The 46,160-nt window shown below is 73.3% G+C and carries 36 protein-coding genes; 18 read left to right on the plus strand and 18 right to left on the minus strand.

What is annotated here, in order from left to right:
* Positions 1-235: 235 nt before the first annotated feature.
* Positions 236-3,232, minus strand: a complete 2,997-nt coding sequence (uvrA, locus tag ACZ4UB_RS34490) for an excinuclease ABC subunit UvrA (RefSeq protein WP_468076455.1) — start codon at positions 3,230-3,232, stop codon at positions 236-238.
* 178 nt (positions 3,233-3,410) lie between these two features.
* On the opposite strand from uvrA, the gene ACZ4UB_RS34495 reads away from it, so the two are divergent.
* From ACZ4UB_RS34495 to ACZ4UB_RS34505, 3 genes are all read left to right on the plus strand, one after another.
* The gene (locus tag ACZ4UB_RS34495; RefSeq protein WP_468076457.1) at positions 3,411-4,100 is read left to right on the plus strand and encodes a maleylpyruvate isomerase family mycothiol-dependent enzyme; all 690 of its coding nucleotides are present in this window, start codon (positions 3,411-3,413) and stop codon (positions 4,098-4,100) included.
* A 9-nt stretch (positions 4,101-4,109) separates the two neighbouring features.
* On the plus strand, positions 4,110-4,766 hold the full coding sequence (locus ACZ4UB_RS34500) for an MBL fold metallo-hydrolase (RefSeq protein ID WP_468076459.1): 657 nt from the start codon (positions 4,110-4,112) through the stop codon (positions 4,764-4,766).
* A gap of 249 nt (positions 4,767-5,015) precedes the next feature.
* Positions 5,016-6,308 carry an MFS transporter gene (locus tag ACZ4UB_RS34505; protein ID WP_468076511.1) on the plus strand — a complete coding sequence of 431 codons (1,293 nt, stop codon included), beginning with the start codon at positions 5,016-5,018 and terminating at the stop codon, positions 6,306-6,308.
* Between the two features lie 13 nt (positions 6,309-6,321).
* On the opposite strand, the gene ACZ4UB_RS34510 is transcribed toward ACZ4UB_RS34505, so the two are convergent.
* The 4 genes from ACZ4UB_RS34510 to uvrB all read right to left on the minus strand — a co-directional run bounded on the left by ACZ4UB_RS34510 (position 6,322) and on the right by uvrB (position 12,432).
* Positions 6,322-7,317, minus strand: coding sequence for a TerC/Alx family metal homeostasis membrane protein (locus ACZ4UB_RS34510; RefSeq protein ID WP_468076461.1), 996 nt, complete (start codon positions 7,315-7,317; stop codon positions 6,322-6,324).
* Positions 7,318-7,581: 264 nt separating this feature from the next.
* Entirely contained in the window at positions 7,582-9,576 is a 1,995-nt protein-coding gene (locus ACZ4UB_RS34515; RefSeq protein WP_468076463.1) for a TerD family protein, read from the minus strand.
* A gap of 58 nt (positions 9,577-9,634) precedes the next feature.
* Positions 9,635-10,213: a TerD family protein gene (locus tag ACZ4UB_RS34520; protein ID WP_354383354.1), complete on the minus strand. Its 579-nt coding sequence runs from the start codon at positions 10,211-10,213 to the stop codon at positions 9,635-9,637.
* 83 nt (positions 10,214-10,296) lie between these two features.
* Positions 10,297-12,432 (minus strand): excinuclease ABC subunit UvrB, encoded by a 2,136-nt coding sequence (uvrB, locus tag ACZ4UB_RS34525; RefSeq protein WP_354383353.1) that lies wholly within the window; start codon positions 12,430-12,432, stop codon positions 10,297-10,299.
* A gap of 330 nt (positions 12,433-12,762) precedes the next feature.
* On the opposite strand from uvrB, the gene ACZ4UB_RS34530 reads away from it, so the two are divergent.
* From ACZ4UB_RS34530 to ACZ4UB_RS34540, 3 genes are all read left to right on the plus strand, one after another.
* A complete protein-coding gene (locus ACZ4UB_RS34530) occupies positions 12,763-13,713 on the plus strand; it encodes a glycerophosphodiester phosphodiesterase (protein ID WP_468076466.1) in 951 nt (316 codons plus the stop codon).
* Between the two features lie 83 nt (positions 13,714-13,796).
* Complete coding sequence (locus ACZ4UB_RS34535; RefSeq protein ID WP_468076468.1) at positions 13,797-14,348, plus strand: methylated-DNA--[protein]-cysteine S-methyltransferase; 552 nt, start codon at positions 13,797-13,799, stop codon at positions 14,346-14,348.
* Between the two features lie 207 nt (positions 14,349-14,555).
* Positions 14,556-15,914 carry an MFS transporter gene (locus ACZ4UB_RS34540; protein ID WP_468076470.1) on the plus strand — a complete coding sequence of 453 codons (1,359 nt, stop codon included), beginning with the start codon at positions 14,556-14,558 and terminating at the stop codon, positions 15,912-15,914.
* Between the two features lie 56 nt (positions 15,915-15,970).
* Here the strand turns inward: ACZ4UB_RS34540 and ACZ4UB_RS34545 are convergent, their stop codons facing one another.
* Complete coding sequence (locus tag ACZ4UB_RS34545) at positions 15,971-16,375, minus strand: cupin domain-containing protein (RefSeq protein WP_354383350.1); 405 nt, start codon at positions 16,373-16,375, stop codon at positions 15,971-15,973.
* 182 nt (positions 16,376-16,557) lie between these two features.
* Between ACZ4UB_RS34545 and ACZ4UB_RS34550 the strand changes: the two genes are divergently transcribed.
* Both ACZ4UB_RS34550 and ACZ4UB_RS34555 read left to right on the plus strand, forming a co-directional pair.
* Positions 16,558-17,481 carry a pseudouridine-5'-phosphate glycosidase gene (locus ACZ4UB_RS34550; protein ID WP_468076472.1) on the plus strand — a complete coding sequence of 308 codons (924 nt, stop codon included), beginning with the start codon at positions 16,558-16,560 and terminating at the stop codon, positions 17,479-17,481.
* Positions 17,466-18,392, plus strand: a complete 927-nt coding sequence (locus tag ACZ4UB_RS34555; RefSeq protein WP_468076474.1) for a carbohydrate kinase family protein — start codon at positions 17,466-17,468, stop codon at positions 18,390-18,392. The genes ACZ4UB_RS34550 and ACZ4UB_RS34555 overlap by 16 nt, the downstream gene beginning before the upstream one ends.
* 469 nt (positions 18,393-18,861) lie before the next feature.
* Here the strand turns inward: ACZ4UB_RS34555 and ACZ4UB_RS34560 are convergent, their stop codons facing one another.
* The gene (locus tag ACZ4UB_RS34560) at positions 18,862-19,509 is read right to left on the minus strand and encodes a nucleoside/nucleotide kinase family protein (protein ID WP_468076476.1); all 648 of its coding nucleotides are present in this window, start codon (positions 19,507-19,509) and stop codon (positions 18,862-18,864) included.
* Positions 19,510-19,601: 92 nt separating this feature from the next.
* Here ACZ4UB_RS34560 and ACZ4UB_RS34565 point away from each other — a divergent pair, with 92 nt between their 5' ends.
* Together ACZ4UB_RS34565 and ACZ4UB_RS34570 are read left to right on the plus strand one after the other, a co-directional pair.
* Positions 19,602-21,041: a WGR domain-containing protein gene (locus ACZ4UB_RS34565; RefSeq protein WP_468076478.1), complete on the plus strand. Its 1,440-nt coding sequence runs from the start codon at positions 19,602-19,604 to the stop codon at positions 21,039-21,041.
* Positions 21,042-21,183: 142 nt separating this feature from the next.
* Positions 21,184-21,870, plus strand: a complete 687-nt coding sequence (locus ACZ4UB_RS34570; RefSeq protein ID WP_467960130.1) for a DUF2293 domain-containing protein — start codon at positions 21,184-21,186, stop codon at positions 21,868-21,870.
* Here ACZ4UB_RS34570 and ACZ4UB_RS34575 read toward each other — a convergent pair.
* Positions 21,846-22,463, minus strand: a complete 618-nt coding sequence (locus ACZ4UB_RS34575) for a chaplin (protein WP_468076480.1) — start codon at positions 22,461-22,463, stop codon at positions 21,846-21,848. The two genes, ACZ4UB_RS34570 and ACZ4UB_RS34575, sit on opposite strands and share 25 nt — an antisense overlap.
* 195 nt (positions 22,464-22,658) lie before the next feature.
* On the opposite strand from ACZ4UB_RS34575, the gene ACZ4UB_RS34580 reads away from it, so the two are divergent.
* The gene (locus ACZ4UB_RS34580; RefSeq protein WP_468076482.1) at positions 22,659-23,201 is read left to right on the plus strand and encodes an HAD domain-containing protein; all 543 of its coding nucleotides are present in this window, start codon (positions 22,659-22,661) and stop codon (positions 23,199-23,201) included.
* A 21-nt stretch (positions 23,202-23,222) separates the two neighbouring features.
* Here the strand turns inward: ACZ4UB_RS34580 and ACZ4UB_RS34585 are convergent, their stop codons facing one another.
* Entirely contained in the window at positions 23,223-24,434 is a 1,212-nt protein-coding gene (locus ACZ4UB_RS34585) for an SWIM zinc finger family protein (protein WP_468076484.1), read from the minus strand.
* Positions 24,431-27,334, minus strand: a complete 2,904-nt coding sequence (locus ACZ4UB_RS34590; protein ID WP_468076486.1) for a DEAD/DEAH box helicase — start codon at positions 27,332-27,334, stop codon at positions 24,431-24,433. Before ACZ4UB_RS34590 ends, ACZ4UB_RS34585 begins: the two co-directional genes overlap by 4 nt.
* Before the next feature lie 283 nt (positions 27,335-27,617).
* On the opposite strand from ACZ4UB_RS34590, the gene ACZ4UB_RS34595 reads away from it, so the two are divergent.
* Both ACZ4UB_RS34595 and ACZ4UB_RS34600 read left to right on the plus strand, forming a co-directional pair.
* Positions 27,618-28,238 (plus strand): hypothetical protein, encoded by a 621-nt coding sequence (locus tag ACZ4UB_RS34595; protein ID WP_468076488.1) that lies wholly within the window; start codon positions 27,618-27,620, stop codon positions 28,236-28,238.
* Positions 28,239-28,309: 71 nt separating this feature from the next.
* Positions 28,310-28,567 carry a DUF6343 family protein gene (locus tag ACZ4UB_RS34600; protein WP_468076490.1) on the plus strand — a complete coding sequence of 86 codons (258 nt, stop codon included), beginning with the start codon at positions 28,310-28,312 and terminating at the stop codon, positions 28,565-28,567.
* A 24-nt stretch (positions 28,568-28,591) separates the two neighbouring features.
* Here ACZ4UB_RS34600 and ACZ4UB_RS34605 read toward each other — a convergent pair whose 3' ends face one another.
* From ACZ4UB_RS34605 to rpsA, 4 genes are all read right to left on the minus strand, one after another.
* Positions 28,592-28,963 carry a tetratricopeptide repeat protein gene (locus ACZ4UB_RS34605; protein ID WP_354383365.1) on the minus strand — a complete coding sequence of 124 codons (372 nt, stop codon included), beginning with the start codon at positions 28,961-28,963 and terminating at the stop codon, positions 28,592-28,594.
* Between the two features lie 151 nt (positions 28,964-29,114).
* Complete coding sequence (gene coaE, locus ACZ4UB_RS34610) at positions 29,115-29,723, minus strand: dephospho-CoA kinase (protein WP_354383338.1); 609 nt, start codon at positions 29,721-29,723, stop codon at positions 29,115-29,117.
* Positions 29,724-29,811: 88 nt separating this feature from the next.
* On the minus strand, positions 29,812-30,750 hold the full coding sequence (locus ACZ4UB_RS34615; protein ID WP_468076493.1) for a PAC2 family protein: 939 nt from the start codon (positions 30,748-30,750) through the stop codon (positions 29,812-29,814).
* A 235-nt stretch (positions 30,751-30,985) separates the two neighbouring features.
* A complete protein-coding gene (gene rpsA / locus ACZ4UB_RS34620; protein WP_351038657.1) occupies positions 30,986-32,506 on the minus strand; it encodes a 30S ribosomal protein S1 in 1,521 nt (506 codons plus the stop codon).
* A 350-nt stretch (positions 32,507-32,856) separates the two neighbouring features.
* Between rpsA and ACZ4UB_RS34625 the strand changes: the two genes are divergently transcribed.
* A complete protein-coding gene (locus tag ACZ4UB_RS34625; protein ID WP_468076495.1) occupies positions 32,857-33,708 on the plus strand; it encodes a class I SAM-dependent methyltransferase in 852 nt (283 codons plus the stop codon).
* 3 nt (positions 33,709-33,711) lie between these two features.
* Entirely contained in the window at positions 33,712-36,534 is a 2,823-nt protein-coding gene (locus ACZ4UB_RS34630; protein WP_468076497.1) for an ATP-dependent RNA helicase, read from the plus strand.
* On the opposite strand, the gene pgfA is transcribed toward ACZ4UB_RS34630, so the two are convergent.
* The 3 genes from pgfA to ACZ4UB_RS34645 form a co-directional block, all read right to left on the minus strand.
* Positions 36,531-37,538, minus strand: a complete 1,008-nt coding sequence (gene pgfA, locus ACZ4UB_RS34635; RefSeq protein ID WP_354383334.1) for a cell envelope lipid trafficking protein PgfA — start codon at positions 37,536-37,538, stop codon at positions 36,531-36,533. The two genes, ACZ4UB_RS34630 and pgfA, sit on opposite strands and share 4 nt — an antisense overlap.
* A 14-nt stretch (positions 37,539-37,552) precedes the next feature.
* Positions 37,553-37,693: an SPW_0924 family protein gene (locus ACZ4UB_RS34640; RefSeq protein WP_354383333.1), complete on the minus strand. Its 141-nt coding sequence runs from the start codon at positions 37,691-37,693 to the stop codon at positions 37,553-37,555.
* A gap of 78 nt (positions 37,694-37,771) precedes the next feature.
* Positions 37,772-39,043, minus strand: a complete 1,272-nt coding sequence (locus ACZ4UB_RS34645) for a lytic transglycosylase domain-containing protein (RefSeq protein WP_468076500.1) — start codon at positions 39,041-39,043, stop codon at positions 37,772-37,774.
* A gap of 205 nt (positions 39,044-39,248) precedes the next feature.
* On the opposite strand from ACZ4UB_RS34645, the gene ACZ4UB_RS34650 reads away from it, so the two are divergent.
* Entirely contained in the window at positions 39,249-40,118 is an 870-nt protein-coding gene (locus ACZ4UB_RS34650) for a DUF4184 family protein (protein WP_468076502.1), read from the plus strand.
* Positions 40,119-40,157: 39 nt separating this feature from the next.
* Here the strand turns inward: ACZ4UB_RS34650 and polA are convergent, their stop codons facing one another.
* Entirely contained in the window at positions 40,158-42,878 is a 2,721-nt protein-coding gene (gene polA, locus ACZ4UB_RS34655; RefSeq protein ID WP_468076504.1) for a DNA polymerase I, read from the minus strand.
* 257 nt (positions 42,879-43,135) lie between these two features.
* On the opposite strand from polA, the gene ACZ4UB_RS34660 reads away from it, so the two are divergent.
* Both ACZ4UB_RS34660 and ACZ4UB_RS34665 read left to right on the plus strand, forming a co-directional pair.
* Positions 43,136-45,406, plus strand: a complete 2,271-nt coding sequence (locus ACZ4UB_RS34660; RefSeq protein ID WP_468076505.1) for an FdhF/YdeP family oxidoreductase — start codon at positions 43,136-43,138, stop codon at positions 45,404-45,406.
* 77 nt (positions 45,407-45,483) lie between these two features.
* Positions 45,484-45,960 carry a PaaI family thioesterase gene (locus ACZ4UB_RS34665; RefSeq protein WP_468076507.1) on the plus strand — a complete coding sequence of 159 codons (477 nt, stop codon included), beginning with the start codon at positions 45,484-45,486 and terminating at the stop codon, positions 45,958-45,960.
* The last annotated feature ends 200 nt before the right edge of the window (positions 45,961-46,160 follow it).

The following is a 46,160-nucleotide window of genomic DNA, read 5'->3' on the forward strand; positions in this document are numbered from 1 at the left end:
CCGGCCGCTACCCCCCTCTCTTCCCCCCCCCCCCCCCCCACCCCCCCCCCCCCCCCCCCCCCCCCCCCCCCCCCCCCCAGCGGCGCCGCTGCCCACCCTCCGGGGGCGCCTCAAACGCCGGCGAGGCTAGACCTACCCCCGGCGGCACATCCAGCCCCGCCGGCGTTTGAGGCGCGGGGTCCGGGGCGGAGCCCCGGGGTGCCGCGCGCACACCACCGGGGCCGGGACGGCACGCCTAGGCCTTGCGGGCCCGGGTCGCCTTCTTGGCCGGGGCCGCCGCCTTCTTCGCGGTGGCCTTGGTCGCGGCCACCTTCTTCGCCGCGGCAGCGGTCTTCTTCGCCGGGGCCCGCTTCCTCGCCGCGGGCACCGCCACCCCGGCATCGGAGACCCGCTCCGCACCGAGGATGTCCCGCAGGAACTTGCCGGTGTGGCTGGCCCCGACCGAGGCCACCTGCTCCGGCGTACCCTCCGCGACCACCAGGCCGCCCCCGTAACCGCCCTCGGGGCCCATGTCGATGACCCAGTCCGCGGTCTTGACGACGTCCAGGTTGTGCTCGATGACGATCACCGAGTTCCCCTTGTCGACCAGCCCCGACAGCACCTTGATCAGCTTCGAGATGTCCTCGAAGTGCAGACCCGTCGTCGGCTCGTCGAGCACGTACACCGTCCGCCCCGTCGACCGCTTCTGCAGCTCCGACGCCAGCTTCACGCGCTGCGCCTCGCCACCGGACAGGGTCGGCGCGGACTGGCCGAGCCGGACGTAGCCGAGCCCGACCTCGTTCAGCGTGCGCAGGTGCCGGGCGATCGTCGGAACCGCCTCGAAGAAGCCGAGGGCCTCCTCGATCGGCATGTTCAGCACCTCGGCGATGGACTTGCCCTTGTAGTGGACCTCCAGCGTCTCCCGGTTGTACCGGTCTCCGTGGCAGACCTCGCACGGAACGTAGACGTCCGGCAGGAAGTTCATCTCGATCTTGATCGTGCCGTCACCGGAGCAGTTCTCGCACCGGCCGCCCTTGACGTTGAAGGAGAAGCGGCCCGGCAGATAGCCGCGCACCTTCGCCTCCATGGTCTCCGCGAACAGCTTGCGCACGTGGTCGAAGACACCGGTGTACGTCGCCGGGTTGGACCGCGGGGTGCGGCCGATCGGCGACTGGTCGACATGGACGACCTTGTCGACGAGGTCGTCGCCTTCCACCCGGGTGTGCCGCCCGGGAACGGTCCGGGCGCCGTTCAGCTCGCGCGCCAGGTGCGTGTACAGGATGTCGTTGACCAGCGTGGACTTGCCGGAGCCGGACACGCCGGTGACGGCGGTCAGCACGCCCAGCGGGAACGACACGTCGATGTCGCGCAGGTTGTTCTCCCGCGCGCCGTGGACGGTGAGCTTGCGGCTCTCGTCCACCGGCCGCCGCACGTCGGGCAGTTCGATGGACTTCTTCCCGGACAGGTACTGCCCGGTCATCGACTCGGTGTTCTTGAGCAGGTCCTTGAGCGAACCGCTGTGCACGACCTTGCCGCCGTGCTCACCGGCGCCGGGGCCGATGTCCACGACCCAGTCGGCCACCTTGATGGTGTCCTCGTCGTGCTCGACGACGATCAGCGTGTTGCCCATGTCCCGCAGCCGTACCAGCGTTTCGATCAGCCGGTGGTTGTCGCGCTGGTGCAGGCCGATCGACGGCTCGTCCAGCACGTACAGCACGCCGACCAGACCGGAGCCGATCTGCGTGGCCAGTCGGATGCGCTGGGCCTCGCCGCCGGACAGGGTGCCGGCCGCGCGGTTGAGCGAGAGGTAGTCCAGACCGACGTCCACGAGGAAGCGGAGCCGCTCGTTGACCTCCTTGAGCACCCGCTCGGCGATCTTCTTGTCGCGCGCGTCGAGGCGGAGCTCGCCGAGGAACTCGGCGCACTCGCTGATCGACATCGCGGACACCGCGGCGATGGACTTCTCCATCACGGTCACCGCGAGCACGATCGGCTTGAGCCGGGTGCCCTCACAGGTCGGGCACGGCACCTCGCGCATGTAGCCCTCGAAGCGCTCGCGGCTCGTGTCGCTCTCCGCCTCCGAGTGTCGCCGCTTGACGAAGGGCACGGCGCCCTCGAAGGCCGTGGTGTACGCCCGCTCCCGCCCGTACCGGTTGCGGTAGCGGACCTCGATCTGCGTCTTGTGGCCGTACAGCAGGGCCTTCTTGGCCCGCTGCGGCAGCCCGGCCCACGGGATGTCCGTCCGGAAGCCCAGCTCGCCCGCGAGCGCGCCGATCAGCCGCTGGAAGTAGTCCTTGGTGTGACCCAGCGACCACGGGGAGATCGCGCCCTCGTCGAGGGACTTGTCCTCGTCGGGGATGATCAGCTCGGGGTCCACCTCCATGCGCGTACCGATGCCGGTGCACTCGGGGCAGGCGCCGAAGGGCGAGTTGAAGGAGAAGGAGCGCGGCTCCAGCTCCTCGAAGGACAGGTCGTCGTACGGGCAGTAGAGGTGCTCGGAGAACATCCGCTCGCGCTCGGGGTCGTCCTCGGCGAGGTCGACGAAGTCCAGGATCACCATGCCGCCGGAGAGGCCCAGGGCGGTCTCCACCGAGTCGGTGAGCCGCCGCTTGGCGCCGTCCTTGACGGTGAGGCGGTCGACGACCACCTCGATCGTGTGCTTCTCCTGCTTCTTCAGCGTGGGCGGCTCGGAGAGCTGGATCGTCTCCCCGTCCACCCGGGCCCGGCTGTAGCCCTTGGTCTGGAGGTCGGCGAAGAGGTCGACGAACTCGCCCTTGCGCTCGCGCACGAGCGGCGAGAGCACCTGGAAGCGGCTGCCCTCGGGCAGCGCGAGCACCCGGTCGACGATCGCCTGCGGCGACTGCCGCGCGATCGGACGGCTGCACTGGGGGCAGTGCGGCTTGCCGATGCGGGCGAAGAGGAGGCGGAGGTAGTCGTAGACCTCGGTGATGGTGCCGACGGTGGAGCGCGGGTTGCGGGAGGTCGACTTCTGGTCGATGGAGACGGCCGGGGAGAGGCCCTCGATGAAGTCGACGTCGGGCTTGTCCATCTGCCCGAGGAACTGGCGGGCGTAGGACGACAGCGACTCGACGTAGCGGCGCTGGCCCTCGGCGAAGATCGTGTCGAAGGCCAGGGAGGACTTGCCCGACCCGGAGAGTCCGGTGAAGACGATGAGTGAGTCGCGGGGCAGGTCGAGCGAGACGTTCTTGAGGTTGTGCTCGCGAGCGCCACGAACGATGAGACGGTCGGTCACGCCGGTCCGCACCTTTCTTGAGAGAGCGGGGGACGGGCCCCGGCCGTCCAGAGTATGGGGGTCGGGAGGCGCCGCTGGATGGTCTGGTGTGCTCCTCCGAGCGTATAGCACGTGCATTCGATTACCGGCACTCCGAAGAGTGCTTCACCCGATCGTGTGGCGGCGCTAGGGTCGGCTCATGATTGATCATGCGCACGACCTGCGATCCCTGCGCGAAGCCACGGACCGACTGCTGACCGCGGCCGCGAAACTGGACAACGCGGCCGTGGCCGAGGCGTCACGCCTGCCCGGCTGGTCCCGGGGCCACGTACTCGCCCACCTCGCCCGCAACGCGGACGCCCTCGTGAACGTGTTCGAAGGGCGCCCCATGTACGAGAGCGCCTCCGCGCGCGACGCCGACATCGAGCGGGATGCCGGTCGGCCTCTGGTGGAACAGCTGGAGGACGTCCGGAATTCCGCCGCCGCCTTCCAGGCCGTGGCCGACGCGCCGCAGGACTGGTCCCGCACGGTCGAGCTGCGCAACGGGGTCACCGACAGCGCCTCCCGGATCCCCTTCCGCCGCCTCGTCGAGATCGAGCTGCACCACGTGGACCTCGGCATCGGCTACGAGCTGACGGACCTCCCGGACGAGTTCACCACCCGGGAGATCGACTTCCTGGCCGACCGCTGGTCCGGGCACCCCGAGGTGCCCCCGGTGACGCTCTCCCCCGGGGACGGCCGCACCTGGCGCACCGGTGGTACCGAGGGCGCCCCCGTCACCCTGTCCGGCACCCCCGCCCAGCTCCTGGCCTGGCTGGCGGGCCGCGGCGACAAGGGCGACGCCCTGACCACGGCGGGCGGGCCCCTGCCCCTGCTCCCCCCGCTCTAGGATCAGGACATGACCTACAGCGGAGCGGTGAAGGTCGGCGGTCCGGCCGACGTGCATGAACTCGCGGACCTGATGATTTCCAAGGTCGCCGTCGGCGACATGAACAACAACGCCTACCTGCTGCGGTGCCGGGCGACCGGCGAGCAGCTGCTGATCGACGCGGCCGCCGACGCCGCCACCCTGCTCTCCCTGATCGGCGACGACGGCATCACCTCGGTCGTCACCACCCACCAGCACGGCGACCACTGGGGCGCGCTGCGGGAGGTCGTCGACACGACCGGGGCCCGGACCTACGCCGGGCGCTACGACGCCGAGGGCATCCCGGTGCCGACCGACGTCGCCGTGGAGGACGGGGACACGATCACCTTCGGTCGGATCGCCCTGACCGCCCGCCACCTGGTCGGACACACCCCGGGCTCGATCTCCCTGGTCTACGACGACCCGCACGGCCACCCGCACGTGTTCACCGGCGACTGCCTCTTCCCGGGCGGCGTCGGCAACACCTGGGGCGACCCGAAGGCCTTCGCCCGGCTGATCGACGACGTCGAGGAGAAGCTCTTCGGGCAGCTCCCCGACGAGACCTGGGTCTACCCGGGCCACGGCAACGACACCACGATCGGCGCCGAGCGCCCGCACCTCGCCGAGTGGCGCGAGCGCGGCTGGTAGGTCGGCCCGCACGCGAAGAGCCGCACACGGAGAACCGCACACGAACGACCGGGCCGCCCCTCCCCGACGGGAGGGGCGGCCCCGCGTCACCACCGGCCCCGCGTCACCACCGGGCGCGCGTCAACACCGGTGCGGTGCGGCACTCCTTCCGGTGGAGGATCCGCGTTCCGCTCCCCCGGCCCCGCGGACCGGGGTATCTGCTGCACCATGCACCAAGATCGCTCCCCGCACGCCGGCCGGCCGCCCGCGATGCTGCGCCTCGCTTCGGCCTCCCTCATCGGGACCGCCATCGAGTTCTACGACTTCTTCGTCTACGGAACCGCCGCGGCCCTGGTCCTCGGCCCCCTGTTCTTCCCCACCTTCTCGCACCTGGCCGGCACCCTCGCGGCCTTCGGCACCTTCGGCATCGGCTTCCTCGCCCGCCCGCTGGGCTCCGTGCTCTTCGGGCACGTCGGCGACCGGTACGGCCGCCGACCGGTGCTGCTCGCGTCCCTGCTGCTGACCGGCCTCGCCACGGTGGCGGTGGGCTGCGTGCCGACGTACTCCTCGATCGGCGTCGGCGCCCCGCTGCTCCTGCTCCTGCTGCGCTTCCTCCAGGGCCTCGGCCTCGGCGGCGAGTGGGGCGGGGCGGTGCTGCTGACCGCCGAACACGCCCCTGAGGGCCGGCGCGGGCTGTGGTCGAGCTTCCCGCAGATGGGCCCGGCCGTCGGTTTCCTGCTGGCGAACGGCCTGATGCTGGGGCTGTCCACGACGCTCACCGACGGCCAGTTCACGTCCTGGGGCTGGCGGGTGCCCTTCTGGGCGGCCGGGCTGCTCGCCCTGTCGGGCCTGTGGCTGCGTCGATCGGTCGAGGAGACCCCGGAGTTCCGCGCCCTGGCCGCCGACGACCGGCGGGCGGGCGCACCGGTGGCCGAGGTCGTCCGCGACCACTGGCGCCTGCTCCTGCTCACCGGCGGCGCCCTCGCCGTCGGGTACGCCGTCTTCTACGCCGTGACCACCTGGTCCCTGGCCTACGCGACCGAGCACCTGGGGGTCGGCCGCAGCACGATGCTCGCCTGCGTCATGGTGGCCGTCGCGTTCATGGGCGTGGTCACCCCCCTGATGGCGGTGCTGGGCGACCGCTACGGGCGCCGCCCGCTCTGCCTGGCCGGGAGCGTGGCCTGCGCGCTGTGGATGTTCCCGCTGGTGGCCCTGCTCGGGACGGCCGATCCGCTGCTGATGACCCTGGGCTGTCTCGGCGCGCTGCTGGGCATGACGACGCTGTTCGCGGTGGTGGGCGCGTACCTGCCGGAGCTGTACCCGCCGCGGGTGCGGTGCACGGGGGCGGCGGTCGGCTACAACCTGGGCGGGGTGCTCGGCGGGGCGCTGACGCCGGTCGTGGCGACGGCGTTGGCCGACGGTTCGGGGCCGGCGTGGGGCGTGGGCGCGTACCTGACCGGGATCTCCCTGGTCAGCCTCGGCTGCTTCGCCCTGCTGCCGGAGACGAATCCGATGGTGGTGCGCACGGCGGCGGGGGCGGCCGAAGCGGCCGCCCCCGCCTGAGCGCGACCGCGGATCAGCTGCCGACGCTGTCCTGGGTCTCGGCTTCCCGGGCGGCGGTCTCGGCCGCCGCCTGCTTCTTCGAGGCGATCAGGCTGGTGATCGTGGTGATCACCAGGACGCCGCAGATGACGCCGAGCGAGACCGGGATGGAGATCAGCGGGACGTGCACCCCGGACTCGTGCAGGGCGTGCAGCACGAGCTTGACGCCGATGAAGCCGAGGATGATCGACAGGCCGTAGCTGAGGTGGACCAGCTTCTTGAGCAGGCCGCCGATGAGGAAGTACAGCTGGCGCAGGCCCATCAGGGCGAAGGCGTTGGCCGTGAAGACGATGTACGGGTCCTGGGTCAGGCCGAAGATCGCGGGGATGGAGTCGAGGGCGAAGAGGATGTCGGTCGTGCCGATGGCGAGCATGACGACCATGAGCGGCGTCAGGACGCGCTTGCCGTTCTTCTCGATGAAGAGCTTGGTGCCGTGGTAGCGGTCGGCGACGCCGAACTTCTTCTCCACGGTCTTGAGCAGGCGGCTCTCCTCGAACTCCTCGTCCTCCTCGTCCTTGCGGGCCTCCTGGATGAGCTTCCACGCGGTGTAGATCAGGAAGGCGCCGAAGATGTAGAAGACCCAGGAGAAGCTGGCGATGATCGCCGCGCCGGCCGCGATGAAGATCGCGCGCAGCACCAGGGCGATCAGCACGCCCACGAGCAGCACCCGCTGCTGGAGGTGGGACGGCACCGCGAACTTCGCCATGATCAGGACGAAGACGAAGAGGTTGTCGACGCTCAGCGACTTCTCGGTGATGAAGCCCGCGAAGAACTCCTGGGAGGCCTGGCCGTTGCCGAAGAACAGCAGGCCGAGGCCGAAGAGCGCGGCGAGGACGATCCAGACGACCGTCCAGATGCCCGCTTCCTTGATCGATACGTCGTGCGGTTTACGGCCGATGAGGAAATCGGCTCCGATGAGGATGCCCAGACCGAGAATGGTCAGCACCCAAAGGGTCCACGAAACGTCCACGTTGAACACGCCTCCGGCGGATGGCTCAGCACTTCGTCAGCGTCATCGCTGCCGGAGGTCTCTTCCACCCGGGCGGCCTGGAGGCCGTGGGCCGACGCCCCGGGACCGGTTACGGTCCGTATTGACGGGCACGCCGTAGCAGGAAAGCAGGAATACTCCCCTCCGCAGACACCAGCGTACCCGTCTCGGCCGCATAAGGTAAAGGGATAGCCAAGAGAAGGTCAGGGGATGGTCAGCCGGTGCGGCCCGGCGGGGCCGCACCGATCAGGCGCCGCGCCCCCTGCGCGCCTCCGCGATCCGTTCCAGCGCCTGGTCCAGGACCCGACTGCCGGGCGGCGGGAAGGACGCCTCGAAGGTCCAGGCGTGGCCGACCCACGGATCGGCGAGGTGGTCGTCCGGCACCGGGGAGAGCCGCATCAACGAGCGCCACAGCGGGTCCAGCAGCGGCCCGTACGCCGACGCCTCGTCACGGTCCGCCACCATCAGCAGGTGGACGCCGACCGAGGGACCCTCGTCGGCCAGATAGCGCAATTGGGTGACGGCCCGGTCGTCGAAACCGTGCGGGAAGTCGTGGACGACGAGCAGCTGCTCGGCGGTGTCCAGGTCCGGCGGCAGGTCCTCGGGCGCTCCCGCCCGCACCGCCATCTGTACGAGGTCCACCCGGCGGGTGAGCCGCGCCAGGGTCTCGGTGACCGCGGCGGAGCCGGCGGCGGGCGGCGCCGCCAGTACGCCGGCCCGCACGAGCGGGGCCAGCGAGGACGCCCCGGCCCCGGCGGCGTCGATGACGTGCACCGAGAAGCGGCCCGCGGGGTGCACGGCGAGCAGGCGCACCGCGTGCGCGACGGCCATGTCCATGGCGGCCCGGCGCAGCGGGGCGGTGTCCGCCATCATCGCCGCCTCGGAGCCGGTGCGGCCGTTGTCGATCCACAGGCCGCGCTCCATCGGGAACCGCACCAGCATCGGGATGCGCAGCTCCGGGCACTCGGGCAGGTGCAGATCGCCCAGCCGCAGGGCGAGCGGGGCCTCGGCGGGGATCCGGTGGGCGTGCCAGACCGGGTTGGCCCAGCCGGCGAAGGCGGCGGGGAGCGCGGGCTCGACCACCTCCACCTCCGCCTTGAGCTGGGCGAGGTCGCGGTCGAGGACGGCCCGGGCCTGGGCGACGAGGTCGTCGCGGCGGGCCCTGGCGCTCTCGCGGGCGCCGTCCCCGGATCCGCCGAGGCGGTTGCGGGGGTCGGCGAGGGCCGCGTCCAGCTCGCGCTCCAGCCGGGACTCGGCGAAGTCGGCGGCGCTGCGGTAGGCGGAGACCGAGCGGGCCAGGTCCTCGAACATGCCCCAGACCTGGTTGTACAGCCGCTCGTCCATGGACCAGCCGGTGGCGTCGCCGGCGACCGGGCGGTGCGCTTCCCCGGGCTGCGCCGGCGGGGCCTGCGGGGCGGGCGGCGGGGGCTCCGCGGTGCGGTCGCGGCGCGGGTGGGCGTAGCTGATCGTGGGCGGACCCTCCGGGCCGGGGCCGGACGCGGGGTCCGCGGGCGGCGGCGGGGGCACCGGACCGGGGACCGGGGTCTGGGGCACCACCGGGGTCGCCAACGGCGTCGGGGTGTCCGAGGAGGCCGCCGCGGGGGTGGAGTACGGCGATCCCGCGACCGGCGGCGCGGCGCCGGCCGCCGTGCCCGTGGGCACCGCGGTGGCGGGGGCGGGGGCGGAGCCCGGCGCGGCGCCGCAGGCCGCGTGGGCGCGGGCGGCCAGGTCCGCGGCGTCCGGGGCGCTCAGGCCGTGGTCCGCGAGGAGGGCCGGGAGCCCGTCGGCGTACCCCTGGCCGACGGCGCGCACCTTCCAGGCGCCCTGGCGGCGGTACAGCTCGACCGCTATGACGGCGGTCTCCGCGTCCAGTCCGGTCAGGGTGTAACCGGCCAGCTCGGCGCCGTCGGGGGCGGCCACGGCGACGTACGGGGCGGCGACCGCACCGAACCGGGGCGGGCCGCCCCGGGGCAGCGCCAGCACGATCCCGACCCGGTGGACGACGGCGGGCACCGCGTCCAGGTCGACCTCGAAGGAGTGCCGCGCGGCGGCGGCCACGGGCACTTCCAGGCCGGGCACCCGCGGCTCCCCCGGGTGGGCCAGCGACCCGGGGTCGGCCAGCCGGCCCCCGTCGTCGCCCAGCGCGGCCCCGGCGAGCACGGGTGTGCCCGCCGAGACCCTGATCTCCACCCGGTGCCGGGACAGGGGGTGGTTCTGCCCCCGGACCAGTTCGGCCGTCATCGTGCAGCCCCTCCCCCGTCGTACGCGTTCTCCCGTGCGCCTGCCGCGGCGCTCCGGCTTACAGGTGCGGCAGGATCGCCGGCAGCAGGTCCTGGAAGGTCCGGCCGTTCGCCGGGTTGCCCAGGGCCGTCATCTTCCAGCCGGCGCCCGCGCGGTGCACCTTCGCCATGATCTGCGCGGTGTACTGACCGCCGCCGTCGAGCGTGTAGCGGGCCAGTTCCTGGCCGTTGGTCTCGTCGACGATGCGGCAGAAGGCGTTCTGCACCTCCTGGAACGTCTGCCCGGTGAACGAGTTCACCGTGAAGACGATCTGGTCGATGTGCACCGGCACGCGCGCCAGGTCGACGAGGATCGACTCGTCGTCGCCGCCCTGACCGGCGCCGCCGACCAGGTTGTCACCGGTGTGCCGGACCGAGCCGTCCTTGCTCTGCAGCTGCCGGAAGAACACCACGTCCATGGGCTCCTTGCCGGCGAACAGCACGGCCGAGGCGTCCAGGTCGATCTCCCGGGTACGGCTGCCGAACAGGCCGCGGCGCTTGGCCGCCTGCCAGCCGAGGCCCATCCGGACCGCGGTCAGCGTCCCTCCGTCCGACTTCTGCAGACTGATGGCCTGACCCTTGGTCATGTTGACCGTCACGTGCTGTCCCCTCTCCATAGCCACCCCCAGGCAGCGCGTGCCTGTGGCTGTTCCACGCCCGAACACTACTGACCGGCCACGGCTCAGGCGAGGCCCGCTTCCTTCATCTGCCGCAGCTCCTTCTTCAACTCACCGACCTCGTCGCGGATCCGGGCCGCGACCTCGAACTGCAGCTCGGCCGCGGCCGCCCGCATCCGTTCGGTCATCTGCTCGATCAGCGAGGCCAGTTCGGCCGCGGGGCGGTCGGTCAGCACCTCGCCCTTGCCGCCCTTCGCACCCTTGCCGCCCTTGGCCGCACGGCCGCCCAGCGCGGGTACGGGGGCCTTCGCGTCCTTGCCGCCCTTCTGCTGGCGGTAGCCGCTGCCGAGCAGTTCCTCGGTGTCGACCTCCTCGCGGGCGATGGTGGCGACGATGTCGTTGATCTTCTTGCGCAGCGGCTGCGGGTCGATGCCGTGCTCGGTGTTGTAGGCGACCTGCTTCTCCCGCCGCCGGTTGGTCTCCTCGATGGCCTTCTCCATCGCCGGCGTCATCTTGTCCGCGTACATGTGGACCTGGCCCGAGACGTTGCGCGCGGCGCGGCCGATGGTCTGGATCAGCGAGGTCCCCGAGCGCAGGAACCCCTCCTTGTCGGCGTCGAGGATGGCCACCAGGGACACCTCGGGCAGGTCGAGGCCCTCGCGCAGCAGGTTGATGCCGACCAGGACGTCGTACTCCCCGGCCCGCAGCTCGCGCAGCAGCTCGATCCGGCGCAGCGTGTCCACGTCGCTGTGCAGGTAGCGCACCGCGATGCCCAGCTCCAGGAAGTAGTCCGTGAGGTCCTCGGCCATCTTCTTGGTCAGGGTGGTGACCAGGACGCGCTCGTCCTTCTCGACGCGCTGGCGGATCTCGTGCACCAGGTCGTCGATCTGGCCCTCGGTCGGCTTGACGACGACCTCGGGGTCGATCAGGCCGGTCGGCCGGATGATCTGCTCGACGAAGCCGTCGCCGCGGGAGAGCTCGTACTTGCCGGGGGTGGCCGACAGGTAGACCGTCTGACCGATCCGCTCCTGGAACTCCTCCCACTTCAGCGGGCGGTTGTCCAGCGCGGAGGGCAAGCGGAAGCCGTGGTCGACCAGGGTCCGCTTGCGCGAGGCGTCGCCCTCGTACATCGCGCCGATCTGGGGCACGGTGACGTGCGACTCGTCGATGACGAGGAGGAAGTCCTCGGGGAAGTAGTCGATGAGGGTGTTGGGCGCGCTGCCGCGCTCGCGGTCGTCCATGTGCAGCGAGTAGTTCTCGATGCCGGAACAGGAACCGATCTGGCGCATCATCTCGAGGTCGTAGGTGGTGCGCATGCGCAGCCGCTGGGCCTCCAGCATCTTGCCCTGCTTCTCCAGCTCCGCGAGGCGCTCGGTCAGCTCCGCCTCGATGCCCGCGACCGCCTTCTCCATGCGCTCGGGCCCGGCGACGTAGTGGCTCGCGGGGAACACGTACAGCTCGCGGTCCTCGCTGATGACCTCGCCGGTCAGCGGGTGCAGGGTGGAGAGCGCCTCGATCTCGTCGCCGAACATCTCGATGCGGACGGCGAGTTCCTCGTACACGGGGAAGATCTCGATGGTGTCGCCGCGCACCCGGAAGGTGCCGCGGGTGAAGGCGACGTCGTTGCGGGTGTACTGGATGTCGACGAAGCGGCGCAGCAGCTGGTCGCGGTCGAACTCCTCGCCGACCTTGAGGGAGACCATCCGGTCGACGTACTCCTGCGGGGTGCCGAGGCCGTAGATGCAGGAGACGGACGCGACCACGATGACGTCGCGGCGGGTCAGCAGCGAGTTGGTCGCGGAGTGCCGCAGCCGCTCCACCTCCTCGTTGATGGAGGAGTCCTTCTCGATGTAGGTGTCCGACTGGGGGACGTACGCCTCGGGCTGGTAGTAGTCGTAGTACGAGACGAAGTACTCGACGGCGTTGTTCGGCAGCAGCTCGCGGAACTCGTTCGCCAGCTGGGCGGCCAGCGTCTTGTTCGGCGCCATGACCAGCGTCGGTCGCTGGAGCTTCTCGATCATCCAGGCCGTGGTGGCCGACTTTCCGGTGCCGGTCGCACCGAGCAGGACCACGTCCTTCTCGCCCGCGCGAATGCGCTTCTCCAGCTCGGCGATGGCCGCCGGCTGGTCACCGCTGGGCTGGTAGGGACTGACGACCTCGAAAGGCGCCACCGTGCGTTCGATCTTCGATACGGGCCGCATGAGTCAACCGTACGGCCCCCCACTGACACTCACGCGCCCGCACGCTCCGCGGGCCCCCGGGCCGGCTCCCGACCCCCGCCCGACCAGCGCACGACACGCTTCGGTGACGCCTCGGCACCCAGGGTGACCCTGGTCCGTTTGTCGTAGTTCGGTGGCGACGGCTCGATCGTGAACGGCATCATCGCGATGAGTCACATTTCACGACAGACCGTCAGATACGCCAAGAGGGGCGGGATACGACCATCACCGCCCGACGTCCCCCGCCCGTCCGCGCGTCCGGCCGGGCCGCCGGTCGCCCCCTTCATGACCCGTGACCCGAGGAGACCGCACATGTACGTCCGAACCGTTGCCGCGGCTGCCGCCGTGCTCGGCATCACCCTCTCCGCACTGGCCGGGCCGGCCTCCGCCACGCCGCCGCCGCTGCGGACGGGCGGCCCGAAGGCCGGACCGGCCGCCGCTCCCCACGCCGGGCCCAAGGCGCCGCCGCTGGCCGGTCTGCTCGGGCTCCCCGTGGTGTACGCGCACCGGGGGGCGTCGGCCTACGCCCCGGAGAACACGCTGGCCTCCATCGACCTCGCCGCGCGGCTGGGCATGGACTGGGTGGAGAACGACGTCCAGCGCACCAAGGACGGCGTGCTCGTCGTGATCCATGACGACACCCTCAAGCGGACCACCGACGTCCAGAAGGTGTTCCCGGGGCGCAGCCCCTGGCGGGTGAAGGACTTCACGGCGGCGGAGATCGCCCGGCTCGACGCGGGCAGCTGGTTCCGCCCCGAGTTCGCCGGCGCCCGGATCCCGACGCTGCGCGAGTACCTCGACCGGGTCCAGCTCAATCAGGGCCGGCTGCTGCTGGAGGTCAAGAAGCCGGAGCTGTACCCGGGGATCGAACGCGAGATCCTCGACCTGCTCGGCAGCAGGGGCTGGCTCGACGCGCGGCACGTCGCCTCGCGCCTGGTCGTGCAGAGCTTCAGCGCCGACTCCGTGGCCCTGGTGCACCGGATGCGGCCGGACGTGGTGACGGCCTTCCTCGGCGCCCCGCCGGAGGACGACCTGGAGCGGTACGCCGCCTTCTCCGACCGGATCAACCCCTGGTTCCGGGAGATCAACGCCGAATGGGTGGCGCGGGTGCACGCCCTCCAAGGGCCGCACGGAAAGGCCATGGAGGTCGACACCTGGATCGTGGACGACGCGGACACGACCCAGCGGGTCGTGGAGATGGGGGTGGACGGCATCATCAGCAACCGCCCCGACCTGGTGCGGCGGACGGTGTACGGCTACTGACCGCTCCCGCGCTCCGGGCCCGGCCCGCGGCCCGCGGCCCGCGGCCCCGGAGCGTTGTCGGTGGGGCGTCGTACGGTGGTCGGGTGGACAGCACCGAGCGGCCCCGGGGGCCGCACCTCGAATGGACCGTGGTCGCGAGCACCATCGGTCCGCTCCTCCTCGCCGCGACCCCCGAGGGTCTGGTCAAGGTCGCCTTCCACGCGTCGCCGCAGGCGGCCGGGCCGCTGATCGACCGGCTCGGCGCGGCGGCCTTTCGTCCGGCGCCGGGCGAAGAGGTGCTGCTGGCCGAGCCCATACGTCAGCTCGCCGCCTATTTCGCCGGTGACCTGCGACGCTTCACGCTCCCGCTGGACTGGCGGCTCAGCTCCGGCTTCAACCGCCAGGTCCTCCAGGAGCTGGACCGCTCCGTTCCCTACGGGGCGGTCGTCGGGTACGGCGAGCTGGCCGCCCGGGTCGGCCAGCCCGGCGCGGCCCAGGCCGTGGGCGCGGCGATGGGCTCCAACCCCTTGCCGCTGGTGGTGGCCTGCCACCGGGTCGTGGAGAACGGCGGCGGGATCGGCGGCTTCGGCGGCGGGGTGGAGACCAAGCGGACCCTGCTGGCGCTGGAGGGCGTCCTCCCGGAGCCGCTCTTCTGAGGGCCGTCCGGGTGCCGGCCGGCTGCTGCCCCGCTGTCGATCAGGTGCTGACCAGCGGCGATCCGGTCCGCCCGCGGAGCCGCCACCGGTTCCCCCGCCGGGCGGGCGGTGCGACACTGCGCCCGTGACTGCTGCCACGGCCCAGCCCGCCGTCCCCCGCCCCGCACCGCCCGTCCGCTCCTGTCCGAGGGACCGGAGGTGTACGTCGTGAGCGCCCCGCACGGTACGGACCGCTCGCTCGGATCCGTCGGACCGGACCGCACGGCCCCCGCGGCCCGCTCGGCCCGCGCGCAGCGGCGGGAGCGCGAGGTCCGGGGGCTGACCGAGGCCGACCTGCCCCGGCTGCGCCGGCGCACCTCCGGCGTGCTCATCGCCGCGCAGGTCCTGGGCGGGCTCGGCATGCCGATCAGCATCGCGCTGGCTCCCGTACTGGCCACCGAGGTCAGCGGCACCGAGGCCGTGTCCGGACTGGCCTCGACGGCCTCCGTCGTGGGCACCGCCCTGGTCTCGCTGCCGCTCGCGGCCCTGATGACGGCGCGCGGGCGCCGGGCGGGGCTGGTCCTGGCCTATGTGATCGGCGCGGTCGGCGGCGGGCTCGTGGTGCTGGCCGCCGTGCTGAAGAACTTCCCGCTGCTGTTGCTCGGCATGGCCGCCTTCGGCGCCGCCTCCTCCGCCAACCTCCAGTGCCGGTTCGCCGCCGCCGATTTGGCGGCCCCCGACCGGCGGGCCCGGGCGATCTCGACGGTCGTGTGGGCCACGACCATCGGCGCGGTGCTGGGACCCAACCTCTCGGCCCCGGCCAGCCGGAGCTTCGCGGGGACGTCCATACCCGACAAGGCGGGCCCGTTCCTGTGGGCCGCCGGGATCTTCCTGCTCACCGCGCTGCTGATCAGCGTGCTCCTGCGGCCCGATCCGCTGCTGACCGCCCGCGCACTGGCCGGTCCGGCCGAGCAGACGGCCGCGGGCCGCTCGCTGCGGGCCGCCTTCGCCGCCGTACGGGCCTCCCCCAGGGCCCGGCTGGCCCTGGTGACCGTCGCCGTGACCCACACCGCCATGGTCTCGATCATGGTGATGACCCCGGTGGACCTCGGGCACCACGGCGCCGACCTCCAGCTGATCGGGCTGGTGATCAGCGGCCACATCGCCGGCATGTTCGCCTTCTCGCCGGTGATGGGCTGGCTGGCGGACCGGCTCGGCAGGCTGTCGGTGATCGGGCTGGCGGCCGGGCTGCTGTCGATCGCCGCCCTGCTCGCGGGCACCGCCGGGGCGCACCACGCGCAGACCGCGGCGGGCCTGTTCCTGCTGGGGCTGGGGTGGTCGGCCGGGCTGGTCGCCGGTTCCGCGCTGCTGACGGACTCGGTGCCGCAGGCCGCGCGGGCCGCGGTACAGGGCTTGTCCGACCTGACCATGAACACCTGCGCGGGCATCGGCGGCGCCGTGTCCGGGCTGATCGTCTCCCAGGCGGGCTACGGCTGGCTCAACGCCGTCGGGGCGGCGCTGCTGCTGCCGATGGCCGGGCTCGCGCTCTTCACGGCGCGCCGCCACCCCGCGCCCGTCGCGGACTGACGGGCGCGGAGGCGGGTCGGGGGCTCGCCGGCGGCTCGTCAGAGTCCTCAGAGACCTCAGAGGCTGATGTGGTAGGCCTTGCGCAGCGTCTCGTGCACGGTCCAGGTGGTCTTGTCGCCCTCCCGGAGCACGCAGGCGGTGCCGGGGCCGACCTCCAGCCGCCCGCCGCCCTCGATCTCGATGGTGGCCCGGCCGCTGACGACGACGAACAGCTCGTTCGCCTCGGTGTCGGTGACCACTCCGGGGGTGATCTGCCAGATCCCGCGCAGCTGCTTGCCGTCGGCGGACTCCCACAGCACCTTGCCCGTCACCACGGGGTCGCCGGAGACGATCTGTCCCGGGTCGAGCTCCTCGGTCTCCAGCTCGGCGTCCGGGACGTCGGGTACGGACACGGCGAAGGAGGCGGGACCGGCATCGGGGGCCGCGGGGGCGGTCGGGGCGGCGGGGTCTTCGGTGCTCATGGCGCGAAACCCTAGCCCGGCGGGACCGCCGCGCGCGGTGGCCAGGTCGTCCAGGATCGGCGGGGCGCACGAGTCACCCTGTCCAGCGCGCGGGTCCACCCGGCGCACCGCACCCCGTGCATCTCGGACAGTTGGGCCGGGGGCGCGTTTGGGGGCGTGGATCCCGTGCCATGGATGGGGACATGTCACAGCACACAGCGGTTCCCGTCCTGTCGGAAGAGGTGCGCGACGCGCTGGCGGAGCAGCGACCGGTCGTCGCCCTCGAATCGACGATCCTCGCGCACGGCCTGCCCCGGCCCCGCAATCTCCAGGTGGGCCTGGAGCTGGAGGCGATCGTCCGGTCGGAGGGCGCGGTCGCGGCGACCGTCGCGGTGCTCGACGGGGTGCCGTACGCCGGGCTCGACAAGGCACAGCTGGAGCGGATCGCCAATGGCGACGGCGTGCGCAAGCTGGGGCACCGGGACCTGGCCCCGGCCATGGCGGCCGGCGCCACCGGGGCCACGACGGTGTCGGCGACGGCGTTCCTGGCCGCGCGGGCCGGGCTGCGCGTCTTCGCCACCGGCGGGCTGGGCGGCGTACACCGCGACTGGGCGCGGGCGCAGGACGAGTCGGCCGACCTGTCGCTGCTCGCCCGGACCCGGATCACGGTGGTCTGCGCGGGGGTGAAGTCGATCCTGGACGTGCCGGCCACGCTCCAGCGGCTGGAGACGCTCGGGGTGGGGGTGCTGGGCTTCGGGACGCAGCGGTTCCCCGGCTTCTACCTGAGCAGTTCCGGCGAGCCCGTCGACTGGACGGTGCACCGGCCGGAGGAGGTGGCCGGGGTGATGGCCGCTCAGGACGCCCTGGGCGGGCCCGGGTCCGCGCTGCTGGTCGCCAACCCGGTCCCCGAGGCCGACCAGCTCGATCCGGACCTGCACGACCGGGTACTGGCGCAGGCCCTCGCGCAGTGCCGGGAACGCGGCGTCACGGGGCAGGCGGTGACCCCGTTCCTCCTCGACTTCCTGGTGCGCGCGACCGGCGGGGCCTCGCTGGAGGCGAACCTGGCGGCGGTGCGCGGCAACGTGCGCCTGGGTGCGCGCATCGCCTCGGCGTGGGCGGCCTGGTGACCGGGTCGGGCGCCGAGTTCGCCGGCGGTCTGCTGGTCGTCGGGGACGTGGTCACGGACGTGGTGGCCGTGCACCTGGAGCCGCTCGCTCCGGCCACCGACACGCCGGCCCGGATCCGTACGATGCCCGGCGGCGCCGGGGCCAACGCCGCCTGCTGGGCGGCCCACCAGGGCGCCGCCGACGTCGCGCTGCTCGCGCGGGTGGGCGCGGAGTCGGCCCAGTGGCACGAACGCGCCCTGCTCGCCGCCGGGGTGCGGCCGCTGCTGGTGGTCGACCCGGTGGAGCCCACCGGGACGGTGGTGGCGCTGGTCGGCAAGGACGCGGAACGGACCTTCCTGACCGACAGCGGGGCCGTGCTCCGCCTCTCCCGGGCCGACTGGACCCCGGACCTGCTGGACGGGGTGGCCCATCTGCACCTGTCCGGCTACCTGTTCTTCGGGGACACCAGCCGCGAGCTGGCCCGGCTGGCACTGCGCTCGGCGCGGGAACTCGGGATCGCGGTGAGCGTGGACCCCGCCTCGGCCGGGTTCCTGGCCACGCTGGGGGTGGATCGTTTCCTCGACGCCGTCGCGGGGGCCGACGCGCTGCTGCCGAACGAGGACGAGGCGCGGCTGCTGGCCGGACTCCCCGGCCCGGCCCCGTCGGCGCGGGCGGCGGCGGAGTTGAGCCTGCGGGTGCCGCTGGTCGTGGTGACCCGGGGCGCGGCCGGGGCGCTGGTCGCCGAGGGCGGCCGGGTGACCGCGGAGATCACCGCGGAACCCGCCCTGGCGGTGGACTCCACGGGCGCGGGCGACGCCTTCACCGGCGGCTTCCTGGCCGCCCGCCTAGCAGGCGCGACCCCAGCCGAAGCAGCCCGAGCCGGCTGCCAAGCGGGCTCGATAGCCGTAACCCGCCTAGGCGGAAGACCCTAACCCGACACCCCCACCCAACCCCACCGGCGTTTGAGACACCCCCCCACCCGGCCTCGCCAGCACTTGAGGCACCCCCGCACCCAGCCCCGCCAGCACTTCAGGCGCCCCCGCACCCAGCCCCGCCGGCGTTTGAGACACCCCCACCCAGCCCGCCAGCACTTCAGGCGCCCCCTACCCAGCCCCGCCAGCACATGAGGCACCCCCACCCCGCCCGCCAGCACTTGAGGCACCCGCACCCAGCCCCGCCAGCACTTCAAACGCCCCCCACCCAGCCCCGCCGGCGTTTGAGGCGCCCCCGGAGGGCACACCGGAGACCAGCCGCACCCACCCGCCCCCGCCGCCCCCCGAGGCGCACCCGCAGGACACACCAGACGCCAGCCCACCCAGCCCCGCCGGCGTTTGAGGCGCCCCCGGAGGGCACGTCGGGGACCGGCGGGATCCGGGAGAGCCGAGGCCGACACGGGGCGGGTCAGCGCGGGACACCGGTCCAGGCCGGGTGCCGGGGATCGTCGGCGCGGACCAACACGTCGGCCACCGCCCCGGGATCCGTCTCGGCGTCGTACCGCGCGAAGGCGGCCACGGTCCACCCCTCCTCCTCGGGCGTACGCCGCACCAGCGCCCCCGCGGAAAGCCGGACGTGAACGCTGAGGTCGAAGGGGAACCAATGCCCCATCAGGAACGGCCCGTGCAGGATCACCACCCCACCCGGCGGCACCGCCACGTACGGACTCCGGGTCGCCCGGTCCGTCACCGGATCCCACAGGTCCGGGAGCACCCGCCCCGTCCCACCGGGATCCAACGGCCCGATGACCTCACGCCAGAGCGCGGCCGTGTCGTACCAACCGCCGAGGTACGCGTCGACATCCCGCCGGCCGTACTCGAAGCGCAGCGAGGCCGGCCGCAGGAAGCCCCCGGTCGGCACGACCAGAACAGAACGGCCGCGCCGGCGCAGCGCGTCCGCGAGCCGGCCCGCGAGCACCTCCGTACCGGCGGCGGGCGCCCCGTCCACGGCCACCCGTAGCCGGCCCTCCGCACCGCCCGCGTCCCGCGGTGCGCCGTCGAGATGGCCCGCTAGCCGCTCGGCCATCCCCTCCCATGTGATCGCTTCCAGCTGCACGGTCCCATTGTCAGTGCTCACCCGTAGCGTTTCTCATCAAGGGATCACCGACGCGAAAGAGCCGTCGGCCCGACCTTGGGGAGGGGTCTGTCATGGCTCGCGAGACGACGTACCTGGAGCTGTCGCAAGAGGGCGGCGGCGCGCACAAGTTCTATGAGGTGACCGTGGACGGCACGGACGTCTCGGTGCGTTACGGCCGGATCGGAGCCGACGGGCAGCTGCAGAACTCCTCCTTCCCGACCATCGAGAAGGCGCGGGCGGCCGCCGCGAAGAAGGTCGGCGAGAAGGTCCGCAAGGGGTACGCACCGGCCGTGCGGGGCCAGCGGACGGCGCGCGCCGTCTCCCGCCGCGAGGTGACCTCGGCACCGTCGACCGCGCGGGCGGTGGCGCCGGTGCTGTGGCGGTTCCGCACCGGGGCCTCGGCCTTCGGGATCCACGTGGACGAGGACCGGTGCTGGGTCGGCAACCAGGCCGGCGACGTCTACACGCTGAGCCACGGCGGCGAGGTGCTGGCCCGCTATTCGCTGCCGGACGGGGTCAAGTGCCTGGTGGCGGACGAGTTCTGGATCTATGCCGGCTGCGACGACGGCACGGTCTACGACCTGTCCTCGAAGGTCCCCTTCGGGGCCTACGACATCGCGGCGGACGTGGACATCTTCTGGCTGGACATCCGCGAGGGCGTGCTCACCGTCTCCGACCGCAACGGCGGTCTGACGGTGATCGACCACGAGGACGAGTTCCAGTGGTCGCGCAAGTCCGCCGGCTCCAACGGGTGGATGGTCCGCGCGGACGGGGACGCGGTCTACCACGGACACTCCTCGGGCGTGACGGCGTACGCCCAGGACGGTTCCGGGGAGTTGTGGCACGCGCCGACCAAGGGCCAGGTGCTCTTCGGCTGGCAGGAGGACCACGCGGTGTACGCGGGGACCTCCCGCTACACCGTGGAGCGGATCGCGAAGGCGACCGGGGCCGTCGAGGCCACCTACCGGTGCGACGGTTCGGTGTACTCGTGCGCGACCTCCCCCGACGGCCGGCACGTCTTCGCGGGTGACTCCTCCTCGTCGGTGTACTGCTTCGACGCCGATGGGCGACGCCTGTGGAAGCTGGGCACGGGCAGCGGCTCCGCGCTGTCGATGCAGTACCTGGACGAGCGGCTGTACCTGGTGACCACCGACGGCTCGCTGGTGTGCGTGGACGCGAGCGAGGCTGCCATCGCGGCGGCCCAGCAGGGCTCGGTGCCGACCGCGATGGACGTGAAGTCGGCCGCCGCGCTGCCCGTGTTCACCCCGGCGGCCTCGGCCGCCGCGGTGGCGACGGTGACGGTCGCGCCCGCCGGCGGCGTGGTGGTCGAGTGCGTCCAGCAGGGCGGCCGGACGCGGGTGCAGGTGGTCTCGGGCGGCTTCGAGCCGTCGTGGAACGTGCAGTTCCCGCGGGGCATCCGGGAGGCGGGGGCCCGGTACGTGGTGGACGGACTGCACCCGGCACCCGGAGGTTTCTACCGCGTGCGCGGAGAGATACGCCGCCTGGTGTGAGCGCGGGCGCGCGACGCGGTCCGGGGAGGGGGGCCTCGGACCGCTCCAGGGGATCTCCGAGGGAGCACCGAGGGAGCACCGAGGGGACAACTACCGTCCGCTACCAGGTGATAGGGGGCCGCCGCGGCGGTATCACACCTGTATGGACCTCGTCGTCTTCGAGTCGCTCAAGCGGATCAGCTGCGCGGAGTGCGGGCACGGGCCGCTCCCGCACCTCGTCCGCGAGTCCGGTGTTCCCCGCTGCCTGGACTGCGCCGACCTCGGGCACCTCGTCTACCTGCCGCGCGGGGACGCCGCCCTCACCCGCCGGGCGCGGACGGGCAGTTCGCTGTGCGCGGTGGTGGTCCGCTTCAACAAGCGCCATCGCCGCCACGAGCGCCAGGGCCTGCTGGTCGAGGAGCCGGCGCTCGCCCGGGCCGAGGCCGCCTGCCTCGCGGACGCCGAGGCGCGGGCCCGGCGCCGGGCCCGCGACCGGCTGCGCCGGGCCGCCGAGGACACCCGGTTCACCGCGCTCTTCGCCGCCGAGATAGCGCGATTGTTCCCAGGGTGCCCGCCGGAGCGCGCCCTGGCGATCGCCGCGCACGCCTCGGTACGGGGCAGCGGGCGGGTCGGCCGCAGCGCGGCGGGCCGGGCCCTGTCCGAACAGGCCGTCTCGGTGGCGGTGCGCGCCGCGGTCCGGCACGAGGACACGGAGTACGACGCCCTGCTGATGGCGGGCGTCCCGCGGTTCGAGGCCCGCGCCCGGCTCGCCCCGCGGATCGAGGCGGTCCTCGCCTCCTGGCGGCCCGGCCCGGCGCAGGCCGCTCAGCTGGTGCGGGAGCGGCGGTAGAGCAGGGCCCCGCCGAGGAGCAGGGCGGCGCTGCCCGGGATCAGGTAGTCGAGCCCGTCGGAGCCGGTGTGCGCCAGCGCGGGACCCGTCACCCGGGGCGGCGCGGGCGGGGTGACCGGGCGCACCGCCACAGGCGGCTGGGCGGGCTTGCTCCCGCTGGGCGGGCCCGCGTTGACCGAGGTGTTGCCCACGGCGGAGTTCCCGGCGCCGACGACGCTCACCGCGTTGCCGCTGATGTTCACCGGGAGATCGATCGGCAGCTGGAGCCCGTTGCCGGACAGCAGGCCAGGCGAATCCTTTCCGCGCGCGTGCGCGACCGCTCCCCCGCCGTGCCCGGCACCCTGTCGGGAGGGGCCCGTCGCGGACGACGGGCCCGACGGATGCGAGGGGCGCGGATCCGGATGCTCGCCGGGGCCCGCGTTGGCACACCGGTTCCCCGCGGCGGAGTTGAGCAGGCCCACCACGCTCACGGTGTTGCCGCACACGTTCACCGGCGCGTGCACCGGCAGCTGCACCACGTTCCCCGAGAGCAGCCCCGGCGAGCGCTGCGCCGAACCACCCGCGTCCGCGTCGGCGTGTGCGAGACCTCCCACACCCGCCGCGGCCAGGCCACCTCCCGCAACCACCGCCGCGATCAAGCCATTTCGACGACTGCTTCGCATCAGTGTCCCTACCTTCCGGAGGAGTTCGCGGGTGTGCACCCGCATCCGGAACAACGCCCTGAACCCGTTCGGGTTATAGCGCCAGTAGGCATTTCACTCCATCGTGTACTGGGTAGTGCGTACTTCATGATGGACAGACCACTGCTGCTCCTCGACGTGGACGGCCCGCTCAACCCGTTCCGGTCGCGCCTCGCGGGGCTGCACGGATACACCACGCACCGGATGCGTCCGGCCCTCTGGATGTCGCGCCGCGCCCCGGATTCGCCGAGCGCGCGCCGGGGCCTGCGGGTCCGGCTGCATCCCACGCACGGTCCGCGCCTCCAGGCCCTGCCCTTCGAACTGGCCTGGGCCACCACCTGGATGCACCAGGCCAACACGATGATCTCCCCACACATCGGGCTGCCCGGCGACCTTCCCGTCATCGAGTGGCCGGAACTCTTCGCCCACGACCCCGACGGCCTCTACTGGAAGACCCGGCCGCTGTTGGAGTGGGCCGCCGGACGCCCCTTCGCCTGGGTCGACGACATGATCACCGCCAGGGACCGCGCCTGGGCCCACGCGCACTACCCGGCGCCCTCCCTCCTGCTGCGCATCCACCCCCGTCACGGCCTGCGCGCACGCGACTTCACCACCCTCACCCGCTGGGCGGCCTCCCTACCGGGAGCCTGAACCGGGGGCCCGCGGCCCGGGTCAGCGGTGGGAGGCGAGCGCCGTGAGCGGGTCGGCGGACGGCGGCCCGCAGGGCCACCAGTCCTCCTCGTCCGGTTCGGACTCGTAGGCGTACCAGAGGCCGTCGCGACCGAGCCGGAGCTGGGAGGTGCGCCCACTGAGGCGGTTGCGGCGGGGCCGGAAGGGACCCCGCCCCGCGGCCAGCAGGGCCGGGCGGGCCCGGTCGAAGGGGCCCGCGGGCGGGTCCCACTCCTCCTCCAGCACCAGCAGCCCCGCCGAACCGCCCTGGCGCCAGGCCGACACCGCGCGGGCCAGCTCGCCCGGGGAGCGCCCGGTGGCGGCGGCCAGATCGCGGTACAGGGCGCGGGTGGAAGCGGCCAGGCCCGAGGTCGGCGGCTGCGCGGTGGCCAGCCGGACCGCGTCCTGCCAGAGCGTGAGGCCGGCGATCGGGTCCTCGCCGGTGGCGAGGAGGGCGTGGGCGCGCGCCGCGGCGTCGTAGGCGAGCTGGTCCAGGGCCAGCGGATCCGGGGCGCCCCGCTCCTCCGGGTAGCCGGGGGCGGCGCCGACGGCCGGTGCGTCGAGCGGGGCGGGCAGCGGCGCCCGGGCGGTGCGGTGCACGGCCGCGCGCGCCGGGACGCCGGGGAAGTCGACGTCGGCCGCGGGCCGTTCGCGGGCGGCGTGCGCGGCATTGCGGCGGGCCAGCTCGTCGAGGAGGTCCCGCTCGCCCCGGCCGCGCAGCAGCATCAGGACGAAGGGGTCCTCGTCGAGCAGCCGGGCCGCGCGGTAGCAGAGCGCGGCGGCGTGCTTGCACGGCGGACGCCCGACGTCCGGGCAGGAGCAGTGCGGCACGAGGTCCCTGACGCCCGGCAACAGCCGGTCGGCCAGGGCCTGCGGAACCTCGCGCTCCAACAGCGCGGCCAGGGCCGCCGGCTGGGCGGCCGTGTCCTCCAGCAGCTCGTCCCACTCCTCCTCGGTGAGGACGGTCAGGGCCAGCTCGGTGCGGTACGGCCGGGCCCGGCTGCCGCGCACGTACGCCACGATCCGCCCGGGGGTGACCGTCACCGCGTCGACGTGCCCGTCCTCCGCGTACGCCCGCCCGCGCCCCAGGCGCGCCGCGTCACCGGAGCGCCCCTCCAGGGCGGCCACCCAGGCCCGCCCCCACCAGCTCGCGGCACCGGCCCCCGCGGGCAGCGAGTCGAAGGTGCGGCGCAGATCGTCGCGCGCGGTGATCACGAGCGCCTGCGCAGGGAGACGAGGTCGGCGAGCTCGCGATCGGTGAGCTCGGTCAGCGCGGTCTCGCCCGACCCGAGGACCGCCTCGGCCAGGGCCCGCTTGGCCTCCAGCATCTCGGCGATGCGGTCCTCGACGGTGCCTTCGGCGATGATCCGGTGGACCTGGACGGGCTGGGTCTGGCCGATGCGGTAGGCGCGGTCGGTGGCCTGTTCCTCGACGGCGGGGTTCCACCAGCGGTCGTAGTGGACGACGTGTCCGGCGCGGGTGAGGTTGAGGCCGGTGCCGGCGGCCTTGAGGGACAGCAGGAACACCGGGACCTCGCCGTCCTGGAAGCGGTCCACGAGCTCCTCGCGGCGGGCCACCGGGGTGCCGCCGTGCAGCAGTTGGGTCGGGATCCCGCGGGCCGCCAGGTGCCGCTCCAGGATCCGGGCCATCGTCACGTACTGGGTGAAGACCAGCACGGAACCGCCCTCGGACACGATCGTGTCCAACAACTCGTCCAAGAGGGCGAGTTTGCCGGAGCGGTGCGCGATCCGGGGCCGCTCCTCCTTGAGGTACTGCGCCGGGTGGTTGCAGATCTGCTTGAGCGAGGCCAGCAGCTTCATGATCATGCCGCGGCGTTCGATGCCTTCGCTCGCCTCGATCACGGCCATCGCCTCGTCCACCGCGGCCTGGTAGAGGGAGGCTTGTTCCCGGGTCAGCGAGACGGGGTGGTCGGTCTCCGTCTTGGGCGGCAGCTCGGGCGCGATCCCCGGGTCGGACTTCTTGCGGCGCAGCAAGAACGGCCGTACCAGCGCCGCCAGTCGGGCCACCGCGGCCTCATTGCCGCCGTCCTCCTCCTGCTGGTGCTCCACGGGCCGGGCGTGGCGGGCCCGGAAGGCGGTCAGCGGGCCGAGCAGACCGGGGGTGGTCCAGTCGAGGAGGGCCCACAGCTCGGAGAGGTTGTTCTCGACGGGGGTGCCCGTCAGCGCCACCCGGGCCGGTGCGCCGATGGTGCGCAGCGCCCGCGCGGTCGCCGAATGCGGGTTCTTGATGTGCTGTGCCTCGTCGGCGACGACCATCCCCCACTCCTGGCCGGCCAGCCGGGAGGCACTCGCCCGCATCGTCCCGTAGGTGGTGAGGACGAAACCGCCGGCCAGGCCCTCCAGGCTGCGCCCCGCCCCGTGGAAGCGGCGCACCGCCACCCCCGGGGCGAACCGCTCGATCTCGCGCTGCCAGTTGCCGAGCAGGGACGCGGGACAGATCACCAGGGTCGGCTCGGGGCGGGCCCGGTGCAGGTGGAGGGCGATCAGCGTGACGGTCTTGCCCAGCCCCATGTCGTCGGCGAGGCAGCCGCCGAGGCCGAGGGAGGTCATCAGGTCGAGCCAGGCCAGGCCGCGCGCCTGGTAGTCGCGCAGGGTGGCCCGCAGCCCGGGCGGCTGGGGCAGCGGCGCCAGCTCCCCGGTCAGCCGGTCGCGCAGGGCGGCCAGCGAACCCACCGCGACCGCCGGCACGGGCTCCCCCTCGACCTCGGCCTCGCCGGTCAGCACGGCCGCCAGCGCGTCCACCGGATCCAGCAGCCCCAGCTCCCGCTTGCGGGCCTTGCGGACCAGGTCCGGATCGACCCGCACCCACTGGTCGCGCAGCCGCACCACCGGACGGTGGGCCTGCGCGAGGGCGTCCATCTCGCCGGGGGTCAGCCGGTCCCCGCCCAGCGCGAGCTCCCAGGAGAAGGCGAAGAGCCCGGCCGCGTCGAAGAAGGCGGTCCCGTCGGTGGCCGAACCGGGCGCGGTCGACCGTACGACGGCACTCGCGCTCAGCGTCCGGGCCAGGTCCCGCGGCCAGTGGACGCCGACCCCGGCCGCGGCGAGCCGGGTCGCGGCGACGCCCAGCAGGTCCTCCAGCTCGGCGTCCGACAGGGCCAGCGCCTCGGGCACGGGCTGCTCCAGCAGCCGCAACAGCGGCGGCCACACCCGGCCGGCCCGACGCAGCGCGAGCACCGCGTCGACCCGGGCCCGCGGGCCGAACCGGTCGGTGGCCGTACCCGCCCACAGCGCGCCCGCGTCGGCGACCAGCGTCGGATCGGCCAGGCTGTGCACCTGGACCACGGCCGCACCCGCCCGGCGCACCTCGGCGGCGTCCTGCCCGGTGTCCTCCTCGTGGTCGAAGAGCCGGTACGAGGACAGGTCGAGCCGTAGCGAGATCCCCACCCCCGCGTCCGCCCCGGCGGCGACCTGCGCCGCCCACTCCCGCAGGCCGGGCACCTGCTGGGGCTCGACCGAGGCGAAGGGGCGCCCGGCGGCGACCGGCGCGGCCGGTGTGCGCGGCAGGGTGTCGGCGACGGCGTCGAGGAAGGCGCGGACCAGGGCCTCCGGTTCGGGCAGGAGCAACGGGCGGCGCCCGGGCAGCGGCGCGGCGTGCCCCTCGTACGGCAGGGCGGCCGCGACCGCGCGGAGGTAGGCGATGTCCTCGCCGTCCAGGGGCCCGACGCGCCAGGCGTCGACGCCCTCGGGGGTCAGGCCGGGGAGCAGCCGGCCCCGCGCGACGAGCGCGAGGGCCTGACGGGCGGCGGTGCCCCAGGCCCGGGTGGCCGGGTGGGCGGCGGGGCGGTGCGGGGCCGCGACGAGCAACGGGAGCGCGGCGGCGAGCGGGAGGACGAGCGAGGGCACGGTCCGGGTCCGCAGGGAGGTGCCCGCGGGGTGCACCGTGCCCAGCGCTTCGCGGACCAGGTCGGGCAGGCCGGGAAGGTCCGCGGGATCGGGCAGCTCCTCGCCGGCCGGCGACCAGAAGGCGATCCGACTCCGGCGCGGAACGGCGTCCGGCAGGAACAGGGCGGCGTGGCGCAACAGGGCCGTCGACCCGAGCTGCGCCTCGGGAAGGCCCCGCACCGCGAGCGCGCGCTCACGCGACGGAAGTGCCATCACCTTCCCCCTCCCGGACTCGTCACCACGGACATCACCACGGACATCACCACGGATGTCACCACACACATCACTGCCAACGAGTCTAGGTGGGGCCACTGACAATGCCGCTGACCTGGGCTGTTGACCTTCGCATTACCCGGGCCCGACCGGGGTATGGCTGTCCCGACGGCCCGCCGCGCACGGGCCCGGCGACCACGACCGTCCCGTTCCACCGACCTACCGACCTGTTGGCCCACCGACGTGTTGGCCTAACGACCTACCGACCTCGGGGAGTCCGCCCATGTTCCGACGCGCCACCGCCTCGGCCACCGTCCTCGCCGCCGCAGCCGCGGCCGCGCTCGCGCTCACCGCGTCCGCCCCGGCCGTCGCCGCTCCGGCCGCCACCGCCCCCGGCTTCCTCGCCGGTACCGATCTGCCCCCGCACCCCAGCTCCCCCTGGACCCAGGGCAAGGTCACCAAGGGGCTCCCGGAGTCCGCACCCTTCTGCCTGGAGGGCGCGCTGCCCGCCGCGGGCAGCTGGCACCGCGCCTTCGGCACGGACCTCGACACCGGCGCGGTCCAGGTCTCCGTGCGCGCCGCCTCCGACGCGGCGGCCGCGAAGCTGGCGACCGCCCTGGAGCGCAAGGTGGCCGCCTGCGCGGCCGACTGGCTGCGCGCGACCCCGGGCGGGACGGCCTCCTGGCAGGACTACGGCCCGGTCCGGGTCGAGGAGGGGGCGCACGTCTACGGCGTGCACACCTCGATCCCCGATTCCGAGCCCGGCGTCCACCTCTACGGCATCGGGCGCGACGGATCCACGGTGACCGTCGTGAAGTGGGGCCAGATGGGGGTGCTGGCCGACGCGCCCGTCACCGCCTTCAAGAAGACGACCACCACCGCCGTGCACAAGCTCAACCCCTGACGCCCCGCGCGTGGGACCATGGACGGACAGGGGGCGACGGCCGGTCGGGCGACGGATCCGAGGCGATGGCCATGCGTACCGGGAACGAACCGGTGACCGCGCGCAGCCCCCTGCGCCTGCGGTTCTGGCTCAGCGTGTGGGGGCTGCTCTGGGCCGCCGCGGGTACGGCCGCCTTCGCGGCCGCCGGGCAGCCGGTCTGGGCCGCGGTCTGCGGCGCGCTCCTGCTCCTGGTGAGCGTGGACATGGCGATGATCGTGCGCCACATCCACCAGGGCCCGCACTACCAGCCGGGGCGTGACGTCCCGCCGTACGAGCCTCCGCACCGCTGAACCACGGGCTTCCCGGGCCGGCGGCTACTCCTCGAAGGCCGCGGCCCGGAGGTACTCCGGCTGCGGGTCCAGGGCCGCGGCGAGCCGGAAGTGCCTGCGGGCGCGCTCCGGCTGGCCGGCCCGCTGGTGCGTGCGGGCCAGCGCGAAGTGGGCGAAGGCGTTGTCCGGTTCCCGCTCCAGGACCAGTTCGAACTCCAGGGCCGCCGGTCTCAGTTGGGCGGCGGCGAAGAAGGCGCGGGCGCGCAGCAGCCGGGCGGCGGTGTTCTCCGGATGGGCGGCTATCACCGAGTCCAGCAGTTTCACCGCGCCCCTCGGGTCCCGGGCCGCGAGCAGCCGCTCGGCGGCCCGGAAGTCGATGACGTGGGTCTCCGGGCTGCCGGAACCCGCACCGGCCACCGACTCCCGTCCGGACTCGGACGGGGACCCGGACCCGGGCTCCGGTACGGACGCGGACGGTGGCGTGGTGTCGGACACGATGGGATTCCTTCCCTCTCCGGACGCCTTCAACGCGCCACGGAACCAAGGTCGTTGCGCCACCGGCCCGAGATCAGTCCCGGGGAGCTGCCGCGCGCGCGGTGAGTTCCTCCCACACCTTGCGCACCTGCGGCTCCAGCGCCGCCAGCGGCCCGTCGTTGTCGATGACCAGCGTGGCCACGGCCAGCCGCTGCTCCCGGGTCGCCTGCGCCGCCATCCGGGCCCGCGCCTCGCCCTCTTCCATGCCGCGCAGCGCGGTCAGCCGGGCCAGCTGGGTCTCCGGCGCCGCGTCCACGACGACGACCAGGTCGTACAGCGGGGCCAGGCCGTTCTCGGTGAGGAGCGGTACGTCGTGCACGACGATCGCGTCGGGGCCCGCGGCCGCTTCCAGCTCGGCCGAACGCGCGCCCACCAGCGGGTGCACGATCGCGTTCAGGGTGCCCAGGAGTTCCCGGTCGGCGAAGACGATCGAGCCGAGCTTCGGCCGGTCGAGGCTGCCGTCGGGAGCCAGTACGGACTCCCCGAAGGCCGCCACCACCGCCGCGAGCCCGGGCGAGCCCGGTTCCACGACCTCGCGCGCGATCCGGTCGGCATCCACGATCACCGCCCCGTACCCCGCCAGCAGTCGTGAGACCGCGCTCTTGCCGGCACCGATTCCGCCCGTCAGGCCCACCTTCAGCATGGCCCGCAGCCTACTGCCGCGCCCTGGAGCCCCGAACGGGCCCTCCCCCTCGGCCCCGTCCCTCGGCCAGAGACGGCCTCGCCCGCTCTCAGCCCTCGCCCTCGCGCTCCGCGAGGAAGCGCTCGAACTCGCGGCCGATCTCGTCCGCCGAGGGGATCTCGGCGGGCTCCGCGATCATGTTGCCCCGCGTCTCCGCGCCGGCCGCCGCGTCGAACTGGTGCTCAAGGCCCTGGACGAGGGCGACCAGCTCCTCGTCGCCCTCCCTGATCTGCCGGTCGATCTCCGTCTGGGTGCGGTGCGCCTCCGTGCGCAGCGCGTGCGCCACGGTCGGCAGCACCAGGCCGGTCGCGCCCGTGATCGCCTCCAGCGCGGTCAGCGCGGCGTCCGGGTACGAGGAGCGGGCGACGTAGTGCGGTACGTGCGCGGCGACGCCCAGGACGTCGTGTCCGGCCTGTGCGAGCCGGAACTCCACCAGGGACTCCGCACTGCCGGGCACCTGCGCCTCGTCGAAGGGGCTGCGGTGTCCGGGCATCAGGTCCGTGCGGTTGCCGTGCGGGGTGATGCCGACGGGACGGGTGTGCGGGACGCCCATCGGGATGCCGTGGAAGTTCACCGAGAGGCGGACGCCGAGGCGCTCCACGATCTGCTGGACGGCCGCGGCGAAGCGCTCCCACTCCACGTCCGGCTCGGGGCCGGACAGCAGCAGGAACGGCGCGCCGGTGGCGTCCTGGACCAGTCGGACCTCCAGCGTGGGGGCGTCGAAATCGCTCCAGTGGTCCCGCTGGAAGGTCAGGAGCGGGCGCCGGGCCCGGTAGTCCACGAGCCGGTCCGCGTCGAAGCGGGCCACCACCTGGTGGGGCAGGGCGTCGAGCAGCCGCTCGACGATCTGCTCGCCGGTCTCACCCGCGTCGATGTACCCCTCGAAGTGGTAGAGCATGACCAGCCCGGCGGACTCCTGGGCGAGCGCCAGGTCCACCACGGCCAGACCCTTCGCATCCCACTCGTACAGGCCTTGCGGATCAAGCACCGTCACCACTCCCCTTCGTCTCGTTCTCTGCAAAGAACGTTCAAGGAGGCGCTGCCATTCCCCAGTTGGCGGCCCATCGGGGAGAAACCGCCACCGTTCATCAGGGGGACACACAGCGGGCCCGTACACACGACGGGCCCGCACATGCGACGAGGCCCGCCCCCCGAAGGGGACGGGCCTCGTCGTTCTCAGCTCAGCTCAGCCGCGCACCGGAGCGCGCCGCCGTGCGCTGCGATCAGCTCTGGCCGCCGGCCAGCTTCTCGCGCAGCGCGGCCAGGGCCTCGTCCGACGCCAGGGCGCCGGAGGTCTCGTCCGCACCCTCGGAGGAGTACGAACCACCGGAGAGGCTCGCGCCGCCACCGGTGTTGCCACCGGCGGCCGGGGCGGCAGCGCCCTCGGCAGCGGCGGCCTCGTCGGCCTCGCGGCTCTTGATGACCTGCGCCTGGTGCTGCTCGAAGCGAACCTGCGCCTCGGCGTACTGGCGCTCCCACGTCTCGCGCTGGGAGTCGAAGCCCTCGAGCCAGTCGTTGGTCTCGGGGTCGAAGCCCTCGGGGTAGATGTAGTTGCCCTGGTCGTCGTACGAGGCAGCCATGCCGTACAGCGTCGGGTCGAACTCGACCGAGGCCGGGTCGGCACCGAAGGACTCGTTGGCCTGCTTCAGCGACAGCGAGATCCGGCGACGCTCAAGGTCGATGTCGATGACCTTGACGAAGATCTCGTCGTTGACCTGGACGACCTGCTCCGGGATCTCCACGTGGCGCTCGGCCAGCTCGGAGATGTGGACCAGACCCTCGATGCCCTCGTCCACGCGGACGAACGCACCGAACGGAACCAGCTTGGTGACCTTACCCGGGACGACCTGGCCGATCTGGTGCGTCCGGGCGAACTGCTGCCACGGGTCTTCCTGCGTCGCCTTGAGCGACAGGGAGACGCGCTCGCGGTCCATGTCGACGTCGAGGACCTCGACGGTGACTTCCTGGCCGACCTCGACAACCTCGGACGGGTGGTCGATGTGCTTCCAGGAGAGCTCGGAGACGTGGACGAGACCGTCGACGCCACCCAGGTCCACGAAGGCACCGAAGTTGACGATCGAGGAAACGACGCCGGAGCGGACCTGACCCTTCTGCAGGGTGGTGAGGAACGTCTGGCGAACCTCGGACTGGGTCTGCTCGAGCCACGCGCGGCGGGACAGGACCACGTTGTTGCGGTTCTTGTCCAGCTCGATGATCTTCGCCTCGAGCTCCTTGCCCACGTAGGGCTGGAGGTCGCGGACGCGACGCATCTCGACGAGAGAGGCCGGCAGGAAGCCACGGAGGCCGATGTCGAGGATGAGACCACCCTTGACGACCTCGATGACGGTACCGGTGACGATGCCGTCTTCTTCCTTGATCTTCTCGATCGTGCCCCAGGCGCGCTCGTACTGCGCGCGCTTCTTGGACAGGATGAGACGGCCTTCCTTGTCCTCCTTCTGGAGAACCAGGGCCTCGATCTCGTCGCCGACCTTGACGACATCGTTCGGGTCGACGTCGTGCTTGATCGAGAGCTCGCGGCTCGGGATGACGCCTTCCGTCTTGTAACCGATGTCGAGGAGAACCTCGTCCCGGTCGACCTTGACGATGACGCCGTCGACGATGTCGCCGTCGTTGAAGTACTTGATCGTCTCGTCGATCGCCGCGAGGAACGCGTCCGCGTCGCCGATGTCGTTGACCGCTACCTGCGGAGGGGTGGTGGCGGTGGTCTCGGTGCTGCTCGTCATGTGGGAAAGGGCTCCGGTTACGGACAGAAAGTCGTAGGTACTGCTACGCCGGGAGCCCTTATCGCCATCTGCCTATGACCGGACAGCCAAGGAGGTCTCCGGAACGCTCCGAAGAGCGCAGAGGAGCCTCGAAAACCGAGGGGACTACAACAGATGCGAGCGCAGCCTGCTAGGTCTGAGGAGCGCAGGCTCGCAGCGCAACTTGTAGCATACGGGGGCAGCCGGACAGGGTCAATGCGCGAAGGCGGACACCCGGGACAGAACGCCACATGACCGGCACAATTCGTAGGCGGGGAGCCCGTGATGACCGGCTCCCTACCTCTTTTTCGAAGACTACGACGACGGGCCCCATGAACCAAGAGGACTACGACACCGAAGAAGCGTACGAAGCGGAGGCGTCCGTCGGGGAGGACGACGCCGAGGCCACGCGGCGCGCCGCCGGGGAGGCGGAGAGCAGCCGGGCGAGCCGGGGCTGGTGGGACCGCAACGCCGACGAGTACCAGAGCGACCACGGCGCCTTCCTCGGGGACGACCGCTTCGTCTGGGGTCCCGAGGGCCTGGACGAGGCCGAGGCCGGTCTGCTCGGACCCGCCTCGTCACTGAAGGGGCTCGACGTCCTGGAGATCGGCGCGGGCGCCGCCCAGTGCTCGCGCTGGCTGGCCGCCCAGGGCGCCCGTCCGGTGGCCCTCGACCTCTCCCACCGCCAGCTCCAGCACGCCCTGCGGATCGGCGACGACGTCCCGCTCGTCGAGGCGGACGCCGGGAAGCTGCCCTTCCGCGACGGCTCCTTCGACCTGGCCTGCTCCGCCTACGGCGCGGTCCCCTTCGTCGCCGACCCGGTGAACGTGATGCGCGAGGTGCACCGCGTGCTGCGCCCCGGCGGCCGGTGGGTCTTCTCCGTCACCCACCCCATCCGGTGGGCCTTCCCCGACGAGCCCGGACCCGAGGGCCTCTCCGTCGCCGCCTCCTACTTCGACCGGACCCCGTACGTCGAGCAGGACGAGCGGGGCCGCGCCGTGTACGTGGAGCACCACCGCACCCTCGGCGACCGGGTCCGGGACGTGGTCGCGGGCGGTTTCCGCCTCCTCGACCTGGTCGAGCCCGAGTGGCCCGCCTGGAACGGCCAGGAGTGGGGCGGCTGGTCCCCGCTGCGCGGGAACCTGATCCCGGGCACCGCGATCTTCGTCTGCGAGCGCGGCTGACCCATGGCGCCCGTTCCCCGTACCTCCGCCCTGGAATCCCTGCCGGTCGGCGCGGCCGTGCCCGCGCTGGTCGCGGCGCTCGACGCGCACGGCACGGCGGTGCTGTGCGCGCCGCCCGGGACCGGCAAGACCACGCTGGTCCCGCTGGTCCTGGCCGGCCTGGTGGGCGCCGGACCCGCGCGCAAGGTGATCGTCGCCGAGCCGAGGCGGATCGCGGCCCGGGCGGCGGCGCGCCGGATGGCCTGGCTGCTGGGCGAGCGGGTCGGGGACTCGGTCGGCTTCACGGTGCGCGGCGAGCGGGTGGTGGGCCCGGGCACCCGGGTCGAGGTGGTGACCACCGGGGTGCTGCTCCAGCGCCTCCAGCGGGACCAGGAGCTGGCCGGGACGGACGTGGTGGTCCTGGACGAGTGCCACGAGCGGCACCTGGACGCCGATACCGTCGCGGCCTTCCTCCTCGACGTAAGGGCGACCCTGCGCCCGGAACTGCGGCTGCTCGCGGCCTCCGCGACCACCGACGCGGCCGGGTGGGCCCGGCTGCTGGGGGACGCGCCGGTGGTGGAGGCCGCCGGGGTCGCGCATCCGGTCGAGGTGGTGTGGGCCCCGCCGCTGCGTCCGGTGCGCCCGCCGCACGGCATGCGCGTCGACCCCGCCCTGCTGACCCACGTCGCGGCGGTGGTGCGGCGGGCGCTGGCCGAGCGGGCGGGGGACGTGCTGTGCTTCCTGCCCGGGGTCGGTGAGATCTCCCGGGTCGCGGGGCAGCTGGGCGCGGTGGACGCCGAGGTGCTCCAGGTGCACGGACGGGCTCCGGCCGCGGTCCAGGACGCCGTGCTCGCCGGCGGGGGCGGGCGGCGCCGGGTGATCCTGGCGACCGCGGTGGCGGAGTCCAGCCTGACCGTGCCGGGGGTGCGGATCGTGGTGGACGCGGGGCTCGCCCGCGAGCCGCGGGTGGACCACGCGCGGGGGTTGGGCACGCTGGCGACCGTACGGGCGTCCCGCGCGTCGGCGCGCCAGCGGGCGGGGCGGGCCGGGCGCGAGGCGCCGGGGGCGGTGTACCGCTGCTGGGCCGAGGCGGAGGACGGGCGGCTCCCCGCCTTCCCCTCCCCCGAGATCCGGATCGCCGATCTGGCCCAGTTCGCGCTCCAGGCCGCCTGCTGGGGCGACCCGGACGCGTCCGGGCTGGCGCTGCTGGACCCGCCGCCGGCCGGGGCGATGGCGGCGGCACGGGAGGTGCTGGCGGCCGTGGACGCGGTGGACCGGGCCGGGCGGGTGGGGCCGCGGGGCCACGCGATGGCCCGCCTCGGGCTGCACCCGCGGTTGGCCCGTGCGCTGCTGGACGGGGCGGCGGAGGTCGGCGTGCGGCGGGCGGCGGAGGTGGTGGCCCTCCTGAGCGAGGAGCCGCCCCGCGACTACGGCGACGACCTGACGGCCGCCTGGCGCCGAGCCCGCCGGGGCGGCGACCCCTACGCCCCCCGCTGGCGCACCGAATCCCAACGCCTCACCCGATCCCTCCCCACCACCCCTCCGGGGGCGCCTCAAACGCCGGCGAGGCTGCATTCGCCCGCCCCTGCGACCCCGGCGAGGCTGCATTCGCCCGCCCCTGCGACCCCGGCGAGGCTGGCATCGGCCGCCCCTGCGACCCCGGCGAGGCTGGATTCGCCCGCCCCTGCGACCCCGGCGGGGCTGGATTCAGCCCCGCCTCCGCTTCAAGGACGGACGGGAAAGGGCACAGCAGCACCCACTCAAGCCTCGCCGGCGTTTGAGGCGCCCCCGGAGGGAACGGCGACGCCGACGGGCAAGCGCACAGCAGCACCCCATCAAGCCCCGTCGGGGGCCGGAGGCGACGATGCCGTCGCCGGGCTGATCGTCGCGCTCGCCTTCCCGGAGCGCGTCGCCCAGCGCCGGGCCGAGGCCTCCTACCTCATGGCCAACGGCACCGGCGCCGACCTGAACGACGGCTCCCCCCTGCGCACCGCCCCCTGGCTGGCCGTCGCGGTGGCCGACCGCACCCCCCACTCCCCCTCCGCCAGGATCCGCCTCGCCGCCCTCATCGACGAGGACACCGCCCGCGCGGCCGCGTCCCACCTGCTGTCCGCCGACGCCGAGGAGGTCCGCTGGGAGAATGGCGACGTCACCGCCCGCACCGTGCACCGCCTCGGCGCGATCGAGCTGACCGTGCGCCCGCTGCGCGACCCCGCCCCGGACCGGGTCCGGGCCGCCCTGCTGGACGGGCTCCGCACCGACGGCCTCGGCCTGCTGCGCTGGTCCGCCGACGCACGGACCCTGCGGGCCCGCCTCGCGTTCCTGCACCGCGCCCTCGGCGCCCCCTGGCCGGACGTGGCGCACGACGACGTGCTCCTGGCACGGGCGGACGACTGGCTGGAGCCCGAGCTCTCGCGCGCCCGGCGCCGCGCCGACCTCGGTCGGATCGAGGCGGGCCAGGCACTGAACCGGCTGCTGCCCTGGGCCACCGGGCAGGCCGCCCGCCTGGACGAGCTGGCCCCGGAGCGGATCGAGGTCCCCAGCGGTTCCCGGATCCGGGTGGACTACGGCGACGGCGACGGCCAGCCCGTCCTGGCGGTCAAGCTCCAGGAACTCTTCGGGCTGGCGCGCACGCCGCTGGTCGCGGGGGTGCCCGTACTCGTCCACCTGCTGTCGCCCGCCGGGCGCCCGGCCGCGGTCACCGCCGACCTGGCGTCCTTCTGGCAGGACGGCTACCGCGCCGTGCGCGCCGAGCTGCGCGGCCGCTACCCCCGCCACCCCTGGCCCGAGGACCCGGCGGCCGCCGAGCCCACCCGCCACACCAACAACCGGCTGCGCCGCTCCTAGGCAGCCGCCGGCACCGGTGCCACCGTCGGCTCGGGGTCGTCGCCCGCCCCGCGCCGCCGGCGCCCGCGCGCCTCCAGCCAGAGCGCGAGCCCGAACAGGCCGAGGCCCACGACCAGCAGCCCGGCCGGCCCGTAGGTGTGCAGCGCGAGCACCTTGGTCCGGTTCGACTTCACCAGGTCGACGGTGTGGTCGAGGTAGTCGGGCCGGATCTTCACGTCACCGGCGAAGGCGGTGAGCTTGCCGTCGGGCCGCGCGGCCGCGATCCCGCCGCGCATCTCCTGCTGGATGCTCTGCTCGGCGTTGACGGGCGCTCCGGTCACCGGATCGACCCAGAACTTCATGGTGGCCGAGTACCAGAGCGACGTCCCGGTCTGCTCCTCGATCTTCGTCGGGTCGATGCCGGGGATCGGCATCTTCTTCGGCATGGGGACCTTGGTCCAGGGGACCGTCATCTCGAAGTAGTAGACGTCCAGGCCGCGGAAGCCGCGCGGGCCGACGTAGTGGATGGGCGAGGAGGTGCGCGTCTGCGCGTCGAAGTACAGGTAGTCGCGCGGCTCGGTGAAGAACGGCCACTTGAACTCGATGCCCTCGCGCTTGACCGCGTCCCCGTCGACCATCTCGCCGGTGGCGTGCACCGGGTCCTGGGTGTGCGCGTCGAAGATGTATCGCTCGGGGATCTGGGAGACCATCTTGCCGTCGGGCCCCGCGATGTAGGTCAGGGTGTCCCAGACGACGACGTCCTTGCCCGCGCTCGCCTCGATCTCCTTGGACGCCTCGACGTTGCCCTTGAGGGTCTGGATGATCGTGACCTTGTCGACCTTCTTGGGCTCCATGCCGTTGTTGTAGTCGAGCAGGGTCGCGTTCTTCGCCTCCAGGACCATCTCCTGGTACTGGCTCGGCGGGATCTTGGCGAGGCGGGGGTACGCGTACCAGCGCAGCAGGGGCGCCAGCGCGGTGCAGAACACGGCTAGGGCAAGCAGGACGAGGCTCGCTCTGCGTCGCATGGCCGGGCCTCCTCTTACTTTCCGGGGGCGGAGGGGATCGTGGTGAGCAGGGGCTTGGGCGAGGTCGCGCCGTCCGGGACCCCGACCGCCGTGATGGTGAGGACGAGGGCCAGCGCGGCGGCCAGCCCGATGGCGGCGGCGACGAGTGCGCGCATGCCGGGGCCTCCGAGATCTGATGTGTCGTCAGGTCTGGCGCACCGTAGCAACGCGCGGGCGAGATGAGAACCGTCTGGCTACGGGCTTTCCGCGCCCGCCGCCGACCCGCTCGGGGACCCGCTCGGGGAAGCCTTGGGCGACGTCTTGGGCGACGGGCTCGCGGCGGGCGCGGCGGGCGTCGCGGACGCGCTCGGGCTGGCGCTCGGGCTCGGCTTCGGGCTGGCGGAGGTGCTGGGCGACGGCGTCGGAGTCGGCGTGGGGCTCGGCTTCGGGGTCGGCGTGGGAGTCGGCGTGGGCGTGGGAGTCGGCGTGGGCGTGGGAGTCGGCGTCGGCGTGGGTGTCGGCTTCGGGCTCGGGGTGGGAGTCGGCGTCGGCGTCGGCGTCGGGCTGGGCTTCGGCGTCGGCTTCGTGGACGGCGGCGTCACCGGGCCCGTACCCGCACCCGTGCCCGTACCGGCGCCCCCGCTCCCGTCCGGCACCTCGTGCGCGCCCTTCAGGTAGTACGCGTACCAGGACCGCACCGTCGTCAGGTACTCCGTCGAGTAGTTGTAGGAGAGGACCGCCCGGTCCAGGTCCGCGCCCACCCGCAGGTCCCGCGTGCCGGCGCACAGGTAGCGGCCGGCCGCGAGGGCCGCGTCGTGCACGTTGTTCGGGTCCCGCCGCCCGTCGCCGTTCGCGTCCTGGCCCCAGGACGCCCAGGTGGAGGGGATGAACTGCATCGGCCCGACCGCGCGGTCGTGGGCCGCGTCGCCGTCGTACGCCCCGCCGTCCGTGTCCGGGATGTTCGCGAAGCCGTTGCCGTCGAGCACGGGTCCCAGGATGGGCCGCAGCGTCGTGCCCGCGGAGTCCACCTGCCCGCCGCGCGCCTGCCCGGACTCGACCTTGCCTATCGCCGCGAGCAGTTGCCAGCGCAGCCCGCACCCCGGATCGCTCGCCGCGATCTTCTGCTCCGCGCCCCGGTACGCCGCCCACACGCTCGCCGGTATCCCCTGCGCGCCCTCGGCCGGGCCCGTGGTCACCGCTTCCCCCGCGGCCGGGGGCGCCGGGGTGGGCGCGGGGGTGTCCGCCGCCGGCACCACGGCGGGCGGCTCGGGGCTGGCCAGGGGCGGGAGTTCGGTGAAGTAGGCGGAGTCGCCGCCGGCCTCGTTGCCCGGAGTCGGGGCGGCGGCGGGCCGCTCGGTGCGCGCGCCGCCCCCGGCATCGGCGAGCACGAGCGCGCCCGGCGCCTGCGAACCGGTCACGGCCCCCGCGACCAGGGCCGACACCACGACCGCCAGACCGCCCCTGAGCCACCCGTGGCCGAAACGAACCGTGGACCGGACTGAACGCACCTTCGACCGAACCGGCATGGGCCGACCCCTCCCCCTCGACGTCCGCGAGACGGTACGTCAACTCGCTTCACACTGCATCAACCTGGCTACGGAATTCACCACTTCCGCACGTCTTGCGCAGGTCACGCATACTGTCCCGAACCGTTCGGGGTGCATTGGACCGAAGTAAACAAAGACCTACCGAAGACCCGTCGAAGTCCGACGAAGACCAATGAGAGGCGTCATGCCGTTCACACTCAGCCACGCGGCCGCCGTCCTTCCGGCGATCCGCCGGACCGGCCGCGCGCGGGGGCCGCTGGTCGCCTCCGCCCTGGTACTGGGCTCGTTCGCGCCCGACACCTTCTACTTCGCGGACGCCGTCGTCCAAGGGGTGATGGTCCACGGCGACTTCGCGCATTCGGCGGCGGGCGTGCTCACGCTCGACGCCGTCCTGACCGCGGCCCTCGTCGGCTGCTGGCTGCTGCTGCGCGAGCCCCTGGTCGCGCTGCTCCCCCGGTGGACCCGCGGCCGGGTGCACGCGCTGGTCCGCGGTGAGGACTGGCGCGGGGGCCGACTGCCGGTGCTGGCCCTGCGGTTCTACCTCTCCGCGGTGCTCGGCTCGCTCACGCACGTCATGTGGGACAGCTTCACGCACATGGACCGCTGGGGCATGCGGATGCTGCCCGACCTCGGTCGCCCGCTCGCCTTCGGGCTGCCCCTCTACACCTGGCTGCAGTACGGCAGTTCGGCGCTGGCCGCCGTCGCGCTCACCTGGTTCGTGGTGAGCGCGCTGCGTCGGCTGCCGCGGTCCGCGGCGCCGGAGTGCGTACCGGTCCTGGGGCAGGCGGACCGTTGGGCGGCCGTCGTGCTGGCCGTGGTCTGCGTGGGCGTCGTGGTGTGGCTGCGGGTCGCCCGCTTCTTCACGTACTACGACCGGATCCGCAGCCCGCTCGACATCATCCCGACCGTCTGCTTCGGCGCCGGCGGCGGGATCGCCGTGGCGCTCCTGCTGTACGGGGTCCTGGTGCGCCTGCGCCACCGCGGCGGCCGCGGCCACGACGAGCGGCCGGACCGGGACCCCTCGGACGCGCGGACGCCCGTCCCCAGCAGGTAGCGGGAACGGGCGTACGGGCTCGGGCGCGCGGGCGGTCCGTCAGTGCGCGGCGGACTCCCAGTCCCCGCCCACGCCCACGGACACGTCCAGCGGGGCCCGCAGGTCGACGGCGGCGGCCATCTCGCGGCGCACCAGCTCCTCGACGGCCGCGCGCTCGCCGGGGGCGATCTCCAGCACGATTTCGTCGTGCACCTGGAGCAGCATCCGGGAGGTGAGGCCGGCCTCGGTGAGCGCCCGGTCCACGCGCAGCATCGCGACCTTGACGATGTCGGCGGCGGTGCCCTGGATGGGGGCGTTCAGGGCCATCCGCTCGGCGGCCTCGCGGCGCTGGCGGTTGTCGCTGTTGAGGTCGGGGAGGTAGCGGCGGCGGCCCAGGACCGTCTCCGTGTACCCGGTGGCGCGGGCCTCCTCGACCACGCGCTGGAGGTAGTCCCGCACCCCGCCGAAGCGCTCGAAGAAGGTCTCCATCAGGCCGCGCGCCTCGGCGGGCTCGATGTTCAGCTGTTGGGCGAGGCCGAAGGCGGAGAGCCCGTAGGCCAGGCCGTAGGACATCGCCTTGATCTTGCGGCGCATCTCGGCGTCGACGGCGGACCGCTCCACGCCGAAGACCTGGGAAGCCACGGTGGTGTGCAGGTCCTCGCCGGTCGCGAAGGCCTCGATCAGGCCCTCGTCCTCGGAGAGGTGCGCCATGACGCGCAGCTCGATCTGGCTGTAGTCGGCCGTCATCAGCGATTCGAAGCCCTCGCCGACGACGAAGCCGCGCCGGATGGCCCGGCCCTCGTCGGTGCGCACCGGCACGTTCTGCAGGTTCGGGTCGGTGGAGGACAGTCGGCCGGTCGCCGCGACGGTCTGGCTGAAGCTGGTGTGCACCCGGCCGTCCGCGGCGATGCACTTGACCAGGCCCTCGACGGTGACCCGCAGCTTGGCCTGCTCGCGGTGGCGCAGCATGATCACGGGCAGTTCGTGCTCGGTCTGGGTGGCCAGCCAGGCCAGCGCGTCCGCGTCGGTGGTGTAGCCGGTCTTGGTCTTCTTCGTCTTGGGCAGGTCCAGCTCGCCGAAGAAGACTTCCTGGAGCTGCTTGGGCGAGCCGAGGTTGAACTCGTGGCCCACCGCGGCGTGCGCTTCCTTGACGGCCTGCTGCACCGCGCCGGCGAACTGCTGTTCCATCGCTTCGAGGTGATCGCGGTCGGCGGCGATGCCGTACCGCTCCATCCGGGCGAGCAGCTCGGAGGTGGGCAGCTCCATGTCGTGGAGCAGCTCGGTGGCGCCGACCTCGGCGAGCCGGCCGGTGAAGGCGTCTCCCAGGTCGAGGACCGCGCGGGCCTGCGCCATCAGGGCTTCGGCCTCGGCGGTGTCGTCGGCGCCGAAGGCGAGCTGGCCGTCGGCGGCGGCGGGGGCCAGCTCGCGGTGGAGGTACTCGTTGGACAGCACGTCCAGCGCGAAGGACCGGCGGCCCGGCTTGACCAGGTAGGCGGCGAGGGCGGTGTCCATGGTGACGCCCGCCAGGCTCCAGCCGTGCTCGGGGAAGACCCGCATGAGGGCCTTGGCGTTGTGCACCACCTTGGGCCGTGCCGCGTCCGCGGCCCAGGCGACGAAGGCGCGCTCGTCGGCCTCGTCCAGCGCGGACGGCTCGAACCAGGCCGCGGCGCCGTCGGCGGCGGCCAGCGCCACCTCGGTGATCCGGCCCGCGCCCAGCGTCCAGCTGTCGACGGTCGCGACGCCCAGCGCGGCTCCCGCGCGGCCCTCCAGCCAGGGGGCCAGCTCGCCCGCGCGCAGCACCGAGCCGTCGAGCTCGACGCCGGCCGCCGGGGCGGGGGCCTCTTCCTCGGCCGCGCCCGGGTCGACCGCGAGCAGCCGCTCGCGCAGCGAGGCGTTGCGGATCTCCAGCACGTCCAGCACGCCGATCATGGCGGTGCGGTCGTACGGCGCGCGCGCCAGGTCGGCGGGGGTCTTGGGGAGCTCTACGTCGCGCACCATCTCGGTGAGGACCCGGTTCAGCTTGACCGCGTCCAGGTGGTCGCGGAAGTTCTGCCCGGCCTTGCCCTTGACCTCGTCGGCGCGCTCGACCAGCTCGGCGAAGGAACCGAACTGGTTGATCCACTTGGCGGCGGTCTTCTCGCCGACGCCCGGGATGCCGGGCAGGTTGTCGGACGGGTCGCCGCGCAGCGCCGCGAAGTCGGGGTACTGCTGCGGGGTGAGGCCGTACTTCTCCTCCACCTTCTCGGGCGTGAAGCGGGTCAGCTCCGAGACGCCCTTGGTGGGGTAGAGGACGGTGGTGCGCTCGGAGACCAGCTGGAAGGAGTCCCGGTCGCCGGTGACGATCAGCACGTCGAAGCCGAGGGCCTCGGCCTGGGTCGCGAGGGTGGCGATCACGTCGTCGGCCTCGAAGCCGTCGACCGCGAAGCGCGGCACGCTCATCGTGTCGAGCAGCTCGCCGATCAGCTCGACCTGCCCCTTGAACTCGTCGGGGGTCTTGGAGCGGTTCGCCTTGTACTCGGGGAACTCCGTCGAGCGCCAGGTCTTGCGCGAGACGTCGAAGGCCACGGCGAAGTGCGTGGGCGCCTCGTCGCGCAGCGTGTTCGCCAGCATCGACGCGAAGCCGTAGACGGCGTTGGTCGGCTGGCCGCCGGCGGTCGTGAAGTTCTCCGCGGGCAGCGCGAAGAACGCCCGATAGGCCAGGGAGTGCCCGTCCATGAGCATCAGGCGGGGGCGGTCCGCTGCGGGCGGCTGGTCGGTCTTCTTCGATGCTGAATCTGCCACGCCCCGATCCTAGGCGGCTCCACTGACAATTCCGGCGCCGCCCGTCACCCGGGCAGCGGACCCGTGGCCGGGCACGCCCTCGATCGGGGCGCGTCCGCCACCTCACGCGGCGCACGCGTCCCTCCGGCCGCCCCCGGCGCACGCGCATCCGGCCACGGGCACCCCGGACCGCCCTCCCGGTGCCCCGACGACCGTGAAAGGATCGAATGTGCGGCAACACGTGCTGCACCCGTACACGCGCTCGAAGTGGAGCCGACATGGCGACCAAGCCGCCCTCAGGTGACCCCGTCCAGGACGCGCCGCAGGTCGCGCCCCCGAAGCACGCCGCGGCCGGCCTGCCCGCCATCGGGCACACCCTGCGGATCGCCCAGCAGCAGATGGGCGTCGCGCGCACCGCGCGGACCCTGCTCAAGGTCAACCAGAAAGGCGGCTTCGACTGCCCCGGCTGCGCCTGGCCCGAGGGCGACAAGCGGCATACCGCCGAGTTCTGCGAGAACGGCGCCAAGGCCGTGGCCGAGGAGGCCACCCTGCGCCGGGTCACCCCGGAGTTCTTCGCCGCCCACCCGCTGGCGGACCTGGCGCAGCGCAGCGGCTACTGGCTCGGCCAGCAGGGCCGGATCACCCGGCCGATGCTGCTCCCCGAGGGCGGCGACCGCTACGAGCCGGTCAGCTGGGAGCGGGCCTTCGAGATCATCGCCGAGGAGCTGACCGCGCTCGACTCCCCCGACGAGGCGCTCTTCTACACCTCGGGCCGCACCAGCAACGAGGCGGCGTTCCTCTTCCAGCTCTTCGCGCGCGAGTTCGGCACGAACAACCTGCCGGACTGTTCCAACATGTGCCACGAGTCCTCGGGCTCCGCGTTGACGGAGACGATCGGCATCGGCAAGGGCAGCGTCTCGCTCGAAGACCTGCACCGGGCCGACCTGATCATCGTCGCCGGACAGAACCCGGGCACGAACCACCCGCGCATGCTGTCCGCGTTGGAGAAGGCCAAGTCCGCCGGGGCGAAGATCATCTCGGTGAACCCGCTGCCCGAGGCGGGGATGGAGCGGTTCAAGAACCCGCAGACCCCGCTCGGCATGCTCAAGGGCACCGCCCTCAACGACCTCTTCCTGCAGATCCGCATCGGCGGCGACCAGGCCCTCTTCCGGCTGCTCAACAAGCTGGTCCTGGAGACGGAGGGCGCCACCGACGAGGCCTTCATCCGGGAGCACACCCACGGGTACGAGGACTTCGCGGCCGCCGCCAAGGACACCGACTGGGCCGAGACCCTCACCGCGACCGGCCTGACCCGCCCCGAGATCGAGCGCGCCCTGGCCATGATCCTGGCCTCGGAGCGGACCATCGTCTGCTGGGCCATGGGCCTCACCCAGCACAAGCACTCCGTCGCCACCATCCGCGAGGTCGTCAACCTCCTCCTGCTGCGCGGCAACATCGGCCGCCCCGGCGCCGGGGTCTGCCCCGTGCGCGGCCACTCGAACGTGCAGGGCGACCGCACCATGGGCATCTTCGAGCGCCCCGCGCCCGCCTTCCTCGACGCCCTCGACGCGGAATTCGGCATCACCTCGCCGCGCTCGCACGGCTACGACGTGGTCCGCTCCATCCAGGCGCTGCGCGACGGCAAGGCCAAGGTCCTCTTCGCCATGGGCGGCAACTTCGTCGGCGCCACGCCCGACACCGAGGTCACCGAGGCCGCGATCCGCCGCGCCGCCCTCACCGTCCACGTGTCGACCAAGCTCAACCGCTCGCACGCGGTCACCGGGCGGCGGGCCCTGATCCTGCCCACCCTGGGACGTACGGACAAGGACGTGCAGGCGGGCGGCAAGCAGTTCGTGACCGTCGAGGACTCGATGGGCATGGTCCACGCCTCGCGCGGCAACCTCGCCCCGGCCGGCCCCGACCTGCTCTCCGAGCCCGCCATCGTCGCCCGGCTCGCCCGCGCGGTCCTCGGCGCCGCCTCCCGCACCCCGTGGGAGGAGTTCGAGAAGGACTACGCCACCATCCGCGACCGCATCGCGCGCGTGGTCCCCGGCTTCGCGGACTTCAACGCCCGCGTCGCGGCCCCCGGCGGCTTCCAGCTACCGCACGCCCCCCGCGACGAGCGGCGCTTCCCCACCAAGACGGGCAAGGCGAACTTCACCGCGGCCCCCGTGGAGTACCCCCGGGTCCCCGCGGGCCGGCTGCTGCTCCAGACCCTGCGCAGCCACGACCAGTACAACACCACGATCTACGGCCTCGACGACCGCTACCGCGGCATCACCGGCGGCCGTCGCGTGGTCATGGTCAATCCCGAGGACGCCGCCGAACTCGGGCTCGCCGACGGCGCGTACACCGACATCGTGAGCGAGTGGCGCGACGGGGTGGAGCGGCGCGCGCCCGGCTTCCGCGTGGTGCACTACCCGACGGCGCGCGGCTGCGCCGCCGCGTACTACCCGGAGACCAACGTGCTGGTCCCCCTCGACTCGACCGCGGACACCAGCAACACCCCGGCCAGCAAGTCCGTCGTCGTGCGCTTCGAACCGGCCTGACGGACCGGTCCGGGGGACCTGATAGAACGGCCCTTCGGACAAGTCGGTTAACGAACGTTGACGAACGGAGCAGGCCCATGGGCGAGCAGCACGCCGTGAAGTTCCCGCAGGAGGTCCTGGACGAGTACACGGCACTGGGCATCGACCTGCCCTCGCTGTTCTCCGCCGGGCACCTCGGCGAGCGCATGGACATCCGCGTCCTGGAGGCCTCGGCCGACAAGGTCGTGGGCACCATGCCCGTCGAGGGCAACACCCAGCCGTACGGGCTGCTGCACGGCGGCGCCTCCGCGGTGCTCGCCGAGACCCTCGGGTCCGTCGGCGCGATGATGCACGGCGGCATCAACAAGGTCGCGGTCGGCGTGGACCTCAACTGCACCCACCACCGCGGCGCCCGGTCCGGCCTGGTCACCGGCACCGCGACCCCGGTGCACAAGGGGCGTTCCACCACCACCTTCGAGATCGTCATCACCGACGACCAGGACCGCCGGATCTGCACGGCCCGCCTCACCTGCCTGCTGCGCGACGTCGAGCCGCAACAGCCCCGTAACGACTGACCAGTTGCCCTCACCGCGGCGCCGGTCTAGCGTTCCCGCATGGGATCCGGACCGGGGGGGGGGGGGGGGGGGGGGGGGGGGGGGGGGGGGGGGGGGGTGGGTGGGGGTGGGGGGGGGGGGGGGGGGGGAGGCGAGTTACGCGACAGGTGCAGGCCGGCCCGCGGAGAGCGCCGGGCATCCGTCCGCGCCTCTAGGCGGCC

It is taken from the genome of Streptomyces sp. NPDC028419, from assembly GCF_055565515.1.

What these genes read in the sequence shown, in the direction of transcription:
- ACZ4UB_RS34495 (WP_468076457.1), top strand. Translation starts at nt 3,411, where the DNA reads ATGATTGATCATGCGCACGACCTGCGATCCCTGCGCGAAGCCACGGAC.
- ACZ4UB_RS34500 (WP_468076459.1), top strand. Translation starts at nt 4,110, where the DNA reads ATGACCTACAGCGGAGCGGTGAAGGTCGGCGGTCCGGCCGACGTGCAT.
- ACZ4UB_RS34505 (WP_468076511.1), top strand. Translation starts at nt 5,016, where the DNA reads ATGCTGCGCCTCGCTTCGGCCTCCCTCATCGGGACCGCCATCGAGTTC.
- ACZ4UB_RS34515 (WP_468076463.1), bottom strand. Translation starts at nt 9,576, where the DNA reads ATGACGGCCGAACTGGTCCGGGGGCAGAACCACCCCCTGTCCCGGCAC.
- uvrB (WP_354383353.1), bottom strand. Translation starts at nt 12,432, where the DNA reads ATGCGGCCCGTATCGAAGATCGAACGCACGGTGGCGCCTTTCGAGGTC.
- ACZ4UB_RS34530 (WP_468076466.1), top strand. Translation starts at nt 12,763, where the DNA reads ATGTACGTCCGAACCGTTGCCGCGGCTGCCGCCGTGCTCGGCATCACC.
- ACZ4UB_RS34545 (WP_354383350.1), bottom strand. Translation starts at nt 16,375, where the DNA reads ATGAGCACCGAAGACCCCGCCGCCCCGACCGCCCCCGCGGCCCCCGAT.
- ACZ4UB_RS34550 (WP_468076472.1), top strand. Translation starts at nt 16,558, where the DNA reads ATGTCACAGCACACAGCGGTTCCCGTCCTGTCGGAAGAGGTGCGCGAC.
- ACZ4UB_RS34565 (WP_468076478.1), top strand. Translation starts at nt 19,602, where the DNA reads ATGGCTCGCGAGACGACGTACCTGGAGCTGTCGCAAGAGGGCGGCGGC.
- ACZ4UB_RS34570 (WP_467960130.1), top strand. Translation starts at nt 21,184, where the DNA reads ATGGACCTCGTCGTCTTCGAGTCGCTCAAGCGGATCAGCTGCGCGGAG.
- ACZ4UB_RS34580 (WP_468076482.1), top strand. Translation starts at nt 22,659, where the DNA reads ATGATGGACAGACCACTGCTGCTCCTCGACGTGGACGGCCCGCTCAAC.
- ACZ4UB_RS34590 (WP_468076486.1), bottom strand. Translation starts at nt 27,334, where the DNA reads ATGGCACTTCCGTCGCGTGAGCGCGCGCTCGCGGTGCGGGGCCTTCCC.
- ACZ4UB_RS34595 (WP_468076488.1), top strand. Translation starts at nt 27,618, where the DNA reads ATGTTCCGACGCGCCACCGCCTCGGCCACCGTCCTCGCCGCCGCAGCC.
- ACZ4UB_RS34600 (WP_468076490.1), top strand. Translation starts at nt 28,310, where the DNA reads ATGCGTACCGGGAACGAACCGGTGACCGCGCGCAGCCCCCTGCGCCTG.
- coaE (WP_354383338.1), bottom strand. Translation starts at nt 29,723, where the DNA reads ATGCTGAAGGTGGGCCTGACGGGCGGAATCGGTGCCGGCAAGAGCGCG.
- rpsA (WP_351038657.1), bottom strand. Translation starts at nt 32,506, where the DNA reads ATGACGAGCAGCACCGAGACCACCGCCACCACCCCTCCGCAGGTAGCG.
- ACZ4UB_RS34625 (WP_468076495.1), top strand. Translation starts at nt 32,857, where the DNA reads ATGAACCAAGAGGACTACGACACCGAAGAAGCGTACGAAGCGGAGGCG.
- ACZ4UB_RS34630 (WP_468076497.1), top strand. Translation starts at nt 33,712, where the DNA reads ATGGCGCCCGTTCCCCGTACCTCCGCCCTGGAATCCCTGCCGGTCGGC.
- pgfA (WP_354383334.1), bottom strand. Translation starts at nt 37,538, where the DNA reads ATGCGACGCAGAGCGAGCCTCGTCCTGCTTGCCCTAGCCGTGTTCTGC.
- ACZ4UB_RS34640 (WP_354383333.1), bottom strand. Translation starts at nt 37,693, where the DNA reads ATGCGCGCACTCGTCGCCGCCGCCATCGGGCTGGCCGCCGCGCTGGCC.
- ACZ4UB_RS34645 (WP_468076500.1), bottom strand. Translation starts at nt 39,043, where the DNA reads ATGCCGGTTCGGTCGAAGGTGCGTTCAGTCCGGTCCACGGTTCGTTTC.
- ACZ4UB_RS34650 (WP_468076502.1), top strand. Translation starts at nt 39,249, where the DNA reads ATGCCGTTCACACTCAGCCACGCGGCCGCCGTCCTTCCGGCGATCCGC.
- ACZ4UB_RS34660 (WP_468076505.1), top strand. Translation starts at nt 43,136, where the DNA reads ATGGCGACCAAGCCGCCCTCAGGTGACCCCGTCCAGGACGCGCCGCAG.
- ACZ4UB_RS34665 (WP_468076507.1), top strand. Translation starts at nt 45,484, where the DNA reads ATGGGCGAGCAGCACGCCGTGAAGTTCCCGCAGGAGGTCCTGGACGAG.